This is a genomic window from Streptomyces sp. A18, from assembly GCF_059026065.1.
Map to the genome: position 1 here is coordinate 1 of NZ_JBWLKL010000031.1, position 57,671 is coordinate 57,671.

Sequence of the window (57,671 nt, forward strand, 5' to 3'; positions counted from 1 at the left end):
ATCATGAAGAGCGACCAGGCGTCGGTCTTCGGCTTCCCGAACCCGATGCTGGGCATCGCCGCGTACGCCGTCGTGATGTGCGTCGGCATGAGCCTGCTCGGCCGGGCACGCTTCCCCCGCTGGTACTGGCTGACGCTGAACGCGGGCATGCTCTTCGGCGTCGGCTTCTGCACCTGGCTGATGTACCAGTCGCTGTACGAGATCAACTCGCTGTGCCTGTGGTGCTGCCTGGCCTGGGCCGCCACGATCACCATGTTCTGGTACGTGACCTCGTACAACATCCGGGGCGGCCTGCTGCCCGCGCCCGCCGGACTGCGCACGTTCTTCGGCGAGTTCACCTGGGTCTTCCCGGTGCTGCACATCGGCATCATCGGCATGCTCATCCTCACGCGCTGGTGGGACTTCTGGACCAGCTGACGCGTCACGCGCAAGGAGACATCACCAGTGGTCAAGGCAGCGACGGCCGCAGGGAAGCGCGTGAAAGGGTTCACGCGCCGGGCCACGATGCGGAACCTCATCGGATTCGCCCTCGCCGCCGTGACGGCGCCGGCAGCTCTTCTCTGGTCGACCCGGCACACGAGCGAGGTCCCGCCCTCCGACGGTGTCGGTGAAGGCGCGTTCGACGAGATGTACGAAGGCCGCCACATCCGGGGAGTACGGAGCGCGGCGGGGCAGCAACACGCGGGCGTCTCCTGGGACATCACGGTCGACGGCCGCCCGCTCCACCTCATGCGGCGCGCCGACGGCGGCTATCTGAGCATGATCGACCATTACCAGTCGTATCCCACACCCCTCGTCGCCACCCGCAGGGCAGTGGACGAGCTCGGCCGCGGCCAGCAACTGCGCGGCGGCGACGCCTGATCGCCGCCGCGCGCAAGGGCCCATACACCGGGCCAGAGGAGTGAACGACGTGGTCTACACGCGCAAGAACCAGGCCCGGCTCACCAGCGCCGAGAAGCGGCGCTTCGTCAACGCGCTGCTTGAGCTCAAACGCAAGGGCGAGTACGACGAGTTCGTCCGGACGCACGTCGAGCACTACGTGTCCGACGGGGCCAGCGGACTGAGGGTGGCCCACATGACGCCCTCGTTCCTGCCCTGGCACCGCAGGTTCCTCCTGGAGTTCGAGCGGGCCCTGCAGCGGATCGACTCCACCGTGTCCGTCCCGTACTGGGACTGGACGGTGGACAGGTCGCCCGGTGCCTCGCTCTGGGGCAGTGGGCTCATGGGCGGCAACGGGCGGCGCTCCGACCGGCAGGTCATGACCGGTCCGTTCGCCCGTACGAACGGGGTCTGGGTCATCAAGGAGGGGGAGACCGGCGGGGACTTCCTCATGCGCGACTTCGGACGGCCGCAGAACCCGATCAAGCTGCCCACGCCGGACGACCTGGCGTGGGCCATGCGCGACCCGGTGTACGACACACCGCCCTGGGACTCCACGTCCCCCGACGGCTTCCGCAACAAGCTCGAGGGGTGGACGTCCGGCGTCGGCAACGACAAGTGGCGCAACCACAACCGCGTCCACCGCTGGGTGGGCGGACACATGCTCGGCGGCGCGTCGGTCAACGACCCCGTCTTCTGGCTGAACCACGCCTTCGTGGACCTGCTGTGGGACCGCTGGCAGGCGCGGCACCCCGACTCCGCGCCCTACCTGCCCAAGAAGCCGCCGGGCCCCGGCAACGGCCCGCCGCACGGGAGTATCGCCTCGCTCCACGAACCGATGCCGCCCTGGGACGTGAAGCCTGACGAGCTGATCGGCCATCGCGGCATCTACCGGTACGCATGACAAAGCCCCCGGCGGTCCAGGACCGCCGGGGGCTTTCGCACGGGGGGATCAGCCGCCGTAGCCGCCGGGGCCGCCGTGGTGGCCGCCGGGCTTGCCGTGGCCGCCGTCGGCGTTCACGCAGGTGTTGCCGAACGCCGGGTTCAGCAGACCGATGACGTCCACGGTGTTGCCGCACACGTTGACCGGCACGTGGACGGGGACCTGGACGAGGTTGCCCGACAGGACACCGGGCGAACCCACGGCCGCGCCCTGGGCGCCCGCGTCAGCCATGGCCAGACCGGCGCCGCTGAGCACCACGGCGCCCGTGCCGAGGGCAACGGTGGCTGCCTTCGCGATGCGAGACATCACGTTCTCCTTTGAATTGACGAGCACGGCCGCATGCACGCGGCCGTACTGTCCCTTCAACGTCGACATCGGCACCAGGTAACGGCACTGATCGGTACATCATTGGTGAAATCGGCCGGGACCCCGTGTCCACTGCTCTCCAGAGCCGTTGCGCATCACATGATCTCAACACGCCGCATGGCCGCCGTCCTCGCTCTCGCTGCCGGTGCCTCCGCCCTGGCCGCGCCCGCCGCGAACGCCGACATCTCCCCCACCGGCACGCTCGACTCGCTCGCCGCGAGCTCGATCCCCGCCGAGCACCGCGCCGAGGTGCCGTCCGTCACCAACCAGCTGGATGGGCTCAACGGCCTGTACGAACTGCAGCAGCTGCACCAGCTGACGGACCTGGCCGCACCGGTCACGGGTGTGCTGCCCGCCGTGCAGTAGTCACACGTGATCGTGCCCGGCCCCCAATAAATCCTGTGACTGTGGAGCGGTCCGCTCCCTAGACTGACGCCGGTCAGCCAGTGAGCAGTCAGCAGAGAGAGGGGGCCGGGCCATGCGTTACCGCACTTCCGTCCGCGTCCCCCGGTCCGTGTTCGACGTGATCCTGGTGTCTTCGCGTGTGCGGTGCCGGCTGCGCGGCCGTCACTGAATCCGGACCGTGGCATACATCTGACCCGCCCGTCCGTGAATCGCGCTGCCCCGCCCCGCATCACACCGAAAGGCCACGGGCCGTGCGCACCAACATCCGACACCAGTCCGTCCGTTCATCCGCCGACGTACGGAATCTGGGCATCCTCGCCCACGTCGACGCCGGCAAGACCACCGTCACCGAACGCATCCTCTTCCTGACCGGCGCCACCCACAAGCGAGGTGAGGTCCATGACGGCACGACCGTCACCGACTTCGACGCACAGGAACGCGACCGCGGGATCACCATCTTCGCCGCGGCGGTCAGCTGCGCGTGGGACGGTCACCGGATCAACCTGATCGACACCCCTGGCCACGTCGACTTCGCCGACGAGGTGGAGCGCTCGCTACGGGTGCTCGACGGGGCGGTCGCCGTTTTCGACGCCGTCGCGGGCGTCGAGCCGCAGAGCGAGTCGGTGTGGCGGCAGGCCGACCGGTACGGCGTGCCGCGGATCGCGTTCGTCAACAAGCTGGACCGGGCGGGCGCCGACCTCGACACGGCGGTCGCGTCGATACGGGAGCGCCTGCACACGGTTCCCCTGGTGGTGCAGCTGCCGATCGGGCAGGAGGAACAGTTCACCGGGGTCGTGGACCTGCTGCGCATGCGTGCGCTGGTCTGGCACGCGGGCCGTGACACGTACGAAGTGGTCCCCATACCGGAGGCTCTGCGCGAGCAGGCGCACCTGCGCAGGCGCGCGCTCGACGAGACCGTGGCGGAGCTGCACACGGCCGCGATGGAGGAGTACTGCACGACGTCGGCGCTCTCCACCACGGTCCTGTCCGCCGCGCTGCGCGAGCTGACCCTCAGCGGTGAGGGCGTGGTGGTGCTGTGCGGGTCCGCCTACCGCAACCGCGGGATCGAACCGCTCCTCGAAGCGGTCGTGGCCTATCTGCCGTCGCCGGTGGACGTTCCGGCGGTGCGCGGGACGCACGGCGACACCGTGCAGGAGCGGGCCGCCGACGCCGCGGAGCCGTTCGCGGGCCTGGCCTTCAAGGTGAACGCGACGGCGACGGGGCGGCTGACGTATCTGCGCGTGTACTCCGGAACGATCACGAAGGGAGAGACAGTGCTGGACGCGGGCACGGGCCGCACCGAACGGATCGGCCGGATCCTGCGCGTGCAGGCCGACCACCACGCGGAACTGGACCGGGCGACCGCCGGGGACATCGTGGCCGTGGTCGGACCGAAGACCGCCCGCGCGGGCACCACGCTGTGCTCGCCCGCGGCGCCGCTGCTCCTCGAACCGCCCTCTGTGGCCGCGTCGGTGGTCTCCGTGGCGGTCGAGGCGCGCAGGAGCGTCGACACCGGCCGGCTCGCGGCGGCGCTGGCACGGCTTGTCGAGGAGGATCCTTCGCTGGCCGTACGGGTCGACCGTGAGACCGGTCAGACGGTGCTTTCCGGCATGGGCGAGCTGCATCTGGAGGTGGCGGTGGAGAAGGTCCGCCGCGCGCACGGCATCGAGGTCGGTGTCGGGCGGCCGCAGGTGGCGTACCGCGAGACCGTCGTACGCGGTGTGTCGGGTCTGGTGTACCGGCACGTCAAACAGGACGGTGGCGCGGGCCAGTTCGCGCATGTGGTGGTCGACGTCGAGCGGCTCGATGCGCGCGCGGGCACGGCGCACGCCTTCGTCTTCGGCTCCTCCGTATCCGGGGGCCGGGTGCCGCAGGAGTACATCCGCGCGGTGGAGGCCGGTTGCCGGGACGCGCTCGCCGAGGGCCCGCTCGGCGGCCATCCGGTGACGGGGCTTCGGGTCACGCTGACCGATGGAGCGACGCATCCCAAGGACTCCTCGGAGATGGCGTTCCGGGCGGCCGGCAGGTTCGCGCTGCGCGCGGCGCTGCGGGCGGCCGAGCTCGAACTCCTGGAGCCGGTGGTCGAGTTGACGGCCACAGTGCCGGACGACGCGGTCGGCGGCGTGCTCGGCGACCTGGCGGCGCGGCGCGGCCGGGTCTCCGACTCGACCACGCGCTCCGGTACGGCCGCGGTCACGGCGACGGTGCCGCTGGCCGAACTGTTCGGCTACGCGTCGCGGTTGCGCAGCCGTACACAGGGGCGTGGCACGTTCACGACGCGGCCGATGGGTTATGCCTCGGTGCCTGCGGCGGTGTCCGCCGGGGTGCTTGCTCCCTAGGCGGGCGGCTGGTTCCGCTCCGTCGGGTGTTGCCCGGCGGAGCGGAACCGGGTTCACACCGGTGGTGGGTCGGCTCTCACTGTGGGTGTGGTGTGGCGTTGATGGCCGCTGCGGGGCACAGGTCGGCGGACTCGTGCGCCGCGGCGTGCCGGGCGGGGGGCGGCTCCGTGTCGAGGAGGATCACGCGGCCGTCCTCGTCGCCCTGGTCGAACACCTCGGGGGCGGTCAGTGCGCACATGCCGGCGCCGACGCATCGGTCACGGTCGACGGTGACGGTCAGGGTGACGGCCACGGGGCTACGCGTCCCATGTGACGGGCAGGCTCTGCACGCCGTAGACGTTCGTGCTGACGCGCAGCGGTACCTCCTCCTGCGGTACGGCGATGCGCAGGGACGGGAAGCGGGTGAGCAGGGCCGGGAAGGCGACGCTCATCTCGACGCGGGCCAGCTGCTGGGCCAGGCACTGGTGCGGGCCGTGGCCGAAGGCCAGATGTCCGGCGGCCTTGCGGTGCAGGTCGAGGCGGTCGGGGTCCGGGTACTTCGCCGGGTCGCGGTTGGCGGCCGGGAAGGAGACGACGACCGTCTCACCGGCCTTGATCAGCCGGCCGTCGATCTCTACGTCCTCCAGGGCGGCCCGCAGCCCCAGTTCGGCGATGGTGAGGTAGCGCAGCAGCTCCTCGACGGCCTGCCCGGCGAGACTCGGATCCTCGCGCAGGGCGGCCGACTGGTCGGGGTTGCTCAGGAGCGCGAAGGTGCCGAGCCCGAGCATGTTGGCGGTGGTGTCGATGCCGGCCGCCAGCAGCAGGAAGCCGACGCCGAGCAGTTCCTCGTCGGTGAGGTCGCTGTCGGTGAGGTCGCTGAGGATGTCGTCGGTAGGTTCGGCGCGCTTGTCGGCCACCAGCTGTGCGAGGTAGCCCTGAATCGCCGTGAACGCGGCCAGCTTGTCGTCCATGTCGCCGCTGAAGATCGCCGCGGCCTGCTCCTGGAAGGAGTCCCGGTCCTGGTAGGGCACCCCGAGCAGCTCGCAGATCATGATCGCGGGGATGGGCTGGGCGAACGCCGTCACCAGGTCCGCCGTGGGCCCGGCCTTCTCCATGGCGTCCAGGTGCTCGGCGGTGACCTGCTCGACCCGCTCGGCGAGCAACTGCATGCGCCGGACGGTGAACTTGCCCGCAAGGAGCTTCCGGTAGCGGCCGTGCTGCGGCTCGTCCATGTTGATGAACTCGCCGGGCGCCGCGGGAGGGATCTCCATGCCGCCCAGGTCCATGGCCGGGTTGTGCATGAGTTCCTTGCGGGAGCTCAGCCGTGGGTCGGCCATGATCGTGCGGCACACGGAGTACCCGGTGGCCAGCCAGCCGAGGTGTCCGTCGGGGAAGCGAAGGCGGCGCAGCGGCTGCTCCTCGCGGGAGAGGGTCAGCTCGGCGGGCGGGTCGAAGGGGCAGCCCGTGCGGCCGTCGGGCGGCCGGGTCACCAGCTCCAGGGGCTCTAAGTCCTGCTCCGCGTCGTGGGGGGAGTGCGTGGGGTGTTCGTTGTGCATGGTGTCCTCTGGTGTCGAGTGCCGGAGCACTGCGGGGGGGACCGAGTTCACGGTGGGGGTGCGGTGGAGCGGGGTGTGCCGCTAGGGCGGACGGTCGGCGGGCAAGGACGGCCTCCCTCTCTAGTGCACCGCTCGGGCGAAGTCCGCGGCGAGGAGGTCCGCGATCCGCCCGGTGTGCTCGGTCAGGTAGAAGTGGCCGCCCTCGTGCTCCTGGAAGCTGCACTCGCCCGTGGTGTGCCGCTCCCAGTCGCGCACCAGGTGCGGCGGGGTGCGGGGGTCCTGGCTGCCGGTGAGGACCCGCACCGGGCAGGACGGCTCGGGGCCCGGACGCCACCGGTAGGTCCGGACGGCGTGGTAGTCGGCCCTGAGGGCCGGAAGGATCAGCTCCAACATCGCCGGATCGGCGAGGAGTTCGGCGTCCGTGCCGTTCAGCCTGCGCAGGTCGGCGAGCAGGCCGGCGTCGTCCTTGATGTCCTTGGTGGCCTCGACGCCCAGGGAGGGCGCCGGGCACCCGGATACGTACAGCCGCGCGGGCGCGAGGCGGCGGGCCACCTCGTATGCCACCAGGCCGCCCATGCTGTGCCCGAACAGGGCCAGCGGACCGTCCTTCCTTGCGGGCCCGAGCGCCGCGACGACGTGCTCCGCGAGCTCGTGGAGGTCGTCGATCGCGGGCTCGAGCCAGCGGTCCTGGCGGCCGGGGTACTGGACGGCCAGGACCTCGGCGACGCCGCTGAGCCTGGCGGACAGGGGCAGGAAGTAGCCCGCCGAGCCGCCCGCGTGCGGAAGGCAGACCAACTGGACGGGGCGGCTCGCCGGGTCGGGCGCGGTGTGGAAGCCGCGCAGCCAGGACTTGGGACTCACTGCTCGGCCGACGCCGCCCAGCGCAGGCCGTCGGCCGATGGCACGAGACCGCCGGGGAACAGCGCGTCAGCCGGGTCGAGGTCGCCGCCGAGCGCGGCCTGGACCTGTATCTGGGTGCCCTGCTCCATGACGCTGCCCATGATCTCCGACTGGTACATCGGCGTTGAATCGTCCGCACCGGAACGGTCGACCTGGGACACCGAACGTTCGAGTTCACCGGCGGTGTGCTTGAAGCGGGCCCGTACCGACTCGGCGTCCACGAAGGCGCCGTCGAGGGAGGCCACGCCGCCCACCAGCTCGACGAAGGCCTCCAGCTCCGAGTCCGCGAAGCTGGTGACCTTCTTCGCCTGCCAGAAGTACGACTCGTGGTCGCTGTTCATGTCGTAGAACGACACCAGGAACTCGTAGAACAGGCTGTACTCGTGGCGGTAGCGCGCCTCGAACTCGGCGAAGCTCTCCTCCTCGCCGAGGTCGCCCGCCAGCACGCTGTTGATGGACCGCGCGGCGAGGAGGGAGCTGTACGTGGCGAGGTGCACCCCCGAGGAGAAGACCGGGTCGATGAAGCACGCGGCGTCCCCGACGAGCACCATGCCCGGACGCCAGTACCGGCTGTTGCTGTACGAGTAGTCCTTGCGGACCCGCACCTCGCCGTAGACGCCCTCCGTGACCCGCGTGGCGTCGGACAGCAGGTCGTCGATCCGGGGGCACTTCGCGATGAGCCGCGAGAGCGCCTCGGCGGGGTCGCCCTGAACCGAGTCGACGTACTCGCGGTTCACCACCGCGCCCACGCTGGTCAGGGTGTCGCTCAGCGGGATGTACCAGAACCAGCCCTCGTCGAAGGCGGCGCAGAAGATGTTGCCCTGCCTCGGCTCGGGCATCCGCTTGCCGCCCTCGAAGTAGCCGAAGATCGCGATGTTGCGGAAGAAGTCCGAGTAGTTGCGCTCGCCGCCCGCGCGGCGGTGGAAGCGGCTCTTGTTCCCGGACGCGTCCACGACGTAGCGGGCGTTGACCGTGTGCCGGGCGCCCGCGGCGTCGGTGTAGACGACCCCGCGGACCCGCTCGTCGTCCTCGATGACCTCGGCGACGGCGCACTCCTCGCGCACCTCGACGCCGAGCCTGCGGGAGTTCTTGAGCAGGATGTCGTCGAACTTCATGCGCTCGACCTGATACGCGTGCGAGGTCGGGCCCGCCATCCGCGGCGAGATGGCGAAGGCGAACGACCACGGCTCGGGGCTGCTGCCCCACCGGAAGGTGCCGCCGAGCTTGCGCGTGAATCCGGCCCGCTCGACCTCGTCGGCCACGCCCAGCATCCCGCAGATGCCGTGCACCGTCGCCGGGAGCAGTGACTCACCGATCTGGTACCGCGGGAAGGACTCCTTCTCCAGGAGGAGCACCCGGTGCCCCTGCTTGGCGACGAAGGACGACACCGTGGACCCGCTCGGACCGCCGCCGACCACGACGACATCGAACTCTTCTGCAGATGACAAGGACGATCTCCTTAACTTCCTCAACTTGTGGGACGCGGACGCGGTCGCAGCACCGGCCGCTCGCGCTTGCGCGCCACGGCCAGGCGGTCCGAGAGCTTCTCGACCGTGGTCGCGTTGAACAGGTCCGGGATGGCGAGCTCGACGCCCAGCGTCGACCGGATACGGGACACGAGGCGGGTCGCGAGCAGCGAGTGGCCGCCGAGCTCGAAGAAGTCGTCGTCGATGCCGACCTTCGGCACGCCGAGCAGCTCCGCGAACAGCCGGCACAGCACTTCTTCGCGTTCGGTCCGCGGCCCCCGGCCGGTCCCGGCGCCTGCCCGGCCCGGTACGGGCAGCGCGCGGCGGTCCACCTTGCCGTTCGGCGTCAGCGGCAGCTCATCCAGGACGACCAGGGCCGAGGGAATCATGTGGCCCGGCAGGGAGTCCTGGAGGTGCGCCTTCACCGCGGCGGTCAGGGACGCGGCTTCCGCGGACCGGGAGGGGTCGTTGGTCAGCGGCCGGGGCCCGGGGTGCGCCGCCCTGTACCCGGTCGTGGGCACTCCCGCCGCCGCCCGCTCCACGAACAGGACGTCAAGCGATCCGTCCTCGGCCGGTGGCAACGCCAGGGCGCGGTATCCGGCCCGGCCCGCCGCATCGGCGAAGTCCCCGGGGTCGGGCAGGTCGGTGTCCGGTTCCGTCAGCCTCTGCCGGGCGGCATCGGCCGTGCCGCCGTCGGCCAGGACGCGTACCGCCGCGAGCTCGTGCTCGACCCGGGAGTCGGGGACGCCGCGGAGTCGGACGGGCGCGGGGTGCGCCGCGGCCAGTCGGTCCGCCAGCGTGTCCAGGCCGGTGATGTCGGTGCCCCAGGTGAACTCGCGGGCGGCGTCGGTGTCGACGCGCTCGTGCGGGTTCTTGTGGAGGACCACGTCGTAGCGGTGCGCGGTCAGCTCGTTGCGGAAGTCGGAGCGCTTGAGACGCAGGTCGGCCGCCGCGTCGAGACCGGTGAAGAAGCCCGGGTCGATCAGGAGTTCCTTCTCCAGGGCAACGGACTGACCGACCGCCGCACGCACCGCCTTGCCGTCCGCCGCGCCGGCCGGGCGGCCCAGCTCGACGGCCGTGCGCAAGGCCGTCAGGAGGTGCAGGTTGCGTACGTCGCCGACGAACACCCGGCCGCCGGGGGCGAGGAGGCCGAGCAGACCCTGCAGCGCCTTCTCCAGATAGGCGGCGTTCGGGAAGTACTGCACGACGGAGTTCAGGACCACCGTGTCGAAGACGCCCTGCGGCAGCCCTTCGAGGTCGTGGGCGGGCTTGACCCGTACCTCGACCCGGTCCGCGAGCCGCGGGTCGCGGTCCACCTGGGCGCGGACGCCCTCGACGATCCGGGGCGAGATGTCGGTGCCCCAGTAGCTCTCGCACTCCGGCGCGATCTTCGAGAGGAGCAGCCCGGTGCCCATGCCGATCTCCAGCACGCGCTTCGGCCGCAGCCCGAGGATCCGGTCGACGGTCGCGTCGCGCCAGGCGCGCATCTGCTCGACGGGGATCGGCTTGCCGTCGTAACTGCTGTTCCAGCCGGAGAAGTCCTCGCCGAACGCGGCCGCTTCCTCTCCCGCGTAGAGCGAGTCGTAGGTCTGCTGCCACTCCCCCACCTGCCGCTCGTCCCGGTCCTTCGCCACGGCGGGGTCGTCCCCGCCCGCGACGAGGTAGCCGACGAGCCGCTTGCCGCCGGGCTGGTCGTCCCGGGGCACCACGACGGCCTGCGCCACGGCGGGGTGGGCGGTCAACGCCGCCTCCACCTCGCCGAGTTCGATCCGGAAGCCGCGGACCTTCACCTGGTCGTCGGAGCGTCCGGCGAATTCGAGCTGGCCGTCGCCGCGCCACCTGACCACGTCCCCGGTCCGGTACATCCGCTCCCCGGGAGCCCCGAACGGGCAGGCCACGAACCGGCCCGCGGTCAGCCCCGGGCGGTGCAGATAGCCGCGCGCCAGGGCTTCGCCCGCGATGTGGAGCTCACCGGCCACGCCCGGCGGGACGGGCCGCAGGCGGTCGTCGAGCACGTAAAGGCGGGTGTTGTCCAGCGGCCGTCCGATGGGCGGCAGGGTGCCGTCGGGGGCCAGGACGTCGCTGATGGTGGCGCAGACGGTGGCCTCGGTCGGGCCGTAGGCGTTGACCATCCGGCGGCCCGGGGCCCAGCGGCCGACGATGTCGGCCGAGCAGGCGTCGCCCGCGACGATCAGCATCATCGGCGTGGGCAGGCCGTCGTCCGGCAGGGCCGCGAGGACCGGCGGCGGAAGGGTCACGTGGGTGACGCCCTGATCGTGCATCAGCGCGCTGAGCGCCGGTCCCGGCAGGGTCTTCGAGCTGGGCGCGACGATCAGGGTCGCACCGGCCAGGAGCGCCATGCACATGTCGGAGAACGCGCCGTCGAAGCTGGGCGACGCGAACTGCAGCACCACGCTGTCGGGCTCGACCTCCAGGCGCTCGATCTCGCTGCCCATCCGGCTCGCGATGCCCGCGTGGGAGACCACGACGCCCTTCGGTACGCCGGTGGATCCTGAGGTGTAGATGACGTACGCGGCGTGGCCCGGCCGCAGCGGCGCGGTGCGGTCGCCGTCCGTCAGGTCCCCGTCGGACCGTCCGGAGACGGCCGAGCGGGTCGCGTCGTCCAGGACGATCCGTTCGAGACCGGCGGGCAGCGCGAGCGCGCTGTCCGCTGCGGTCAGGACGCAGCGCGGCGCGGCGTCGTCGAGCATGAACGCGACGCGCTCCGCGGGGTATTCGGGGTCCACCGGCAGATAGGCGGCGCCCGCCTTCAGGACCGCGAGCATGGCCGTGGTCAGCTCGATCGACCGGGGCAGCGCGAGCGCGACGTAGTCGTCGGGGCCCACTCCGCGCGCGGCGAGGAGCCGGGCGAGGCGGTTGGCACCTGCGTTCAGCTCGCGATACGTGAGCGAGGTGCCCTCGCAGCGGATCGCGACGGCGTCGGGGGTGGCGGCCGTCTGCGCCTCGAAGAGCTCGGGGAAGACGGTCGGGGTGATGTCCCGGTCGGTGTCGTTCCACTCGTGCAGGACCTGGTGCAGCTCGGCGGAGTCGAGTACGTCGACATCGCCGAGGCGCGTACCGGGGTCGGCCGTCATCACCTCGAAGACCCGGACGAGCCGGTCAAGCATCCGCTCGACGGTGGCCTGGTCGAACAGCTCGACCGCGAACTCGACCACGCCGTTCAGGCCGTTCGGCGCGCCCTGGCCGTCGAACTGCTCGAACACGCTGAACGCGAGGTCGAACTTCGCCGTCTCGGTGTAGAGCTGCTTGGCCTCCACATCGAGGCCCGGCAGCCGGAACTCGACGTCTGCCAGGTTCTGGAAGGCCAGCATCACCTGGAACAGGGGGTGGCGCGACGTCGACCGGCTCGGGTTGAGGATCTCCACCAGGCGCTCGAACGGAAGGTCCTGGTTGGCGTAGGCGCCGAGGTCCGTCTCCCGTACCCGCGCGATGAGTTCGCGCAGCGACGGGTCGCCGCCGAGATCGGTGCGCAGGACCAGGGTGTTGACGAAGAATCCGACGAGCCCGTCCAGGCTCTCGTCCGTCCGGCCGGCGATGGCCGTGCCGATGGGGATGTCCGTGCCGCCGCCAAGCCGGCTGAGCAGCGCGGACAGGCCCGCCTGGACGACCATGAACAGGCTCGCGTCGCTCTGCCGTGCCAGTTCGGTGAGCCGGGTGTGGAGGTCGGCGCCGATGGTGAACCGGGCGGTCGAGCCCTTGTAGCTGGCGACCGCGGGCCGCTGCCGGTCCACCGGCAACGGGAGCTCCTCCGGCAGGCTGTCCAGCGACTTCGACCAGTACCGGATCTGCTCGTTGATCAGGCTGTCCGGGTCGTCCTCGGTGCCCAGGAGCTGCTGCTGCCAGAGCGTGTAGTCCGCGTACTGGACGGGCAGTTCGGGCGCGCCGTCGTCGAGCCCGGCGCACCGGGCATCGTAGGCGGCGGCCAGGTCGTCGGAGAGCGGGGCCATCGACCAGCCGTCGCCCGCTATGTGGTGGATCACCAGGGCGAGTACGTGCTCGGTCGGGGAGAGCGCGAAGAGCTGCGCCCGCAGCGGCGGGTCGGCGGCCAGGTCGAACTCCCGGCCGCAGAACCGGGCGACCTCGGCGTCCAGACCCTGCTCGGTGACGTCGGCACACGGCAGCGCGGGCCGGACGTCGAGCACCCGCTGGAACGGCACCCCGTCGACCTCGCCGAACACCGTCCGCAGCGCTTCGTGCCGGTCGGTCAGGTCGCCGAGCGCGGCGGCAAGAGCCACGCGGTCGAGCTCGCCGGTCAGCCGCAGCACGGCAGGCATGTTGTACGTGGCGCTCCGGCCCTCCATCTGGCCGAGGAACCAGAGGCGACGCTGTGCGAAGGACAGCGGCAGCCGCTCGGGGCGCGGCGCGCGGGTCACCGCGGGCCGCAGCGAGCCGCCGACCTCGTCGAGGCGCCGGGCGAGCTCGGCCACCGTCGGTGCGCCGAAGATGTCGCGGACGGTGAGCTCCACGCCGAAGGCGGGCCTGATCCTGGCCACCAGCTTGGTCGCCAGGAGCGAGTGTCCGCCGAGGTCGAAGAAGTGGTCGTCGATGTGCACCTTGGCCGCGCCGGTGACGTCCGCGAACAGGCCGCACAGGATCTCCTCGCGCGGGCTGCGCGGGGCGCGGCTCGTCCCGGAGCCGGTGAACCTGGCGGCGGGCAGCGCCCTGCGGTCCAGCTTTCCGTTGGAGGTCAGCGGGAGCCGGTCCAGGACGACGACCGCCGCGGGCACCATGTGCCGGGGCAGGACCTCGCCGGCCGACCTCCGCACAGCCGCCGGGTCGACGGTCCGCCCCTCGTGCGGCACGACGTAGGCGACCAGGCGCCGCTCGCCGGGTACGTCCTCGCGGGCGATGACGGCTACCTCGCGTACGTCGGCCTCGCGGGCGATGACGGACTCGATCTCGCCCGGTTCGATGCGGAAGCCCCGGATCTTGACCTGGTCGTCGGCACGGCCGAGGAAGTCGAGCTGCCCGTCCGTGCGCCAGCGCGCGAGGTCGCCCGTCCGGTACATCCGCTCGCCCGGCGTGACCGCGGCCTCGGCCGGGCAGGCGACGAACCGCTGAGCGGTCAGCGCCCTGCGTCCCTGATAGCCGCGGGCCAGTGCGGGACCCGCCAGGTAGAGCTCGCCGGCGACGCCCGCGGGGACCGGGCGCAGCGCGCCGTCCAGGACGAGTACCCGCATGTCGTCGATCGGGCGGCCGATCGGCGGCGTCCCGGTGCCGGACAGGGGGTCCGACATCGTCGCGCAGACCGTGCCCTCGGTCGGTCCGTACGCATTGAGCATGCGGCGGCCCGGTGACCAGTCGGCGACGACCTCGGCCGGGCACGCCTCGCCCGCCACGTTGAGGGTCAGGTCCGCGGGCAGCTCGTCGGGCCGCATCGCGGCGAGGACGGCGGGCGGCAGGGTCACGTGGGTCAGCGCGTGCTTGGCGGCGAGCTCGGTCAGGGTGATGCCCGGGACGAGCTGCTCGGGGTGCGCGAGCACCAGTGCCGCACCGGACAGGAGCGCCATCGACGCCTCGGAGAACGCCGCGTCGAAGCTCGGGGACGCGAACTGCAGGACCCGGCTGTGCTCGTCCACCGCGAGCCGCTCGATCTGCCCGAAGGCCAACGAGGCCACACCGGCATGGGTGACGACGACGCCCTTCGGCAGACCGGTGGAGCCCGAGGTGTAGATGACGTACGCGGGGTGGCCCGGCAGCAGGGGGGCGAGCCGGTCGGCGTCGGTCAGGTCGGTGTCCGGCAGAGGGGTGTTCGTGTCGGCCGGGTGGGTGGCGAGCACGATCCGGGGCAGGTCCGCGGGCAGGCCCGCCGGGGTCTCCTCGCCGGTGATGACGCAGGCGGGCGCGGCGTCCGTGCACATGAACGCGAGGCGCTCGGCCGGGTGTTCCGGGTCGAGCGGCAGGTACGCGCCGCCCGCCTTGGACACCGCGAGCATCGCGGTGATCAGCTCGATCGAGCGCGGCAGCGCCAGGGCCACCACGCTCTCGGGGCCGATGCCGGAGGCGACGAGCGAGCGGGCGAGCCGGTTGGCGCGGGCGTTCAGGCGGTCGTAGTTCAGGTCGGTGTCGTCGAGGACGACCGCTGCCGCGTCGGGGGTCCTGGCGGCCTGCGCCTCGAAGAGCGCGGGCCAGGTCGCCGCCGGGTGCTCGCGGGCTGTGTCGTTCCATTCGTGCAGCACGAGGCGGCGTTCGGCGTCGTCGAGCAGGTCGATCCGGCCGACCTCCACGGACGGGTCGTCCGCCATCGCCTGCAGCACGCGCAGCAGGCCGCGTTGGTGGGTCAGCAGGTCGTCCTCGCGGTACAGTGCGCCGCTCGCGTCGAAGTCGAGGCGCAGCCCCTGGCCGTCGCCGCGGTCGTAGACCGTGATCGACAGGTCTTCGACGAGGCCGCCCGCGAGGTTGTGGGACGTCATCGGGTGACCGCCGAAGCCGCGGTCGTAGCTGAACGGCAGGACGTTGACGACCGGGCCGACCAGCGACTCGTCCTCAAGAGACAGCCGCTGGTCGCGGCGCATGTCCTCGTAGCGGTAGCGCTGGTGGCGCAGTGCCTCGCGGGCGCGGGACAGCACGTGCCGGGTGAGGTCGGCGCAGCTCTGCCCGCCGGTGACGGTCAGCCGCAGCGGCAGCAGGTTGGACACCATCCCGGCGGTTGTGGCGACGGGTCCCGTCCGTGCGGCCACGGGCAGGCCGAGCACGAGTTCCTGCGCTCCGGTCAGCCGGTGCAGATAGGCGGCCACTGCGGTGAGTACGACGGTGGGCAGGGCCCGGCCGGTGGACTCGGCGAGGCGCCGCTGGCTGTCCGGGCCGAGCTGTGCCGAGCAGCTCGCATGGCCGTCGGCGGCGCCGGGCGACCCGCCGGCCAGCGTCACCGGCTCCGGCCTGTCGGCCAGTTGGGTACGCCAGTACTCCTGGTCGGCGGCGAAGGCGTCGGACGCGCGGTAGTCGTTCTCCTCGTCGAGCAGGCCGCGCAGCGGGAGGGGCGCGGCCTGCTCGGCCCGCCCCTCGGTCCGCGCGTCGGCACGCCCCTCCGCCTGCTCGTCGGCGACGAGCGCCGAGTACACGTCGGCGACGCGGCGGACCACCATCGCTCCGCTGTAGCCGTCCAGAGCGGCGTGGTGGAACTGGAAGTACCACTGCCAGCGGTCCGTCGCCAGCTTGAACAGGAGCACGGTGTGCAGCGGGCCGCGGGTCAGCTCGACCGGCCGGTCCAGGTCGGCGCGCATCCGCTCGAGCGCGGCGCCCGCCGGGTCCGGCAGCGCGGAGACGTCCACCACGTCCAGGGCGGCGGCACCGTCCGCGACGACGAACTGCCTTGGTCCGTCCGCCTCTTCGGCGAACCGGACGCGCAACGCCTCGGTCTCCTCGACCACTTGGCGCCAGGCCACGGCGAACGCCTCGGGGTCGACGGGGCCGCGGATGTCGAAGTACTCCGCGATCCGGTAGCGGCGGCCGCTGGGATCGAGTTGATGTCTGTACCAGATGCCACGCTGCGCGGCGGAAAGCGGCAGCAGGTCGACGCCGACGTTGCTCATTCTCATTCCCGGGGTAGTAGCCGGTGGGCCAGAGCCCGGCGGACGTTCAGGAGGCTTCGCGCAGGCTCTTGGGCCGCATATCCGTCCAGTGCTCCTCGATGTACGCGAGGCAGGCCTCGCGGCTGCCGTCGGTCAACTGCGCGGTCCAGCCCTCCGGAATATCGGCGAATGCCGGCCAGAGCGAATACTGCGCTTCGCCGTTGACCAGGACGGAAAAGGACGCGTCGTTGTCGTCGAACGGATTCGTCATTGGGCTACCCCTATCGCATCGGCGAGCTCAATCGCAGGCTCGCCCGCGCCGCGGTGTCCCAGCAAGGGGACGGACGGTACGGGACGGAACGAGACACCGTCACTTGTGTTCCCGGCGCGGGGGCGGCTTGTAGCCTGCCGGACGGAGCTGAATTGCATTTCCCTTCTGAATCTCTGATCTGAATTGGGGCCTCCTTTTCATGACCGGACGACCGACGACGAAGCCCGGCCGGCGGGTTGTGATCACCGGGGTCGGCGTGGTTTCCAGCATCGGCACCTCGGTCGCCGAATTCCTCGCCGGGCTGCGCGCGGGCCGCAGCGAGGTGCGGCCCATATCCGCGTTCGACACCACCGGCTTCGAGCACGCCAACGGGTGCGAGATCACCGGGTTCGAACCGGAGCGCTGGATCCAGCGGCTCGACCCCCAAGAGCTCGGCCGGGCCGCCCGGTTCGCCGTGGCCGCCGCGCGGATGGCCGCCGACCACGCCGGTCTCACGCCTCGGACGCTGGCCGCGGGCCGCGTCCTGGTGGCCGTCGGCACGACCGACGGCGAGACGCGTGACCTCGACCGCCTGGTGGCGCAGGACCTCGCGGAGCCGGGCGCGATGGACCCCCGGGTCGTCCGCCGGGCCTCCGCGTCCCGCCTCTCGGCCTCCATCGCCCGGGAGTTCGGGCTCGCCGACGCCGAGGCGGTGACCATTCCGACGGCGTGCGCCGCGGGCAACTACGCGATCGGCGCCGGGCTCGACGCCATCCGGGCGGGCGACGCGGAACTGGCCTTCTGCGGCGGCGCGGACGCGATCTGCCTCAAGACCTTCGCCGGGTTCTACCGGCTCGGCACCATCGCCCCCGACCGCTGCCGGCCCTTCGACCTCGAACGCAAGGGCATCCTCACCGGCGAGGGCTCGGGGATGCTGGTCCTGGAGAGTCTCGATTCGGCGCTCGCCAGGGGCGCGGAGATCCACGCCGAGGTCCTCGGGTACGGCCTCAACTGCGACGCGTACCACCAGGTGGCGCCGCTCGAGGAGAGCGTCGCCGACTGCATGCGTCTCGCGGTCGCCGACGCGGGCATCAAGCCGGACGAGGTGGATCTCGTCTCGGCGCACGGCACCGGCACGAAGGCCAACGACAGCACAGAGGCGAGGGCGATCCACGCCGTCTTCGGCGACCGTCCGCCGCGCACGGTGTCGATGAAGTCGATGCTCGGGCACACCATGGGCGCGGCAAGCGCGCTGGCCGCGATCGGCTGCACGCTGGCCCTGGAGCACGGGTTCATCCCGCCGACCGTCAACCACACCACGACCGACCCGGACTGCGACCTCGACTGCGTGCCCAACGAGTCGGTGGCGGCGGACCTGCGGATCGTGCAGAACAACGGGCTCGCCTTCGGCGGCAACAACGCGGTGGTCATCCTCGGCCGCTACGACGGAGGAGCAGCGTGACAGGCATACGACCCGTCATCACGGCATGGTCGGCGATCTCGCCGTTCGGGTTCGGCGCGGACGCGTTCCGTGCCGGTCTTCGGGCCGGGGTCCCGGCGATTCGGGCCGGGGCCCCGGCAACGACCGCCGCGGCCCGGCTCGTCCCGGACTTCGACGCCCGTGCCGTACTCGGCAAGAAGGGCACCCGCTCGATGGACCGCGTCACCGCGCTTTCGGTGGCGGCGGTCGGTGAACTGGCGGGCGCTCCGGGCGAGTCCGGCACACCGGCCGATGGCCCGGCCCCCGGCCTGGTGCTCGGCACCAGCGGCAGCGTGCAGTCCACGATGGACTTCACGCGCAGCTCGCTCGACGGCGACCGGCCCTTCTACGTCGACCCGGCCCGCTTCCCCAACACGGTGATGAACTGCGCGGCGGGGCAGTGCGCGATCTGGCACGGGCTCAAGGGCCCGAACGCGACGATCGCCGGTGGCCGCGCGGCCGGTCTGCTTGCCCTGAACTACGCGCGCCGGCTCCAGGTCGGCGGTCGGGCGGGCACGCTGTTCTGCGGCGGCGCCGAGGAGTACTCGGAGGCGCGGGCGCAGCTGCACCGCCTGGGCGCGGGCGGCGCCGACGGCCCGGACTCCCCGGTACTCGGCGAGGGAGCGGCCGTACTGCGCCTGGATCCCGCCGGCTCCGAGGCCGCCGAACGGGACGGCCTCGCCGAGGTCGTCGCGCTCGAATTCGGCGTGTACGAGGACGCCGACGAGATCCGGGCGACGCTGCTCGGCTGTCTGCGCCGGGCCCTCGACCGGGCGGAAGCACGGCCCGCGGACATCGCGCTGGTCGCCCCCGGAGAGACCGGAGAGACCGGCGGCCCGGAACAGGCCGCGCTCGCCGACCTGTTCGGCGGCCAGCCGCCCGCACAGGTCGACTGCGCCGGGCTGATCGGTGACCCGGCCGCCGCGGCTGCCGCCTTCCAGGTGCTCGCCGTGCTCGTCCGCGCCGAGGACGACCCCGCGCTCGCCGGCCGCCTCGCCCTGGTGACCGCGGTCGATCACGACGGCACCCTGGGCTGCGCGCTGCTGCGGCCGTACCCCGCACGCTGACCACGAACACGGCGAGGACTCCTTGACCACACACAGCACCGCAGAGCAGTGGGACGCCATCGTCGTGGGGGGTGGTCTCGGCGGCCTGACCTGCGCGGCCTACCTCGCCGCCGCGGGACGCCGGGTGCTCGTGCTCGAACAGCACGACTGGGCGGGCGGCAACAGCCACGTCTTCCGCCGCCGCCGGGCCTACGAGTTCGACGTCGGCGTGCACTACCTCGGCGACTGCGGACCCGACGGCGTCATCCCGGCCATCCTGGGCGGCCTCGGCGCGGGCGACCGGATACGGTTCCGCGAACTGGACCCCGACTGCTTCGATCAGATCCGGATCCCCGGGCTCACCCTTGACGTGCCCGCCGACTGGGACGCGTACCTGACCCGGCTCGAAGAGGCGCTGCCCGGTGACGTGGAGGGCCTGCGTACGTTCACCCGGATCTGCCGGGCCGTCGGGGGTGAGCAGCGCTGGGCGCTGCTCACCGAAGCGGAGTTGCCTCAGATCGCCGCGGGCACCAAGAACATCCAGGCCTGGGGGCGCAGGCCGCTGACCGACCTGTTCGACCACTGCGCTCTGTCCACCCGGGCCCGTACGGTGCTCGCCGCCCAGTCCCCGAACTACGGCATGGGCCCGGACGTCGCGACGGTCGGCACGCACGCCATGGTGACCGACCACTATCTGCGGGGCGCCTATGTCCCGGTCGGCGGCGGGCAGTTGCTCTCCGCGACGCTCATCGAGGTCCTGGAGGCGCACGGCGGCGAACTGCGCACCCGCAGCCGGGTCACCTCGATCGACGTCACGGACCGGACGGCCACCGGGGTACGCCTGGCGGACGGGACCTCGCTGTCCGCGCCGCTGGTGATCTCCGGCGCCGACTACCGGCGCACGGTGCTCGACCTGGTCGGCGCCGAGCACTTCGGTCCGCGGATCGTCCGCGCGACCCGCGATGCGACGGTGGGGCTGCCCTTCGCGACCGTCTACGTCGCCCTGGACCGGGAGTTGGCGCGGCAGGCAGAGGCCAACGTCTGGTGGTACGACCACGAGGACATCGGCGACCTCTACCGCGGGCTGCAGGCGGGCGATCAGCCGGACGACGTGCGGTTCCTCTTCATCTCGTTCGCCTCGCTCAAGGAGCCGGGCGCGCGGCACCTCTGCCCGCCCGGACACGCGAACTTCCAGCTGATGACGATGTGTCCGCCCGGCTACCGGCACTGGGGCGTCGAGCAAGGGCCCGCCGACGGCGGCACGTACCGCCGTGAGCCCGCCTATCTGGCGGAGAAGCAGCGCTTCACCGAGGCCGTACTGCGGGCGGGCGAGCGGGTCCTTGGGCCGTTCCGGGACAGCATCACGCACCTGGAGCTCGCCACCCCGCTGACCCAGGAGCGGTACACGCTCTCCACCGGCGGATCGCCGTTCGGCCTCGCCACCTGGGGGGCCACGGGCGCCCGGCCGAACACCTCGACCGGCGTCAAGGGCCTGCACGTCGTCGGCCAGAGCACCCGCTACGGCAGTGGGATCACCGGGGTGATGGTCAGCGGGATCTCCTGCGCGGCCCAGATCCTCGGGCGGCCGCTGCTGACCGAGGCGCACGCGGGCGCGGTGTTCGGCGACCCGGACCTGCTGCCCGCGCGCGCCGCGGGGTGGGACCCCCTCGCGGTGTCCCGGGGGGCCGCGAGGCGTGACGCGCGCGGACTGGCCAAGGTGGACTGACGCCTACTGTCGCTTTGTCGGCACCTGTCGATTCGGCGCAGGTCAGCGCTTCACGGCGAGGGTCAGGCCATCGGCGAACGGCAGCATGCACAGGTCTACGCGCTCGTCGTCGCGCAGCTTGGTGTTGAAGGCGCGCAGCGCCCGGGTCTCGTCGTCCTGCACCGACTCGTCGATCACGTGGCCGGACCACAGCACGTTGTCCGCGGCCAGCAGCCCGCCGGGACGCAGCAGCGTCAGGCCGTGCTCGTAGTAGGTCTCGTAGCCTTCCTTGTCCGCGTCCAGGAACACGAAGTCGTAGCCGCCGGCCGCGCCCTCCTCCTGGACGAGGGCGGCCAGGCTCTCGCGGGCGTCGCCGACCCGGAGGTCCACCTTGTCCGCGACCCCTGCCCGCTCGCAGTGCCCGAGCGCGGTCTTCGCCCACTCCTCGCTGATGTCGCAGGCCGTGACGCGGCCGTCGGCGGGCAGGGCCAGTGCCGTACGGAGCAGGCTGTAGCCGGTGAAGACCCCGACCTCCAGGGTCCGCTTGGCGCCGATGGCGCGCAGCAGCACGGAGAGGAACTGGCCCTGCTCGGGCGATATCTGCATGTTGCGCTCGTCGAGCCGCGACGTCTCCTCGCGCAGTTCACTCAGCGGCGCGGGTTCGGACAGGGAGACGTCCGCGATGTAGTCCTGGAGCTGCTCGGTGATGTTGACCTGGATTCTCATGGCTTCGCTCTCAGTGTCGTGTCGGCCGGCCAAAGACCGGGGATGGGGTCACAGCCGGGTCAGGAACCGCTGCACCTCGTCGACCAGGTGGTCGACCGATTCGGCGGCGAAAAGCACCGGCATGCAGTCCGTGTCGTCGAAGTCCTGCGCGACGATGGCGGCGGTGTCGAACGGCCGCAGATCCACCTGCTCCAGGGATTCCATCTCCGCGACGGAGGAAAGGAGAGCGGCGCCGCACACGCGGGGCCTGCCGTCCTCGTACACGACGCCGGTCTCCATGGCGAACCAGAAGACCTGGATCAGGTCCCGCAGGGCGCGCGGTTCGGACACCCGCAGGGCGGCCTGGCCGAAGCGCCGGTAGAGGTCCGCGAACACGGGGTCGCCCAGCATCACGGCGTGGCCGACCAGCTCGTGGATGACGTCGGGTTCCGGGGAGTGGTAGAGCGATTCGGGGCGCCGCAGGTACTGCGTCGCGTAGAACCCGCTGTCCGCGAAGGTGCCGAGGAACAGCTTGGCCGGGACGGTGCCTTCGGCGGGCTGCAGCCGGAAGCCGGTGAGGCCGGTCAGGACCGGTGAGACGTCCGCCAGTTGCGGGACCCGCTGCCGGTCGAGGACGACCGCTTCGGCGGCCCGCCGGTAGTTCTCGCACGCCATTTCCCTGTGCAGGGAACTCAGCTTGGCGGTAACCGTCTCCCAGAGGGTGTCCTCCTCCTCGGTGTATTCGATGGTCGGCAATGGTTCACCGGGGCGCCAATCCCTGGCCATTTGCTGACGATTGGCCTTCTGCCTCTCGTATTCATCAGTCATCGCGTTTACTTTCGCCCATCCCCTCGAAGTGGCGGCACAACTCTCCCCAATAAGCCACTTCACGCTAACCCACCGTCCTGCGGCGGGACATGGGGGAAAACTGTCTCGTTCCGTCCCGTGCCGTCCATGACCTTGCGGGACACCGCCCGCACGCGTGAGATCTGAACCACTGAACCGATGCTCAACTCGCATACCGGAGAACGAGGTCACGACCGTGGCAATGATCACTGACGAGAATTTCGCCAAGATAAAAGAAATCGTCTGCGAAATCCTTGAGCTCGAGGAGGAAGAGGTCACGGCCGAGGGCCTGTTCAACGAGGAGTACGGCGCCGACTCGCTGCGCGCCATCGAGATCCTGGGCGCCCTTGAGCGCGAGTTCGGTGTGGTCATCGACCAGGCCGAGCTCGTCCGGATGACGAATCTGCAGGGCGTCTACGCCGTCGTGGCCGAGACCGCGGGCTGGGCCAAGTAGCAATCCCCGCGCAGGGAATGAGGAGCTGATGGCGTCACCTGACAGGCGGGTGGTCCTGACCGGTCTCGGCGTGCTGTCGAGCATCGGGACCGGGGTCGAGGAGTTCACCGCCGGCCTGCGGGCCGGGCGCAGCGGCGCGGGGCCGATCACCGCGTTCGACACCGCCGGCTTCGAGCACTCGACCGGCTGCGGACTCGGCGAGTTCGACGCGGAGGCCTGGATCCAGAACCTTCCCGTCGACTCGCTGGGACCGGCGAGCCGGTTCTCGGTGTCGGCGGCGCGGATGGCCGTCGCGGACGCCGGTCTCGACCTCGACGCGCTGCGCGAGCGGCCCGGCGTGATCTCCATCGGCACCACCGACGGCGAGTCCCGCGACCTCGACGAACTGGTGGAGACCGAGCTCGCGCACGGCCCCGCGGCGATGGACCCCCAGGTCGCGGGACGGCTCAGGGCGGCCCGTCTGTCCTCGGCCGTCGCCCTGGAGCTCGGTCTCTCGGACGTGGAGGCGGTGACCATCCCGACGGCGTGCGCCGCAGGGAACTACGCCATCGGGTACGGCTACGACGCGGTCCGCTCGGGCGATGCCGATTTCGCCCTCTGCGGCGGAGCGGACGCCATGTGCCGCAAGACGTTCGCCGGGTTCTACCGGCTCGGCACCATCGCCCCCGACCACTGCCGCCCCTTCGACGTCGACCGCAAGGGCATCCTCACCGGCGAGGGCGCGGGCGTACTGGTCCTCGAGGACCTCGATTCGGCGCTCGCCCGCGGGGCCCGGATCTACGCCGAGGTGCTCGGCTACGGCCTCAACTGCGACGCCTACCACCAGGTCGCGCCGGACCGCTCCAGCGTGGCCCGGGTGATGTCGCTCGCGCTGGAGAACGCGGGCGTCAAGCCGCACGAGGTGGACCTCATCTCGGCGCACGGCACCGGCACGAAGGCCAACGACATCACCGAGTCGCAGGCGATCCGCGAGATCTACGGCGACCGGCCGCCGCGCACGGTGTCGGTCAAGTCGATGCTCGGGCACACCATGGGCGCGGCGAGCGCCCTGGCCGCGATCGCCTGCGCGCTTGCGATCACCCACCGGTTCATCCCGCCGACCATCAACCACAACCGCACCGACCCGGAGTGCCGGATCGACTGCGTGCCCAACCACGCCGTCGAGGCCGACCTGCGGATCGTGCAGAACAACGGTCTGGGCTTCGGGGGCAACAACGCGGTCGCGGTCCTGGGCCGGTACGAGGAGTCCCGTTGAGCGAGCACGCAGGCTGGCCGATCGCCGGAACCGGCGCGGTGGCCGCCATCGGCCGGTCCCCGGCCGAGATCTTCACTTCCCTGTGCACGGGCACGTCCGGCCTGCACCCGATGCGGGGCTTCGACCGCTCGTACTACACGAGCGACCGGCTGTACGAGATCGACGACCGCGGCGACGCGGGCGACGTCCCGGGCCGTGCCACCGCCTTCCTCCTCGACGCGATCGCGCAGGCGCTCGCCGAAGCCGGTCTCGACGAGCAGTTGGGAGACATCCCCGTCCTGGTCGGCACGGGGCTGCGGGAGCTGCGCTCGGTCGAGCTGTGGGCCCGCGGTGGTGTCCCGTACTCGGCCGCGGAGCTGCACTTCGGCACCGCGCTGCGCGAGCGCTTCGGCGCGACCATGACGCACACCGTCTCGAATGCCTGCTCGGCGTCGCTCTACGCGCTGTCGATGGCCACCGATCTGCTGGCCGCGGGCGCCGAGACCGTGGTCGTGGCCGGTGTCGACGCCGTCACCGAGAGCATGGTGGGGATCGCCGACCGGCTGCAGTCGGTGGCACCGGACACCGTGCGCCCCTTCGACCGCAACCGGATGGGCACGATCCTCGGCGAAGGCGCGTCGGCCGTGGTGCTGCGCCGCACCGAGGACCAAGGCCGCCCGAGCCTCGGCCGGGTGCGCGGCGTCGCCGTCAACTGCGACGCCCACCACACCACCGCCCCCGAGGCCGGGAGTATCACCGCCGCGATCCGCGACGCGCACCGCAGGGCCGGTGCCACGCCCGACGACATCGACCTGGTGATGCTGCACGGCACCGGAACCCACGCCAACGACGCCGCCGAAGCCGGCGCCCTACGGGCGGTGTTCGGCCCCGCCCCGGAGAAGACGCTGATGACGGCGATGAAGTCGATGACCGGCCACACCTCCGGAGCCTCCGGACTGCACAGCCTGATCGTCGCCCTGCACGCCATGGCGGACGGTCTCGTACCGCCGACGCTCGGTCTGGAAGAACCCATCGAGGAGGCAGGGGAGTTCCGGATCGTACGGAACACTGCCGCCCCGGCGGACCTGGCGCTCGCGCAGGTCAACGCCTTCGGCTTCGGCGGGGTCAACGCGGTCGCACTCGTGGAGGGCCGCCGATGAGCACGCTCGCCACCGGCGTGGGCCTGGCCGTGGCCGGCGCGCCGGACGCCACGGATCTCACGACGCGCACCGCGGAGGGCGCGGCGCCCTTCGACCCGGCCGCCCTGATCGGCAAGAAGGGGCTGCGCTATCTGGATCAGGCGACCCGGCTCGCGCTCTGCGCGGCACGGGACGCCCTGAACGCCGCAGGCCTGATGACCGGCGACGCGCGGCTGACCCCGCCGTCGCCCGGCGGCGGCGCCCCGACCGCGGCCGTCGAACTGCTGGTGCCCGCAGAGTCGGTCGCGGTCGTCGTCAGCTCGAACTTCGGCAATCTGGACTCGGTGTGTGAGGTCGCCACCACCATCACGGCCGACGGCGGCACCAGGCTCCTCAGCCCGGTCTACGCGCCGCGCCTTTCGAGCAACGTCACCGCTTCCGAGATCGCGATCAGGTTCGGTCTGCGCGGCCCGAACCTGATGATGTGCAACGGCCCGACCTCCGGTCTCGACGCGATCCACTGGGCCACGGTGCTGCTTGCGGCCGGTCGCGCCCGGCACGTCCTGGTGGTCGGCGCGGAGCCGGCCAACGACGTCGTACGACGCCTCACCGGCCACGAGCACCCGCTCGACGGCGCCGCGGCGCTGGTCATCGAATCCCCGGCGACCGCGGCCGAGCGCGACGCCCCGGTGCTCGCCGCGCTCGACGGATACGTCCGCACCGGCTCCCTGGCCGACTGCGTGTCCGCGCTCGGCGGTGACCCCCGCGCCTGGTTCGCGCCGCGGCAGGCACCGGCGGACGTCCTCACCGGCGTGCCCCGGCACGCCGTCGAGGACCGCTGGGGCCCGGCATCGGGCGCGCTCGGGGTACTCCAATGCGCCGCCGCCGTGGGCCACTTCGCCGCAGGCGGGGACGGCCCGGTGTACGCGGTGGCGGGTACGGACGCCGACGACGCCGTCGCCGGGCTCGTCCTCACCGCGCCGGGCGGCGCGGTGGCCGGAGACGGAGTGGGCCGCGCGTGAATCCGGCATCCCTGCCCCCCGGTATACCGCCCGTGCTGCTCCGGCAGCGCACGATCAGTGAAGGCCCCGGACTCCGGGTGCTGCTGCTGCACGGCATGGCGGACGGCAGCAACGTGTGGGAGCGGCTGCTCGCGCTCGCGCCGCACCGTGCGGAGCTGCGCGGTGCCGAGATCCACACGGCCGAACTGCCCTGGCGCGGCACCGGTCCGACCGACTGGGCGCACCGCGTGGACTCCGCGTCGTGGCTGGCCGAGACGCTGGACGAGCTCGCGGACACCGTGGGCCCGGCCGACGTCGTGGTGGCGCACTCCTTCGCCGCCATGCTGCTGCTCGACCTGGCCTGTGGCGCGTCCGCGCACACCGCGCACCGGCTCAAGGGGATGGTCCTTGTGTCCCCCTTCTTCCGGCCTCGGCCCGAGGACTTCGGCTGGGACACGATGACGGGCCTGCCGGAGCAGTTCGTCCGGACCATGGAGGAGGGCATCCGGGTGGCGGCCGGGCCCCGGTCGAAGCCCGAGCTGCACCGCGCCCTGGCGGAGCGGCTGTGCGAGACGATCGGCCCTTACGGCTGGTCGCGGTTCTTCGAGTCGTACCTCCGCACGCCGTGGCTGCGTACGGCTGAGGTCCGTACGTCCGTGCTCGTCGTCTCCGGCACCGAGGACCGCATCGCGGTGACCGGGGAGGCACAGGACCTCGTCGCCCGGATGCCCGCGGCGGCCCTGCACACGATCGAGGAGACCGGTCACTTCCCGATGGCCGAGCAGCCGGCGCGGTTCGCCGACGCGCTCGGCGGTTTCCTGCGCCGTATCCCGGCCGCCCCCGAAGCGGCCGGGGAGCGGCCGCGTCCAACGCTAGTGGAGCGAATCTGATGGCTGACATCGACACCGCGGTCAAGAACGTGGTCACGGAGACCACCACCGTCTCCCTCACGCCCGGGTACGAGGGCGCCAACATCGGCACGTACATCGGCTTCAAGCACGTCAACTACCTGGTCGAGAAAGCGGTGATCGAGCACTTCCGGCGGCAGGGCCTGCCGGTCGGCGGGCTCTACGAGAGCTACGGCCTTGGCTTCGACCTGATCGACCTGGAGGCGCGGCTGCGCGGCGGGGTGTTCGTCGACGACGAGGCCACGCTCGAGGTGCTGCCGGTGACGGGCGACGACGACACGGCGTTCCGGTTCAAGGTCGCGATCAGCGTGCTCCGCGACGGCGCGCCGAAGAAGATCGTCACCGCGTCGGCGGCGGCCGTGCTGCGCCGGGACGAGGACGACCGGCGGCTGCCGGGCCGGGTGCCCGCCCCCGCCGTGCTCGACCGCTTCACCGTGGCCGCGATCGGCTCCCCGGAGCCCGGCGACGCCGTTCCCGCCACGGGCGGGGAGCTGCTGCCGTCGGGCGGCTCCACCGACCGGGACCCGGTGCTCGACCAGCTGCTCGCGGGCCGCAACGGCTACGGCTGGAAGTTCCGCATCCCGTATCCGTACGTGCACTTCTTCAGCCGGATGCACATGTCGTCCTACCTGCGGCAGATGGAGGAGGCCAAGCACCGCTTCGTCGACGCCCGCGGCATCTCCATCGGGTCACAGCTCGCGGAGCGCAACTGGATCCCGGCGGTCACGCATTCGCGGATCGAGATACTCGGCGAGGCCCTCCTCGAAGAGGAGCTCTACACCGTCTACACGGTCGAGAGCATCTTCAAGAGCCTGCTCTACACCGCGCGCATGGACTGCTACGTGGTGCGGGATGGCCGCCTCCTCCAGGTGGCCACGGGTGTGATCACTCACGGCTACGGCGTCGTGGAGGACGGCAACCAGGCACGGGTCGTGAGCTGGGACGACCGGATCGACCGCGCCCTCAAGGGCGAGCCGGGTGCGGGGACGTGACGGCTCCGGTCATCACCGCCTGGTCCGCGGTCTCGCCCTTCGGCCTCGGCCGTGAGGCGTTCGCGGCCGGGGTCGCCGCCGGCAGGTCCGCGGTGACCAGGGCCGAGGACTGGCCCGTCCCGCGGCAACGGGTCGCGCCGGTACCGGACTTCGTCGCCGCTCAGGTGCTCGGGCGCAAGGGCACCCGGTCGATGGACCGGGTGTCGGCCCTGGCCGCCGCCGCGGCGGGCGAACTCCTGGGCGCCGAGAGCCGGCACCAGGAGGCGGCGACGGGCGAGCAGGCGGCCCTCGTGCTGGGGACCACCGCGGGCAGCAGCACGAGCATGATGGACATCACCCGGGACACGCACACCCGCGCGATGCCGTTCCACATCGACACGCCGCGGATCCCCAACGCCATCATGAACAGCTCCGCCGCGCAGTGCGCCATCCGGCACAACCTCAAGGGCCCCAACACGACGGTCGCGGGCGGCAGGGCCGCCGGGCTCTTCGCGCTGCGTTACTCCCTGCGGCTGCTCTCCGGCGGCCACGCGCGCTCGGTGCTCTGCGGCGGCGCGGAGGAGCTCACCACGGACCGCGGCTGGCTGGAACACCACGCGGGCGATCCGGACCGTCCCGCCGCACTGGGCGAGGGCTGCTCGCTCCTGCTCGTCGAACCCGCGGCGCCCGCGGGCGCGCCGGTGCTCGCCGAGGTCATCGGCGTCACCCTCGGGGTGTTCCGCGACGGCGAGCAGAGCGCCGCGCTGGCCGACTGCCTCTCCCGCGCCCTGAAGCGGGCCGGGGTCACGGCGGCCGACCTGTGGGCCGTGTCGCCGGCGGTCGGGCAGGGCGAGGTGCACGTCGACGGGTACGCCCCGCGGGCGCTGCCCGGCGAGGAGGCCTGGGGAGACGCCGGGGCCGCCGCCGCCCCGTTCCAGATCGCCTCCGTGCTCGCCGCTGCCGAGCAGGATCCCGCCGCCCGCGGACGCGTCGCGGCGGTCCTCTCGGCCGACCGCGACAACGTCCTCGGCTGTGCCCTTTTCCGCATCCCGAAGGAACCAGGGAGTACCCATGCCTGACCCCACACCCGCCGAGCCGACACCGGTCGCGCTGGTGAGCGGCGGATCGCGCGGCATCGGCCGTGCGGTCGTGCGCCGCCTCGCCGAGGACGGCTACGACGTGGCTTTCTGCTACGTCAACGGCGAGGAGCCCGCCCGGCAGTTGGAGAAGGAGGTCACCGAACTCGGCAGGCGCGCGGTCGCCACCCGGGTCGACGTGGTGGACGCCGATGCCGTACGCGCGTGGGTGCGCGCCACGGAGGGCGAACTCGGCACGATCGGCGCCGTGGTGACCTCCGCGGGCGTGACCAGGGACGGCGCGCTGGCACTCATGCCGGACGAGGACTGGCACACCGTCCTCGACATCAACCTGGACGGCATGTTCAACGTCTGCCGGTCCGCGATCTTCGAAATGATGAAGAGCCGCTCCGGAGTGATCGTCAACCTGTCGTCGGTCGCCGGTGTGCAGGGCCACGCGCGGCAGACCAACTACTCGGCCGCCAAGGCCGGGATCATCGGGTTCACCCGGTCGCTGGCCAAGGAAGTGGGCCCGTACGGGATCCGCGCGAACGTGGTCGCCCCCGGGTTCATCGAGACCGACATGACCGCCCGCCTGCCCGAGGCGGTCGCCAAGGACGCCGTCGAGCGGACGGCGCTGCGGCGGATGGGCCGCGCCGAGGAGGTGGCGGACCTGGTGTCGTTCCTGGTCTCGCCCCGCGCGGCCTTCATCACCGGGACCGTCCTTGAGATCGACGGCGGCATCTCGATCTGAGCGCCCGCAGGAGAGCCCGGAGCGCCCTACCGGAGCGCCCCACAGGAAACCCGCCGGAAAGGAAGCCCCGGACATGGCCAGGAAGCCACCCCGCTGGTACTTCTCGCTGCGCAGCCCGTACTCGTGGTTCGCGTACCGCGACCTGATGGACCGCTACCCCGACGTGGCGGACACGATCGAGTGGATCCCGTTCTGGGAGCCGGACGGACAGACCCAGGCGCTCCTGGAGAAGGACGGCGTCCAACTGCCGATCGTGGAGATGTCCCGCGCGAAGAACTTCTACATCCTCCAGGACGCCCGGCGGCTGGCCGAGGCCCGCGGCCTCACGGTCACCTGGCCGGTGGACCGCGACCCGAACTGGGAGATCGCCCACCTCGGCTACTTGGTGGCCGAGGACGCGGGCCTGGGCCGGGAGTACGTGGCGGCCGCCTACCGCACCCGCTGGCAGCAGAGCCGGGACATCACCGACCGGGCCGTCATCGCCGAACTCGCCGCCGAGCTCGGCCTGGACCCCGCCCTGGTATCCGGCGCCCCGGACGACCAGGAGATGCGGCGCCGGGGCGCCGATGCGCTGACCCGCTCGTACAAGGACGGCCTGTTCGGCGTCCCCTTCTTCATCCACGGCCACGACAAGTTCTTCGGCGCCGACCGGTTGCGCGCCTACGTGGCGAAGGTCCGCGGCGAGGAGCCGGGTCCGGACACCTATCTCACCTGGCTGGACGAGCCGGGCCTGGTGCCCGAGCCGGTCACGGCCGGTGGCGACGCAGGCCACGCGGGCGGCTGCGGCTGACGCCGCGACCGCCGCGCAGACGAACAACGGAAGGAAGATCCCATGACCGCCGAAACCGCCCTGGACACCGAAGAGCTGCGCGAGATGATCGCCGATGTGCTGGAGGTCGACGGAGCGTCGATCACCCCGGAGATCGACTTCGTCCGCGACCTCGGCGTCGACTCGCTCCTGGCCATGGAGCTGGCCGTCACCCTGGAGCGCCACTACCGCGTCAAGATCGAATCGCACGAGATCGGGGACGTACGGACGCTGCAGGACATCTCCGCGCTGCTGCACCGGAAGCTGCGGAACCCGGCGTGACCCAGGACCCACCGGCCGAGCGGTACCTGCTCGTCGAGACCCAGTCCGGCGGCACGGCGGAGCGCTTCCTCGCCGACGCCGCCGCGCTCGCGGGCGCCGGCGAGCGGGTGTGCCTGTTCCTCGCCGCGGACGGCGTCGCGCTCGGGATCCACGGGGCGAGCGCCGGGCTTCCGCGGTTCATCGGTGCCGGCGGGCAGGCCTGGATCGACGAGTTCACCCTCGCCCACCGGGCGTTGCACGCCGCGCCCCTGACGCCCGGCGTGCGGACCACCGGCATGGGCGACGTGGCGGACTGGCTCCTGGAGCCCGGCACCAAGGTGGTGTGGCACTGACCATGGCCGCCACCGTCGAACGCCGTACCTGGGACGTCCTGGTCGTCCTCACCGCGCCGCCGCACACGGGCGACGCCCTGACCACCGTGCTCCGCCTCGCCCAGGCCGTGCTGGAGCGGGAGCACACCATCCGGGTCTGGGCCTGCGGTTACAACACCATGCTGACCCAGGCCTCGCTCGGCGAGACCAAGCCCGCCGACCTGCGCGACCCGGCGACGCCCGCGCCGACGGCCGGTGCGCTGATCCGGGGCCTGCTCACCGCGCACAAGGGCCGGTTCAGCTGGATCGTCTGCACGGCGTGCAGCGCGGAGCGCGGCGCGCGGGACCACATCGCCGAGGTCCGTCTCCGCTCCGACGCCCGCCTCGCGGCGACGATCGCCGCGGCCCGCAGGACCGTCTACATCGGGGGTGCCTAGTGGCCTACCTGGCCATCATCGACCGCGGCTACCGCGGCAGCGCCGAGGCGCAGTTCTTCGACGCGCTGTACGGCGTCGAGATGCTGGGCGACCAACTCGGAGGCATGGATGTGGTGTTGCGCGGCACGAGCGTGACCGCGGCGCTTGCCGGTGCCGCTCCGCCGCCCGAGGTGCGGGTCGGGCCGACGGTCCTGACCACCCTCGGGGATCCGCGCCGGTCCGTCCGCGCGCTGGTGGACAAGGGCTCCGCGGTCTACGTCGACGAGCCGGGCCTCGCCGCCTTCGGCCTTCAGAACGCTCCTCTGCTCCCCGGCGTCACCCGCCTCGACACCGCCCAACTGGCCGCCCGCTGGGGCGAGTACGCGGGGGTGTGGTTCCTGTGACGGTTCCTGTGACGCTTCCCGTGAACGGGCAGCGGAGTTACGCCCGGCCGCTCGACGGCACCGATCGGATCACGGCCCGCGTCGAGGCGGACGAGTTGCTGATCGAGGCGGAGAAGGTGGTCCGGTCCACCGACCCCTACCTGGCGGGGCATTTCCCGGGTGTCACCCTCTATCCGGCGATCTTCCTGCTCGACGGCATCCGTCAGGCGGTCGGCGCGGAGCTCCACCGCTCCCCCGCACTCGCCGCGCACATCGGCCCCGGAGGCCCCGGAGACCCCGGCGGCCCCGGGGACGACTGGCTCGAACTGGGGACGCTGCGCTCCGCGCGCGTGCTGCGCCCGATGCTCGAGGGAGATGAACTCCGGCTGCTGATAAGAGTGTCGGCCGGGCGCCCCGGTGCCCTATGGGCCGCGCTCGACTGCCGCCGCGGCGACGACGTCCAGGTGGCGAAGATGACCGTGGAACTGGTCCGAGGAGGGACCTCATGAACTCCGGGTACGCGCAGCTGCTCGCGCTCCTTCCGGTCCGGCACCCCATGGTCCTCGTGGACCGGGTGACCGGCTTCGAACCCGGCGACTCCATCGAGACCGCCAAGGCCGTGACCGGCAGCGAGCCGTGCTACCAGGGCATGGCCGAAGGCCTCCCGGCCGAGCGGTACGCCTACCCCCGGTCCATGATCCTGGAGTCCTTCGGGCAGTCCGCGGCGCTGCTCTGGCTCGGTGGCCGTGAAGGCTCTGCCGCCGCTGACAGCCTGCCGATGGTCGGCCGGCTGCGGGACTGCGCGTTCAGCGGCTCGGCGTTCCCCGGCGACGTGATCAGGCACCGCGTACGCGTCGAACGGCTGGTGGACGACAACGCGTTCATGAGCGGCGAGAGCCTGATCGGCGACCAGGTGATTCTCACCGTCGGATCCCTGATCGCCGTGGCCCGCCCGGCCGCCGTGGTCACCGGTGGGGCGGCGCCGTCCGCCGTCGACGCCCCGGCCGCTTCACGCCACCGTGAGGGTGCGGCACGGTGAGTCGCCGGACTTGCGCTCCTCGGCACGGGCGAACGCCTGCAGCACCCGGTGCATGGTGAACTCGTGACTGCCGACCTCCGCCACCAGGTGCTCCGACTCCAGCTGACCGGTCAGCCGGTCGGCCTCGGCGAGCGGTATCCCGGCGAGCGCCGCGCCGGTCTCGAGCGTGAACCCGTCGTCGTCGACGAGGCCGATCTTCCGGAAGTAGCGCCTCGCGTCGAGACCGAGCCTGCGGTACGAGAACTCCAGTTCGGCACGGAGGGAACTGTCGTGGTCGCCGTCGAGCGCCAGGGAGAGGAGCTGACTGTCGTCACGCATGGTGCGTACGAAGTTCTTGAAGCCCTGTCCGGGCCGGTCGGAGAACTTCACGGCGGCGAGGCGCAGCACGAGCGGCAGATACCCGCACAGCTCCGCCAGTTCCTCCAACTCGGCGTGGGCGCCGACCAGATACTCCTCGTCGATGACGGCACGCAGCACCGTGCACGCCGCCTCGGGGGCGAGCACGTCCAGGACGAGACGCTGCGCCGCTTCCCTGGCCACGAGCCCGGACATCCGGTTGCGGCTGGTGACGACGGTCCGGCAGTGCTCACCGGTCGCGAGCAGCGGGCGCACCTGTTCGGTGTCGCAGGCGTTGTCGAGGACGATGAGCATGCGGCGATTGGCGAGCAGCGAGCGGTAGCGCTCCACCCGGCGCCATGGATCGGCCGGACAGTCCCTCTCCGGCACACCCAGTCCGCCGAGCAGCTTGGCCAGGGCCTGTTCGCTGTCCAACGGCCCCTGGGCGCACCGCAGATCGACATACAGCTGGCCGTCGGGGAAGTCCTCGATCAGGTGGTGCGCCCACCGGATCGCGAACGCGGACTTCCCGACGCCTGCGGGGCCGGAGATGAGGAGGACGCTGCCTCCGGGCCGACGCATGACCAGTTCGTCGGCGACCTCGAGTTCGGTGCCGCGCCCGGCCAGGAACCGCACGTCGAGCGGGAGATGCCGGGGCACCACGGTCCCCGCCTTGGGCGCGTCGGCCACCGCGTCGGCCTGCGGGGCTTCGCCCTCAGCGCCGTCCCTCGCTCCTGCCGCGTAGAGCGTCCGCCAGCGGGCGAGCCAGCTCTCGGTGGCTTCGGCGACCCGCTCCGGCGACTGCCCGCCGTACTCCAGGCAGGCCGTCACGAATGCGGAGACGAATTCCGAGCGCGGAAGCTTGTCCCCGCGCAGGACGGTCGAGACCGTACTCCGCGGTAGGGCGTCGACCTCGTCGCCATTGGCGGCCTTCGTCAACCCGCCCAGTTTCTGCAGACGCCGCATAGAAGGCTGCCCGACGCTCAGCCTGAGTTCTCGCAGCTGCTGCACGAATTCTGATGCGTTGTTAGATATCACCTTAGACAATTGTTCCCCCGAAATTGCCGAAAATTTACCCAGTTTACGGAACCGGGCCGCCCGTTCAGTGAATGGCTGAGGTCTTCTTCGCGGCCCGGCCCGCCATGTCCTTGCCGAAGTCGCGCGACGCGAGACCGAACAGGGCGCCACCGAGAATGAACCAGGGGTTCCACACCGCGAGCGTCCAGAACTTCTGCGCGGCGCTCACCTCGCCGACGGTCGACACCCCGGCGATGAGCAGCGCCTCGACGACAACGCCGCGGACCAGCAGCAGCGCGCAAATCCCCTGGCCGAGCAGCCGGAGCGCCTGCCACCTGCGCCCCCGCACACCGCGCCGCCGCAGCCCCAGGGCCACGCCCGCGCCGACCAGGCACAGAAGGCCTACTCCCCAGAGGCCGCCGGCCACGAACCAGGCCGGCCGCTCGGTCGCGAGCTCCTGACCTGCCGAGACATCCAGACCCACTTCCCCACCGAGAGCCCAGAAGAAATGCAGGCCGGCGAAAATTACCGCCCAGCCCGCGGCGAGATACCCGGCACGCCGTGTCCAACCGAACCGCAATCCGCCACCCCCGTTTTGGAATCGAATCGAAACGCCTTCGACAGCCCGATACTTCCCCACGAGCGGCAGGTGGCGCAAACGCGACGGTGAGCAATTACCCGTGATGTGCGCCACGTTGGAAGTATGTCACGGTGGAATTCGTTGAGGCGTAAACGAAACCCTTCACGAATCGGCCCCCGAAAGCATTGCCCGCAGGGCCGGGGCGATCTGCGACAACGCGTCGGCCTCGGTCATCTGATTGTGCTCGCAGTCGACCTCGACCTCCGTGATCCGGCCCGTGACCAGGGGCTGCCAGCTGGACGCGAAGTCCGGCTCGTCCGGGTGGGAGCGCCTCGCGGTGAAGAACAGCACGTCGGTGTCGACCTTGCGGTCGAACGGCTCGCTCAGCATCGCGGTCTGCCGGCCGAGGATCTCCGGCAGCGCGGCAAGGCTGCGCTCGCCCAGACCGGCAAGGGGGTGGTCGATCTCGCGCAGGAACGCGTGCACGCGGCCGAAATCGAGCCCCTCGCCCGCCACTTGGGGCAGATCGAGGCCGACGTAACGCAGCGCCTGGAACATCACGTCCGCGTCCGGATCGGCGTAACCGGGTCCGGGGACCGTGCTGTCGAGCATGGCAAGGAGGCGCACCTCCTCGCCCCGGTCGCGCAGCAGCCCGGCGATGGCGTGGGCCACCGCGCCGCCGGACGACCAGCCGAGGAGCTGGTACGGGCCGTGCGGCTGCACCGAGCGGATCTGGGCGAGGTAGTCGACCGCCATTTCGTCGACCGAAGCGGCGTACCCGCCCTGCCCGTCAAGGCCACGGGCCTGGAGCGTGTAGAGCGGCTGGTCCTTCTCCAGGCGCTGCAGCAGGCCCGCGTACACCCAGCCGAGGCCGGTCGCCGGATGCACGCAGAACAGCGGGGGCCGGCTGCCTTCGGTGCGCAGCGGCATCAGGACCTGGAGCGAATCAGCGCCGGAGGCTTCCGGGCCCTTCGCGTCGAGGCGGTCGGCGAGCGCCGCCACGGTCGGCGCCTCGAACAGGGTCCGCACGGCGAGCTCGACACCGAGCCGCTCCCGCGCCTTCGCCACCAGCCGGGTGGCGAGCAGGGAGTGCCCGCCCAGCTCGAAGAAGCTGTCGTCGATCCCGACCTTCGGCACCCCGATCACCTCGGCGAACAGCTCGCACAGCGCCTGCTCCCCGGCATCGCGCGGCCCGCGTCCGTCGGCGGACTGCGCGGCCCCCGGCGCCGGCAGCATCCGCCGGTCCAGCTTTCCGCTGGCGGTCAGCGGCAGCCGCTCCAGCGGCACGACCGCCGACGGGACCAGATGGCCCGGCAGTTCACGGCGCGCGAACTCGATCAGCTCGGCGGGCTCCGCCTCGTGGCCGTCCACGGCCACGGCGTACGCGACGAGCGTGGTGTCACCCTGCTGGTCCCGCCGCGGGATCACCGCGACCTGCGCGACGGTCTCGTGCCGGGCGAGCACGGCCTCGGTCTCGCCGGGCTCCGCCCGCTGACCGCGGATCTTGACCTGGTCGTCGACCCGGCCGACGAACTCCAACTGGCCGTCGGAACGCCAGCGCACGAGGTCTCCGGTGCGGTACATCCGGTCGCCGGAGCCGCCGAACGGGCAGGCGACGAAGCGTTCGGCGGTCATCCCGGGCCGTCCGAAGTAGCCACGGGCGAGCCCGTCACCAGCGAGGTACAGCTCACCGGTGACGCCGGGCGGCACCGGGTTCATGCCGTCATCCAGCACATAGGTGCGGTAGTTGGTCATGGCGCGGCCGATCGGTGCCACGCCCGCGGCGTTGCCGTCGTCGTACCACTCGGTGGCGTAGACGGTGGCCTCCGTCGGGCCGTAGAGGTTCGCGATCCGTACGCCGGGGGCCGCAGCCCGCAGATCGTGCACCAGGCGTGGCGTGACCGCCTCGCCCACCAGGATGACGGTGCCGATCTTGAACCGGCCGCCGGTGGCGAGCGCCGCCGACATCGCGGACGGCGCCGTGCAGACCAGGCTCACCTCGGGGCGTTCCGCGTCGGCGAGGGCGAGCACGTCGCGCACCACCTCGATGCTGCCGCCGTGCAGCAGCGGCAGGATCATGTCCGACACCGAGACGTCGAAGGTCGCCGATGTGGAGGCGAGCGCGGTGGCGAACACGTCCGCGGAGAAGGCCTGGCCTGCCCACGCCGACAGATTCGCCACGGCGCGGTGCGCGACCACGACACCCTTGGGCCGCCCGGTCGATCCCGATGTGTAGATGACGTACGCCGCGTCGTCGGGGCGCAGCGGCGCCGACCGGTCCGCGTCGGTGAGGTCCGCGTCGCCGAGCCCGGAGAGCTCGGCCTCGGTCGCCGGGTCGTCGAGCACGATGCGGGGCAGGCCGTCGGGCAGCACGGCGTCCCCGGCGGTGTCCGTCACCGCGAGGACCGGCCGGGCGTCCTCGACGAGGTAACGCACGCGCTCGGTCGGGTGGTTGGGGTCGATCGGCACGTACGCGGCACCGGAGTCGAGCACCGCCCAGATCGCGACCGGCAGCCGCTCGTCCCTCGGCAGGGCGAGCGCGACCCGCTGCCCGGGGCCGCAGCCCTTCGCCACCAGGAGCCGCGCAAGGCGGTTGGCGGACGCCCGCAGCGTGTCGTAGCTCAGCCGCGTGCCCCCCGCGCGCACGGCGGTGGCGGCGCCGTCGCGCGCGGCGGACGCGGTGAACAGCTCGGGCAGGGTGGCCGACGGAACCGGTGCGGTGTCGCCGTTCCACTCCTCCAGGATCCGCTGCCGCTCGGCCCCGTCGAGCAGCTCGACCTGGCTGATCCGCTGCTCCGGATCGCTGGTGATCGCCTCCAGCATCAACAGCAGGCGATCGGCGATCGCCGCCACGGTCTCCCTGTCGAACAGGTCGCTGCCGTAGACCAGCGCGCCCCGGGCGCCGCCCTCGCGGCCGTCCTCGTGGTACCGGGCCGTCAGGTTGACCGACAGGTCGAACATGGTGGCGTCGGTGCCCGCTTCGAGCGCCTCGGCGGTCAGGCCTGGCAGCCGCAGCTCGGTGTCCCTGGTGTTCTGGAAGGCGAACATCACCTGGAACAGGGGGTGCCGGGCCGGGGAGCGGTCCGGGTTGAGCGCCTCGACCAGGAACTCGAACGGGAGGTCCTGGTGGGCGTACGCGTTGAGATTGGCCTCCCGCACCCGGTCGATGATGTCGCGGAAGGTCGGGTCGCCGCTCGTGTCGGTGCGCAGCACCAGCGTGTTGACGAAGAATCCGACGAGGTCGTCGAGGGCCCTGTCGGTGCGCCCCGCGATGGGCGAGCCGACCGGGATGTCGGTGCCCGCCCCCAGGCGGGTCAGGAGCGCGGCGAGCGCCGTCTGCACCACCATGAAGGCCGTGGCGTTGCAGTCGACGGCGAGCTTGTTGATCCGGGCGTGCAGCTCGGGCCCGTAGCCGAACTCGACGCTGCCGCCCGCGTAGCTCGGGGTCTTCGGTCGCGGCCGGTCCGCGGGCAGCGGCAGCTCGTCCGGGATCCCGGCGAGCGCCTTGCGCCAGTACGCGACCTGCGCGCTGACGACGCTGTCCGGGTCGTCCGTGCGGCCGAGCAGATCCCGCTGCCACAGCGCGTAGTCCACGTACTGCACGGGCAGTTCGGTCCACTCCGGCGCCCTGCCGTCGCAGCGGTCCGCGTACGCACCGCTCAGATCGCGGGCGAGCGGCACCAGCGACCAGCCGTCGCCCGCCACGTGGTGCAGGACCAGCACGAGCACGTGCTCGGTCGGGGACACGCTGAGCAGCCGGACCCGCAGCGGCAGGTCCGTGCGCAGGTCGAAGCCCTGCCCGGAGATCCCGGCGATCGCCGCTGCCTGCTCGTCCCGGCCGACCTCGCTCACCGCGAAGTCGGGCCTCGCCTGGTCCGGGGTGAGGATCAGCTGGTGGGGAACGCCGTCTGTCTCGGGGAAGACCGTGCGCAGCGTCTCGTGCCGGCCGGTCACATCGGCGACGGCGGCGGCCAGCGCCGAGACGTCGAGTTCACCGGTCAGCCGCGCCGCCATCGGCAGGTTGTACGAGGCGTTCGGGCCGTCGAGGCGGTTGAGGAACCAGAGCCGCTGCTGGGCGTGGGACAGGGGCACCTGCTCCGGGCGCGGCACCCGGACGATCGGCTGCCGCCGGCTGCCGTCGGCCTGGTCGAGGATCCGCACGAGACCGGCGACCGTCTGCGTCTCGAACAGGTCGCGGATCGCCAGGTCGACACCGAAGGTGAACCGCACCAGGGAGATCAGCCGGGTCGCCATCAGGGAGTGGCCGCCCAGGTCGAAGAAGCCTTCGTCGATGCCCACGCCGGGCAGACCGAGGATGTCCGCGAAGATCCGGCAGAGCGTCTCCTCGCGCTGGTTGCGCGGGCCGCGCCCGGCCTTCCTGCCCTCGTGGTCGGGCGCGGGGAGGGCCCGCCGGTCGAGCTTGCCGTTCGGGGTCACCGGCAGCTCGTCCAGGACGAGGAAGGCCGACGGGATCAGGTGCTCCGGCAGCAGACCGCCGAGGAACTCGCGCAGCGCCGCGGGCTGGGGCCGCTGCGCGCCGGCCGGGACGACGTACGCGAAGAGCCGGGTGCCGCCGGACGCGTCGGCGCGCGGTACGACGACGGCGTGCCCGACGTCCTCGTGCCGGGCCAGGGCCGCCTCGATCTCGGCGGGCTCGACCCTGAAGCCGCGCACCTTGACCTGGTCGTCGGCGCGGCCGAGGAACTCGAGCTGCCCGTCGGCCCGCCAGGCGGCCACGTCGCCGGTGCGGTACATCCGCTCCCCGGCCCGGCCGAAGGGGCAGGCCACGAACCGCTCGGCGGTCAGCGCGGGCCGGTGCAGATAGCCGCGGGCCAGCTGGGCACCGGCGATGTACAGCTCACCGGCGACGCCCTGCGGGGCGGGGCGCAGCGCGGAGTCGAGCACGTACAGGGCGGTGTTCCACACCGGGGCGCCGATCGGCACGGAGACGGCGCCCGGCTCGCTGCGGTACTCCCAGGCGGTGACGTCCACGGCCGCTTCGGTCGGCCCGTACAGGTTGTGCAGCCCGGTGCCGATCACCGTGCCCGCACGCTCGGCGAGCTCGGCGGGCAGTGCCTCACCGCTGCTGATCAGGCGGCGCAGGTCCGGCAGTTGTTCCGCCGCGGGCTCCGCGGCGAACACGGCCAGCATCGACGGCACGAAGTGCGCGGTGGTGATCCGCTGCTCGCGCATCAGGTCGGCCAGGTACGCGGGGTCCTGGTGCCCGCCGGGCTCCGCCACCACCAGCGTGGCGCCGGTCAGGAGCGGCAGGAAGAACTCCCACACGGACACGTCGAACCCGGCGGGCGTCTTCTGCAGCACCCGGTCGGTGGCGTCGATCCCGTACCGGTCCCGCATCCACAGCAGCCGGTTGACGATGCTCGCGTGGGACACCACCACGCCCTTGGGCGCTCCGGTGGACCCGGACGTGTAGATCACGTACGCGGGGTGTTCCGGCAGGCAGGTGCCCGGCGAGGCCGCGAGCGGGTCGCCCGTGGGCTCCTCGGCGAAGACGGGGTGGTCCTCGGTGAGGGTGAGCACCGGCCGGGCGTCGTCGAGCAGGTAGGTGATGCGCTCGGCGGGATAGCCGGGGTCGATGGGCAGATACGCGGCGCCGGTCCGCAGGACCGCGAGGAGCGTGACGACCAGGGCCTCGGAGCGCGGCAGCAGCACCGCGACGCAGCTCTCCGGTCCGGCGCCGCGCTCGGCGAGCAGCCGGGCAAGCCTGCCGGCCCGCAGGTCGAGCTCGGCGTAGGTCAGTCCGGTGTCCTCGAAGACCACCGCCGTGTCGTCGGGCGTACGGGCCGCTTGCGCGGCGAGCAGCTCCGGCAGGGTGGCGGGCGCGACCTCGTGCGCGGTGTCGTTCCAGCCGCGCACGACCTGCTCGTGCTCGGCCTCGTCGAGCAGCTCGGCCGCGCCGATGCGCTGCCCGGGGTCGGCGGCGAGCGCCGCGAACATCCGGGTCAGACGGTCCGTCAGGCGCTCGATGTCCGCCGCGTCGAAGAGGTCGGTCGAGTACTCGACCATGCCCTCAAGGCCGCCCGGGGTGCCGTCGGCGGCGGCGGTCTCGCGGAGGTGGACGGCGAGGTCGAACTTGTTCTGCACGATCCGCTCGACCGACTCGGCGCGTGCGGAAAGGCCGGGGAACTGCGGCTCCGGCGGGGCCCCGTGCAGCGAGAGCAGGACCTGGAAGAGCGGCATCCGGCCGGCCGACCGGTCCGGGTTGACGATCTCGACGAGCCGCTCGATCGGCAGGTCCTGGTGGGCGTAGGCGCTGAGGTTGGTCTCGCTGATCCGGCCGAGGAGCTCGTGCCAGGTGGGGTTGCCGCTCGTGTCGGTGCGCAGCACCAGCGTGTTGAGGAAGTCGCCGATGAGGTCGTCGAGCGCGGTGTCGGTACGTCCGGCGACCGGGGTGCCCAGAGGGATGTCGGTGCCGCAGCCGAGCCGGGTGAGCAGGGCCGCGAGCCCCGCCTGGCTGACCATGTGCAGGCTGGTGCCCGATGCCGTGGCCAGCGCGGTCATGCGGCGGTGGGTCGCCGGATCGACGCGGAACGACAGGGTGGCGCCGTGGTACTCGCCGCTCGCGCCGCGCGGCCGGCTGCCGGGCAGCCGCAGGTCCTCGGGCAGGTCGGACAGGGTCTTGCGCCAGAACGCGACCTGTTCGCTGATCAGGCTGTCCGGATCGTCCTCGCGGCCGAGCAGCTCCCGCTGCCACAGCGCGTAGTCCGCGTACTGCACGGGCAGCGGCGCCCAGCGCGGCCCCCGCCCCGCGACGCGGGCGGCGTAGGCGTCCGTGAGGTCCCGGGTCAGCGGGCCCATCGACCAGCCGTCTCCGGCGATGTGGTGCAGCACGAGGGCGAGTACGTGGTCGTCCGCGGACAGCGTGAACAGGTGGGCCCGCAGCGGGAGTTCCGCCGCCAGGTCGAAGCCACGCCCGCAGGCGTCGGCGAGCCGCGCGGCCAGGTCCGCGTCGGTGGTCCCGGTGACCCGCAGCTCCACGCGGGCCTGCTCGGCGGGCTCGATGTGCTGGTACGGGATGCCGTCGACGTCCGGGTAGCGCGTGCGCAGCGATTCGTGCCGGTCGGACACGTCCTGGACGGCCGCGGCGAGCGCCGCGCGGTCGAGGTCGCCGGTGAGCCGCACCGCGATCGGCATGTTGTAGGTGGCGCTGCCGCCTTCGAGGCGGTTGAGGAACCACAGCCGCTGCTGCGCGTGCGACAGGGGTGTGCGCTCCGGGCGCCGCTGGCGCACCACCGGGCGGCGCCGGGTGGACTCGGCCTTGTCCAGTACGGCACCGATCCCGGCGACCGTCGGCTCCACGAACAGGTCGCGGATGGCCAGGTCGACGCCCAGGTCGGCCCGTACGCGCGAGACCAGGCGGGTCGCGAGGAGCGAGTGGCCGCCCAGGTCGAAGAACCCGTCGTCGATGCCGACCCGGGGCAGGCCAAGGACCTCGGCGAAGATCCGGCACAGGGTGGTCTCGCGGTCGTTGCGCGGCCCCCGGCCCGACGTCTTGCCGATGACGGTCGGCGCCGGGAGCGCCCGCCGGTCCAGCTTGCCGTTCGGGGTCAGCGGCATCCGGTCGAGCACGACGAACGCGGTCGGCACCAGGTGGTCGGGCACCGCGCGCCGCAGGTGCTCGCGCACCGACTCGACCAGCGCGTCCGAGGCGAGCACGGCGGCCGGGGCGTTGGTGTACGCGTCGCTCCCGGAGGCCGTCGGCACCCCGGGGCGGTAGGCGCCGCACGGCGCCGTACCGGGGGCGCTGAACGCCACGTCCAGCGTGCCGCCTTCGGAGTCTGCTCCGGCCCAGGTCACGGCGGTCCGGTAGCCGGCCTCGTCGCCCAGGGCGGTGAACTCCGCGGGCTCCGGCAGCTCGGCGGCGTCCTCGGTCAGCGCGGCAAGGGCGGCCGGCAGGTCACCGGCTTCCAGCGCCCGCACGGCGGCCAGTTCACCGGCGATCCGGCGGTTGGGGATGCCGGTGACCCGCAGGCAGTCGGGCCGGGCCGCGAGCGCCGCGCGCAGCGCGTCCGTGTCGACGGCGTCCCGCCCCCAGACGAGCTCCCGGACGGCGGTCGGCTCGGGCTGCGGCGCGGTGCGCAGCAGCACGTCGTAGCGGTGGCCGGAGAGTTCGTTGCGGTCCGTGCCGGCCTTGACCGCCAGGTCCGCCGCCACGCCGAGCCCCGCGAAGTAGTCGGGGTCGACGAGCAGTTCCGTCTCCCGTGCCACGGCCAGGCCCACTGTCCTGCTCACCTCGGCGGCGTCGCGGACCGCGGCGTCGGTGGCGAGCAGTTCGACGGATGTGCGCAGGGCGCGGTGCAGCCGGAGGTTGCGGACGTCGCCGACGAAGACGTTGCCGCCGGGGGCGACGAGGTCGAGCACCCGGGTGAGCACGTCGTTCAGGTAGTCGGCGCTGGGGAAGTACTGGATGACGGAGTTCAGGACGACGGTGTCGAAGTACCCGGTGGGCAGGCCGTCGAAGACGTGCGCCGCCTGGGCCCGCAGTTCGACCCGCTCCTTCAGCTCGGGCCGGTCCTCCAGCTGGGCGCGGACACGGTCGATGACGACCTCGGAGATGTCGGTGCCCCAGTAGGACTCGCAGTCCGGCGCCAGCGGCGCGAGGAGCAGGCCGCTGCCCACCCCGATCTCCAGGACCCGGCGGGGGCGCAGCTCGCGCACCCGGGCCACGGTGGCGTCCCGCCACCGCCGCATTTCCTCGATCGGGATCGGCTGCCCGGTGTAGCTGCTGTTCCAGCCGGAGAAGTCGTCGCCGAGGCCGCCGGACAGGCCCTCGTGGTGGGCGTCGTAGGTGGCCTGCCAGTTGCCGAGCTGCTGCTGCTCCGCCGCCTCGTCCCGGTCGGCGTCGTCCCCTGCCGGGACGAGGTACGCGGCCAGCTGCCGGTCACCGGGGCGATCCTCCCGGGCCAGTACGGCGGCCTGCCGCACCCCGGGGTGCCGGGCGAGTACGGACTCCACCTCTCCCGGCTCGATCCGGAAGCCGCGGATCTTCACCTGCGCGTCGGCCCGGCCGACGTAGTCGACCTGCCCGTCGGCCCGCAGCCTGGCGAGGTCTCCGGTGCGGTACATCCGCTCGCCGTGGCCGCCGAACGGGCAGGCCACGAAGCGTTCCGCGGTCAGCGCCGGGCGGCGCAGATAGCCTGCGGCCAGGCTCGCGCCCGCGACGTACAGCTCTCCCACCACGCCGGTCGGCACCGGGCGCAGGTTCTCGTCGAGCACGTAGGCCCGGGTGTTGTCCACGGGCCGGCCGATCGGGGGGCCGTCCGGTCCCGACAGCTGCTCGGTCATGGTCGCGATGACGGTCGTCTCGGTCGGGCCGTAGGCGTTGAACATCCGGTTGCCCGGGGCCCACCGCTCCACGAGCGCGCCGGGGCAGGCCTCGCCCGCCACCGACACGGTCAGGCCGTCCGGGAGCACGCCCGACGGCATCGCCGCGAGCACGGACGGCGGCATGGTGAAGTGCGTGAGGCCCTTGTCGCGGACGAACTCCGCCAACTCCTGGCCCGGCATGAGCTGTTCGGCCGAGCGCAGGAACAGCGTGCCGCCGTTCAGGAGCGCCATGCAGATGTCCCAGAACGCGACGTCGAAGCTGGGCGACGAGAACTGCAGCACCCGGCTCTCGGGCCCCGCGCCCAGGCGCTCGCGCTGGCTGCGGGCCATGCTGGCGACGCCGCTGTCCGTCACCACCACGCCCTTCGGCCTGCCGGTGGATCCCGAGGTGTAGATCACGTAGAGCGGGCTGCTGAGCGTCCGGTTCGACGGCAGGTCGTCCGCGGTGAAGCGGGCCGCATCGGCGCCGGTCCGCTCGTCGTCGAGCACCAGGAGCGGGCCGCCGTCCGGCAGCCGCCCGGTCAGCGCGCCCGTCGTCAGCGTAAGGACCGGGCGGGAGTCCTCGATCATGTACGCGATGCGCTCGGCCGGGTAGCCGGTGTCGACCGGCAGGTAGGCGGCCCCGGACTTGGCCACGGCGAGCATCGCCGTCACCAGCTCCACCGACCGCGGCAGCGCGAGCGCCACCAGCTGCCCCGGGCCGGCGCCGCGCTCGGCGAGCAGTCGGGCAAGACGGTTGGCGGCGGCGTTGAGCTCGCCGTAGGTCATCGTGGCCGCGTCGGACACCAGCGCGGTGGCGTCCGGGGTCGCGGCGGCACGGGACGCGAAGAGCTCCGCGAACCCGGCCGCGGGGACGTCCCGCGCGGTCCGGTTCCAGGTGTCGAGCACCTGCTGCCGCTCGCCCGGCAGCAGCAACTGCAGGGAGTCCGCCCGCTGTTCGGGGTCGGCGACCATCGCCTCGAAGACGTGGATCAGGCGGGCGCCGAGCCGCTCGACGCTCTCCCGGTCGAACAGGTCGGTGGCGTACTCGATCGTGCCGCCGAGCCCCGTCGGCCGGCCCTCGGCGTCGAACTGCTCGCCCATGCTGAACGCCAGGTCGAACTTGGAGGTCTCGGTGTACAGCTGCTCGCCCTCCACGACGAGCCCCGGCAGACGCAGTTGCGGCAGGGTGTTGTTCTGGAAGGCCACCATCACCTGGAACAGCGGGTGCCTGCCCAGGGTCCGGTCGGGCCGGAGGATGTCGACGAGGCGGTCGAACGGCAGGTCCTGGTTGGCGTACGCGCCGAGAGCCGTCTCCCGGGACCTGGCGATGAGTTCGCGGAACGAGGGGTCGCCGCCGGTGTCGAGCCGCATCACCAGGGTGTTGACGAAGAAGCCGACCAGCTCGTCGAGGCCTTCCTCGGTACGGCCCGCGATCGGCGAGCCGAGCGGGATGTCCGTGCCCGCGCCAAGACGGCTCAGGAGCGCGGCAAGGCCCGCCTGCACCACCATGTACAGGCTCGCGTCCGACCGCACGGCAAGTTCGGACAGCTTCCGGTGCAGCTCGGGGCCCACCTGCAGCGGGACGTTGCCGCCCTGACTGCCGGGCGCGGCCGAGCGCTGCCGGTCCGCGGGCAGCCGCAGCTCGTCCGGCAGGCCGGACAGCGCCTTGCGCCAGTACTCGACCTGCTCGCTGATCAGGGATTCCGGGTCGTCCTCGCCGCCGAGCAGCTCCTGCTGCCAGAGGGTGTAGTCCGCGTACTGGATGGGCAGTTCGGGCCAGTCGGGTGCGCGCCCGGCACGGCGTGCCTCGTACGCCGCGGTGAGGTCGCGGGCGAGCGGCGCCATCGACCAGCCGTCCGCGGCGATGTGATGGATCACCAACGCCAGCACGTGCTCGCGCTCGGACAGCGCGTACAGCCGTGCCCGGATGGGTATTTCACCCTCCAGGTCGAAGGCGCGACCGGCCAGCTCGGCGAGTTCGCCGTCCAGCTCGTCCGGCCCGACCTCGGTGACGGCCGCCTCGATGCGGGCTTCGCCAGGGGCGAGGATCTGCTGCCCCGGCACGTCGTCGCGGCTGACGAAGACGGTGCGCAAGGGCTCGTGACGGTCGATCAGGTCCTGCAGCGCCGCGACGAGAGCGGTCCGGTCCAACTCACCCGTCAGCCGCAGTACGGCCGGCATGTTGTAGGTGGCATTGGGCCCTTCCAACCGGTTGAGGAACCACAGTCGCTGCTGTGCGTGCGAGAGCGGGATCATCGAATCTCCTCGGGCTGCGCAGGCTCTAATTCAACTGGAGACTCTGCTGTGCCGGGATGGCGTGCAAGGTCCGAGACGGCACTGGACGAAACGGGACACCTGATCGCACCGGGAGGAGCCCCGATCGGCGGATAGCCTCGAACCGTCGACAGGAGGGCCTATCCGATGGCAGGTATGTGGAGCCAAGCCGTGCTCCCTGCGCTGGCGTTGCTGCTGTTCATATCCTGCGGAACGGAACTGGTCCTGCGGCGCTTCTTCAAGGGGCGCACGATCCTCTTCCGGCGCGGCATGGAGCGCAACGCTCGGCGCCCTGTGACGGGCGCGGCGTTCGACGAGTTCAACCTGATCTTCAACGGCAACAAGCAGGTCGAGACCAAACAGCAGCAGTGGGAAGAGGTCCGCAAGGACGAGGAGGGCGACGGCGCCCCGCCGCTGACCCGCATCGACCTGGCCAAGGGCACGGCGCACGTGGTCCTGCCGGGCGAGACCCCGCCTTCCGACCCGCGGCGGCCCGCGGTCGACTCCCCGGAGACCGAGGACGTCGACTCCCCGGAGACTGAGGACAAGGAAGGCGGCCACTCCAAGTGACGCCGTCGCAGACGCTCTACCTCCTCCTCGACCTGGCCCTGATACTCGGCCTTGCGCGCGCCCTGGGCGCCGCCGCAAGGGCGTTGGGCCAGCCGGCGGTGATCGGCGAGATACTCACCGGCGTACTGCTGGGGCCCACCCTGTTCGGCGCGCACTTCTCCGAGACGCTCTTCCCCGCCGACGTACTGCCCTTGCTGAGCGCGCTCGCCGGCGTCGGCCTGGCCCTGTTCATGTTCGCCGTCGGGATGGAACTCGACCTCGGCGTGCTGCGCGGAGGGGGCCGGGTCACCCTGTGGGCGACCGCCTTCTCGACCCTGCTGCCGCTCGCTCTGGGCGCGGGGCTGGCGCTGCTGCTCGTGGATGCGCACCACGAGGGTTCGCTGCCGGGATTCGTGCTGTTCTTCGCGGTGGCGATGGCCGTGACGGCGTTCCCCGTCCTGGCCCGGATCATCGCCGACCGCGGCCTGACCCGCACCCGGCTCGGTACGACCGCCCTGACGTGCGCGGCGATCACCGATCTGCTGGCCTGGGTGCTGCTCGCGGTGGCGGTGGCGGTGGCCACCGGGGAGCGTCTGGACTGGCGGCTCGCGCTGGTGGTGCCGTACGTCGCCCTGATGGTCACAGCCGTCCGTCCGCTGCTGCGCAGGGCGAGCGAGCACGGCTCCGGCGAGAGCATGAACTTCCTGGCCCTGGTCCTCGGGGGATTGCTCCTGTCGGCGGCATGCACCGAGTGGATGGGCCTGCACTACATCTTCGGGGCGTTCCTGTTCGGCGCCGTCATGCCGCGGGGCAACGGCACCTTGCGCGAGGTGACGCTGAAGCGGATCGAGCCCCTGTCCGGCCTGCTCCTGCTCCCCGTCTACTTCGTCCTGGCAGGGCTCAAGGTCGACCTCTCCGGCCTGGACTCCTCGGACCTCGGCACCCTGGCCGCGATCGTCATGGTGGCGGTGGTCGGCAAACTCCTGGGCGGGTACGCAGGAGCCCGGCTAGGGGGCTTCGGCCCCCGCCCCGCAGCGGCACTCGGCGTCATGCTGAACACCCGCGGCCTGACCGAACTGGTGGTACTCGGCGTGGGCCTCGAACTGGGCCTGCTGGACGGCACGCTGTACTCACTGATGGTGGTGATGGCGGTAACGACGACCGCGCTCGCGGGCCCCCTGCTGAACCGAATCCTCTCCCCCGACGAGAAGAAGGAGGGGCCCGCCTCCACAGAGCCGGACCCCTTGCGGCTGCCCGCTACACGTTGAAGCGGAATCTGTAGTGCAGAGCTCCCACCTGCGGAAACGCCGGTTCTGCAGGGGGCATCCCAGCACCATCCCAGCACGGGCGTTCTATCCCAGCACCATGCAGACGAGCCGGCTCTCGCACGCCTACGCAGCTAGGTTGCTGGCGCTCCAGCTCGCCTCCTCGAGCGGGAAAGACGTAGCGCTCGGGGACGCGGGGCGCATGGCGTGCTGTAGAACGTCCCGCAGCGATTCCACGCGCTGGGCAACAGATGCCCGTAGATGTCGACCGTGGTCGCGACCGAGCGGTGGCCCAGCAAGCGCGACACCTCGTGGATCGTCACACCGTTAGCCAAGGCCGTGGAGGCGAAGAAGTGCAGCAGGCTAAGAGCCTGTACTTGGCATGGCCGTACAGGTCGACAAGGTCGGCCGACGCCCGTGCCGACCGCTATGGACCGACTTCGAGGGCAGACCAGCAGGGCATTGCGCCGAAACTTCAGCTCGCTCGCCCGTAGCGGAGAACACGATGACCGGCTGTACGACTGGCCAACGGCGGTCAACGCTCTCCGTTACTGCACTTCGCGAACCGCCAGCGTCGCACTTTTGATCAACAGGGGGCACCGTGCGCACACTTACCCGAGAATGACCACGTCGAACTGCTACATCATCGGGAGATTCTCGTGGCATCCGTCGCGCTGGTTCACTGCACCACCCTCATGCTGCAGCGCCTCCCGGAACCCCCACCACGCTGGCTTCAGCGAGACGAGCGGAGCTTCGCCTACCCGTACAAAGAGTGGCGAAAGCCTCGAGGTTGGTGTCTGACCTTCTTCACCGACCGGGACCCCGACCTCGACAAGCGCACCGTCATCGGTGTCGGTGGCGCTTTCCCGGGGAGACGGTCAGGGACCTACGAACGCTCCCTGCTCACCAGAGATTTCACCCCACTATCTCGGCCGCTCCCACTCGCGGATCTTGAGATGCCGATGGGATCAAGCCGCCGCTTCCTTCAAGACGACGGCCGCATGTCGGAAGTAGCGGGCCAACGGCTGCTCGAATGCGTACGTCAGCTACGGCCCGAGCTGGATTCGACGCTTTCCGGTCTGGAGCAGTCACTGGGGATGCACCCACCGGCAGGGGCTGTCGGCGAGAAGCTGAACCTGGAGAAAGACGCCGTGGGCATTCTGCTCGAGGCCGCGGGCATGGAGCGTGACGTTGTCGAGTCCTGGCAATCTCCTGTTGCGTCCGAAGTCCTGGAGACCCGCTCTGTTCCTTTTCTCGCTGGGCTACCCGATCTCCGACAGATCGAGGACCAACAGATCGTGCACGACTACCACCGGTTTCCGGGAATGACGGGCTTGGACGCGGTCGAGGTGGGGTGGCGCATCTACCGCCGCAGCGGCGGGCCGACTGGCCATCGCCTCTTCGTGTACAACGCCAACCGCCACAACGTCGAGACTGTCACCGGAGTCGACATGATCTACGTGAACGAGTTCACGGGAAGTGTCACCACGGTCCAGTACAAGCGGATGCGCAAGGAGGCGGCCATCTGGACATATCGGTACGACGCGACCGCGGAGCGCGAGCTGGAGCGTATGACAATGGTGGACAAGGAGTGCGAACAGCTCGACGACGGCTTGGATCCTCGGCTCGTCACCGCTCCGAGCATGGTCAAGCTGTGCCGGAACGTTCCCTTCGTCATGAGCTCCACTGCGCTCATCCCTGGCATGTACCTCACCCGCCCTCACTTCAAGGCGCTGATCGACAGCCCACTCGCTCGTGGCGCTCGTGGCGGCAGGCGCCTTCGGGAAGGAGATGTGCCCAGGTATCTGAACAACACCACGTTCGCCACGCTCCTCAAGGATGGATGGCTAGGTACGCGAGGTGCCAGCAGCGGCTACGTCATCGACTTGATCCTCCGCGCTCTTTCACCCGACGGCCCGGGGGCCGTAGCAGTCGGTCTCCACGGAAGCTCCATAGCCCCTGGAAACCGACGCATCCCGTGGTGAATCAACTTTGAGTCGTGGAAGGGCATCATCTTGTGCCCGATCTTGCATGCGGCCATGGAATGAACCCTCGACGGTACGCCCTCCCCACCGCTAAGTAGAGACTCCGTCGACGGCATCGCCGGGCTTGATGTCGGCAGTCGATAGGAAGCCGTCTGCGCTAGGGAAACCCGCCTCGGAACAGCAAGGAGGTACCAGCAGTTCAGGCCGTTTCGTTCGGTGGTTGAAGAGTTGCAGCCAGAGGCACGGGACGCATGGCGTGCTGCAGAACCTGCCTGCAGCGGTCCCACGCACTCGACAGCAGGTGCCCGTAGATGTCGACCGTCGTCTTGACCGAGCGGTGCCCCAGCCAGCGCGAGACCTCATGGATCGGCACACCGTTGGCCAGGGCAGTGGAGGCGAAGAAGTGCCGCAGGCTACGAGGCGTGTACTTGGGCCTACCGTCCGGACCGACCAGACCGGCGGAGAGGCATGCCTTCTTGAACTGGTAGCCATAGGACGCGATGGACGGCGTCACGCCAGCGCCAAGTTGACGTGGGGCAAAGAAGGTCTCGAGCCGAATCCGATTCCCCTTCTGCCCAGCGAAGACGACGGGCACCGGCTTCCACTTCAAGAGATGCGCGTCGATCTCCTGCTCAATGAACAGGGCGGTTGGGACGTCTCACGCATGGGCAAGGCGCTCGCCGCGAATCCGCACTTTTCAGCGAACATGCCTCATCATCGGCAGGTCGACGGCACCAGTAAGCAGTCAGCCACATGAATCGGCGGGTCGCATGGCCGACGGTCAAACCCGAAGGTTGAAGGCGCCCTAAGACGAGTTCACAGGGCTCAACATCGATCATTCAGTCGATGTCCAGTTGGTCTCCACCTGGCGCTTCCGAAGTCCCGGCCGGAGCCGGGGCCGAAGTCGGATGCCCTGAGGGCTTGGACGCGTCCCCCTCCAGCGCATATGCGAGCGCGAGCGCAATCCGCTCGATCCAGTTCAGCGCGTCCGTGACATCAGCCTCGCCGATCGGGCGGCGCTGCTTGAGGTCACCGTCGATCAGATCCGCGTCGTGTGCAATCTGGTTTCGGCGGCGGAGCAGCAGGACGTACTGGCCGCGCAGCCGTTTTTCGTCGTATGAAGTGCGGTACTGGCTCCACCGGTTGACCCACTTCGCCGCCTCCCGCCACACCTTGACATCGGTGACGAGCGCCATCACCTTCGCGATGGCATCCGGGTTCTGCAGAGTCTGGCGAGCGATGTCCTGGCGCACCCGTTCCGCGACTACCTCCGCCGTGGTCGCATCGCCCCGCTGCACCTGCTCCACACAGTGCAGCGGCAACGGGTAGTCACGGAGCTTACGCGGCATCTCCGGATCGTCCTTGGCGGCTTCCTCAGCGACCCGGCGCAACACCTCTTCCTGTACCCAGTGTTCGAGGGCAGCGATGGACTGCACCCAGGCGGCTCGGTAGAAATCGGCGGTGTCGATGCCCTTGGGGCTGAGCACCTCCAGCGCCTGCCCGGCTCGCACCATCTTGCGTGCGTACGACAAGTTCGTGACGAACGATTCGAACTGACGGGTCTGGGGGTGCGCGATGGCCATGCATACCTCTGTACGGCGCGTAGGGAGAACGGAGAACTCCGGAACGTGGACTCCTGATGCTCCCTGTACTGCACAGAGGTCGGTCAAGCGGCTTTTCAAATCACGGTCGGTTTGTGGCTCGATCTGATCGGTACAGCTCCGGATCCGGCCCTTCACTCCCTTACAGCAGGCTTCTGGAGCGCTCCGCGATACGTACGGGGGCGGCCGGCTCGCGTAGAGGTATCGGCTCAGCGTTCTGGGCGATCAGCCCGGAGACCAGTCCACTACCGGAGACGGCGTAGGAGAGTTCGCCGTCGACACTGTCCCAAAAGAGCTGGCTGGGTTGGCCCAGGGATGTCCGCCGCAGTGGCTGTGGCGACTGCTCCAACATCGGGCCAGTGCATCGTAGGGACTTCGGCATTGCACCTCCGATGGAATAGCCGACAGTAACCGCGCGGGAAAGCCGAGGGCCGCAGGGCACTCGGCATTGTGGCCCTCCAGCACGGTGACGCCGACCTTCCGGCCACCATCAGACCTCTCATGCCTCCGGTACATCAACATCCGCGCCCAAGGACTTCGCGATGGCCGTGAACTCGGCCAGGGCGGACTGAAGATCGCGCACGATCTCCTCGGCGATGACCTCCGGCTCCAGGTCGCTGTCCGCGTCCTCGAGGGCCGGGTCCTTCATCCACGTGATGTCGAGGTTGACCTTGTCGCGCCCGATCAAGTCCTCGTACGCGTATGGCTTCCAGCAGCCGTTCTCGTCCTCGTCCGCGACGCGGGCGGTCAGGGGCTCGCCTGCCTTGTACCGGGCGACGAAGTCGTCCAGGTGGGCACGGGTCAGCGGGCGCTGCTTCATGGTGAAGTGCTGGCCGGTACGGAAGTCGTAGACCCAAGTGACGGTGGTGTGCGGCTTGCCGTCGGCTCGCGGGGGCTTCTTGTCGAAGAACAGTACGTTGGCCTTGACACCGCCCGCGTAGAAGATGCCGGTGGGCAGGCGCAGGATCGTGTGCAGGTCGAACTCGTCAAGGAGCTTGCGGCGGACCTTCTCGCCCGCGCCGCCCTCGAAGAGGACGTTGTCCGGGAGGACGACGGCGGCCCGGCCGTTGACTGCCGTCAACGACATGATGTGCTGAAGGAAGTTGAGCTGCTTGTTAGTCGTGGTGGCCGTGAAGTCGTCACGGTCGTACTGGACGTCCTCCTTCTCCAGCTCGCCGTCCTGGCCGATCACACTGATCGCGGACTTCCGGCCGAAGGGCGGGTTGGCGAGAACCAGACTCGCGTGCCGGCCGCTCGGCTTCTCGGCAAGCGCGTCGCCGACGTCGATCAGACTCGGGCCGTCGCTCTTGCCGATGCCGTGCAGGAGCATGTTCATGGCGGCAAGGCGGGCGGTACCGGTGACCAGTTCGTTGCCCCAGATCTTGGACCCGCTGTCGTACGCCTTGCGGGCGTCGATGTCCATGTCCCGGACGTGGTGCCGGGTGACGTACGCGTGGGCAGCGATCAGGAAGCCCCCGGTGCCGCAGGCGGGGTCGGTGATGGTGTCGTCCGGGCCCGGCCGGGTCACGTCCACCATCGCGTCGATGAGCGCGCGTGGCGTGAAGTACTGGCCGGCGCCGGTCTTCGTGTCCGAGGCGCCCTTAGCGAGCAGGCCCTCGTAGGCGTCACCCTTGAGGTCGGTGCCGGTGACGGTCCACGCCTCGCGGCCAATCAGCTCGACGACCAGCTTTTCGAGCAGGGCGGGCTTGGTGATCCGGTTCTGCGCGTCGGCGAAGATCGTGCCGATGGTGGTGTGGGGCTTACGGCCGAGGTGCTCCAGGATGGCGCGGTAGTGCGCTTCGAGCTCGGTACCGCGCTTGCTGACCAGCGACTTCCAGTTGTAGTCGGCGGGCACGAGGGCGCTGAGGTCACGGCCGCCCCATTCGTCGCTCTCGATCTCGTCGACCATCTTCAGGAAGAGGAGATACGAGAGCTGCTCGACGTACTCGATGGTGGACATGCCGTTGTCACGGAGGACGTTGCAATAATTCCAGAGTTTCGCGACCAGCGTGTTGGTCTGCGCCGCGGCCTTCTTGGACTTGGGCGTCTCCGTGAGAGAGACGTTGTCGGCGGAGGGCGTGGCGGCGTCGTCCGCGGTGGTCTCGGGGGCGGTATCGGATGCGAGCGCGGTCACTGGACGAACAACTCCTGCTGAACGGAGGCGGAGGGGGCGGGGGTTGGAGCGGGCGCGGCTTTCGTCGCCGCTGCAGCGGTCGCCTTACGCGGGCGAGCGGCCCGCTTGGCCGCCTTGCGGGCGGGCTTGGCGGCCTCGCGCTCGGCGGCGATGCGGCCGAGAAGGGTGGCGGCGGGCTCGTCGGCGGGGTCCTGCGGAACCAGGTCTCCGTTGAACGCCCTCCGCAGGATCGCTGACTTCAGCCCTGCGACGCGCTTCACCGATGCTCCAGCCGCCAATTGCGGGCGGGTCAGTGCCGACTCCCAGTCACGCAAGACCTTCAGCGCCTCCCGCTGCTCAGCTGGCGGCGGGACCGGAATTGGCATCAACGCCATTTTAGCGCTGTTAACATTCGCCTGACCCACCTGCTGCGTCACCACCGAAGCAATGTATCGGCGACCAAAATTACTGTTCACCACTGTGTTAACCCAGTCCGGGTCAACGCCTTCAGCGAAACGGCATCGAATCAAGTATGAGGCATATACTGCAGGCCCCATCTCCTTTCGGAATACAGCAGACTTCCCTACCAGCTCAGCACTGTTGGTCCGATTGAAGAGCAGATCCCCATCCTGAAGGATGGTTTTTTCGATATCCGAGTGACTCGCAGGAAGGAACTTGAGATCCCCTAGATCCAGTTCCCCACTCTGAATATTCCCCATCCTAATCACCGGAACATCGTCAAAATCCGCTTTCGGGGACGTCTTCGCCGAGGTCCCGTACTGAATATCCAGGCAAAGCGATCCTAGGGTGCGCCAGCACCAACCAGCAGGGATCTCATAAAGTCCGGTTACTTCAGGATTCCGGACCTGCGCCCAACGCTTCTTTCCCGCCCCACGCGCAACTTGCTCATCCACTTGCGAGAGGAAATTGTCGGCGTCATCTTCAACGCCTGCAGCTCGCCTTCGACCACTGATGACAGCGCTGACCATCTGTTTCTGCAGGGCAGATCCTTGCGACCTCACCTTGCTCAGCGTCACACTTGCCGCGTCGAGCCGGGAGAGCTGCTCTTCGAGGGCATCGACGATGCGGTGCTGTTCAGCCAGAGGAGGGAGCGGAAGAGGAATTTCCTGAATTGTGCGGGATGAAAGATGCTTCACGGTAACAGCTGACGTGAGGTCTTGAATCGCCTTCAAGTACCCCTGCAGAACATACATCAAGAAGCGCCCATCGAAGAGCTTCTCATCTCGAACCACTAGCTTGCAGACACGCTGATTCAGAAGGGCCTCTTCGCCTTTCCATCGCGCCACCCTGAAGTCGCCGTCCATTCCCACCAATAGATCCCCACGCGAGACCATAAAGGCAGGATCGAAATCCCCATCGAAGAACGTACTAGTTGCACCCGAAAGGAGATCCCGAATCCGAACGACAGGAGTGCCTCGACGGTCTACATTGAATCCGCTTGAGCGAAACGGAAAGCCATTGACGATCTCCGCAATATCGCCACATTTCACGCGCCCCCATGATGGGTGTTTTGCAAGTAGCCCCGGTTTGCCCCCCTTCTCTGCCGTTAGCACAATCTCGGCGGGGCTAACGGTAAGCGCCACGTTCCCTCACAGTCCCTAAAATGGCACCTAGGCCAATTCCTGATTCAGCTCGTCCAACAGTTCCAGTGCCTGGTTCCTGCCACCGAAGGCATTCACGAAGCCCGAACCTCCGCCCTTTTCAGAGAAGGGCATATGGCCGAAGTCCTCGCGTTCCATACCCAGGTCGACCACGATCGCGTCCTTGATTCTGTGCAGCCACCACAGCTGTTCATCTGTGAATTCCGCACCCGCCTGGCTCTGCCGCAGCAGCCAGCCCTCAAAGCGCTCCTCGACCACCGTACGGTACGGGCGCAGCTGGTCGTCCGCGCCGAGCGTGTAGCGGACGAGGTTCATGAGGTCGCCCAGACCGGCCGACTTCGTCAGCGACTCGGCCGCCTCGCCCACCAGCTCGTAGTGGTCCCAGATGACCTTCGGTGTCCAGGTCCGCTTGGTCGCCTTGATGGAGGCCATCAGCTCCTTCAGGTGGGCCCGCGCCTCTTGCGGCCGGAGCCGCGATCCGCTGCCGAGGATCACCTGGAGGGCGATCGCCTCCGCGGCCGCCTCGTCACGCTTGCGGTTCTCCAGGAGCTGGCGCCACTCCGCCAGCTCCTTCGCCGCCCGCTCCTCCCTCGGGACCTCGCTCACCTTCAGCGTGACCTCGGTCGTCGCGTCGTACGTGAGGTCGTGCTGCTGTTTGATGCCGACGATCAGCTTCCGCAGTTCCGGGTGGGTGGTCAGAGTCTCGACCGAGTCGTGGACCAGTCGCCGCGCGTGGTCCCCGCCGCCCTCCCGGTATGCCCGATCCTGGGTGTCGACGTCCACCGCGTTGGCGATCTTCCGGACCATCTTCGCCAGTGGCACTCCGCCCGACGCCTGCTCGATGCGCTCCCGCTCCTCCTTCGTGAGCTTGCGGTCGAGCCGCGCCAGCCGGCGCCCGAGCGTCTCGGCCTGCTCGGCCGTCAGCGAGCGACTGCCCGCCTTGTCCATCAGCTTGGTCAGGCTGAGATTGCCGCCGTCCGGCGGCAGCATCGGACGGGTGTCGACCAGCGGCGAGGCGGTGACGCCCACCGCATCGACCAGGACGAAACGGTCCTTGGCGAGGTCGGCGGCCGGGTCCGGGGTGATCGCCTTCAGCTCGTTGGCGTCGATCGTGCGGGCGCCGCGTCCCTTCATCTGCTCGAAGAGGACGGGGCTGCGGACCGCTCGCAGGAAGATCACGCACTCCAGGGCCTTGACGTCCGTACCCGTAGCGATCATGTCGACTGTGACGGCGACCCGCAGCAACGGCGAGTTCCGCAGGTCGTTGACAAGCTGCTCGGGGTCGTCCCCCTTGTCCCGGGAGCGATAGGTGATCTTCTTGGCAAAGGCGTCTCCGCGCCCGAAGACCTCCTTGACCTGCTTCAACACCTCGTCCGCATGGTCGTCGCTCGCCGCGAAGACCAGCGTCTTGGGTAGTTCGGTCCGACCCGGGAACCAGCGCCGCCAGTTGTTCTTGTAGGCGGTGAGGACGGCCCGGATCTCGTCCTCGGCGATCACCGTGCGGCCGATCTGGCCGACCGTGTACGTGAAGTCCTCGTCCAGCTCCTCGTAACGCTGGGCCCGGGTCTTGCGGTCGCGGATACGGACCGTCGTCCCCTTGTCGATCTTCGCGCCGCCGTCCTCCCGTATCGAGGAGTCCATGGTGACCACGTCGAAGTCGACGTTGACGCCATCGGCGACGGCCTGTTCGTAGGTGTACTCGGAGACCATGTTGCCGTCGAAGAAGCCCTTGGTCTGCCGGGTCGGGGTGGCGGTGAGGCCGACCAGGTGGGCGTCAAAGTAGTCCAGGACGCCGCGCCACAGTCCGTAGATGGAGCGGTGGCACT

Annotated in this window: 44 protein-coding genes (1 of these 44 running past the window's edge); 27 read left to right on the plus strand and 17 right to left on the minus strand. The window is 70.7% G+C overall.

Annotation, left to right across the window (positions count from 1 at the left end):
* The 3 genes from AC5P1C_RS32840 to AC5P1C_RS32850 all read left to right on the plus strand — a co-directional run.
* Positions 1–417: vitamin K epoxide reductase family protein (locus tag AC5P1C_RS32840; protein ID WP_493869603.1), on the plus strand; the 417-nt coding region annotated here is incomplete at its 5' end.
* 27 nt (positions 418–444) lie between these two features.
* Positions 445–861, plus strand: coding sequence for a tyrosinase family oxidase copper chaperone (locus AC5P1C_RS32845; protein ID WP_493869604.1), 417 nt, complete (start codon positions 445–447; stop codon positions 859–861).
* A gap of 49 nt (positions 862–910) precedes the next feature.
* Entirely contained in the window at positions 911–1,783 is an 873-nt protein-coding gene (locus tag AC5P1C_RS32850) for a tyrosinase family protein (protein WP_493869605.1), read from the plus strand.
* A gap of 48 nt (positions 1,784–1,831) precedes the next feature.
* Here the strand turns inward: AC5P1C_RS32850 and AC5P1C_RS32855 are convergent, their stop codons facing one another.
* Positions 1,832–2,128 (minus strand): chaplin, encoded by a 297-nt coding sequence (locus AC5P1C_RS32855; protein ID WP_493869606.1) that lies wholly within the window; start codon positions 2,126–2,128, stop codon positions 1,832–1,834.
* 159 nt (positions 2,129–2,287) lie between these two features.
* On the opposite strand from AC5P1C_RS32855, the gene AC5P1C_RS32860 reads away from it, so the two are divergent.
* Positions 2,288–2,554 (plus strand): hypothetical protein, encoded by a 267-nt coding sequence (locus tag AC5P1C_RS32860; protein WP_493869607.1) that lies wholly within the window; start codon positions 2,288–2,290, stop codon positions 2,552–2,554.
* Positions 2,555–2,844: 290 nt separating this feature from the next.
* On the plus strand, positions 2,845–4,932 hold the full coding sequence (gene fusA / locus AC5P1C_RS32865) for an elongation factor G (protein ID WP_493869608.1): 2,088 nt from the start codon (positions 2,845–2,847) through the stop codon (positions 4,930–4,932).
* Between the two features lie 76 nt (positions 4,933–5,008).
* Here the strand turns inward: fusA and AC5P1C_RS32870 are convergent, their stop codons facing one another.
* The 6 genes from AC5P1C_RS32870 to AC5P1C_RS32895 form a co-directional block, all read right to left on the minus strand.
* Positions 5,009–5,224: a ferredoxin gene (locus AC5P1C_RS32870; RefSeq protein ID WP_493869609.1), complete on the minus strand. Its 216-nt coding sequence runs from the start codon at positions 5,222–5,224 to the stop codon at positions 5,009–5,011.
* 4 nt (positions 5,225–5,228) lie between these two features.
* Positions 5,229–6,467, minus strand: coding sequence for a cytochrome P450 (locus AC5P1C_RS32875; protein WP_493869610.1), 1,239 nt, complete (start codon positions 6,465–6,467; stop codon positions 5,229–5,231).
* Positions 6,468–6,587: 120 nt separating this feature from the next.
* Complete coding sequence (locus AC5P1C_RS32880) at positions 6,588–7,328, minus strand: thioesterase II family protein (protein WP_493869611.1); 741 nt, start codon at positions 7,326–7,328, stop codon at positions 6,588–6,590.
* Entirely contained in the window at positions 7,325–8,815 is a 1,491-nt protein-coding gene (locus tag AC5P1C_RS32885; protein ID WP_493869612.1) for a tryptophan 7-halogenase, read from the minus strand. The genes AC5P1C_RS32880 and AC5P1C_RS32885 overlap by 4 nt, the downstream gene beginning before the upstream one ends.
* Positions 8,816–8,835: 20 nt before the next feature.
* Complete coding sequence (locus AC5P1C_RS32890) at positions 8,836–16,386, minus strand: amino acid adenylation domain-containing protein (protein WP_493869613.1); 7,551 nt, start codon at positions 16,384–16,386, stop codon at positions 8,836–8,838.
* Between the two features lie 46 nt (positions 16,387–16,432).
* Positions 16,433–16,636: an MbtH family protein gene (locus AC5P1C_RS32895; RefSeq protein WP_493869614.1), complete on the minus strand. Its 204-nt coding sequence runs from the start codon at positions 16,634–16,636 to the stop codon at positions 16,433–16,435.
* A 199-nt stretch (positions 16,637–16,835) separates the two neighbouring features.
* Between AC5P1C_RS32895 and AC5P1C_RS32900 the strand changes: the two genes are divergently transcribed.
* Genes AC5P1C_RS32900 through AC5P1C_RS32910 form a run of 3 tightly spaced genes read left to right on the plus strand, consistent with a single transcriptional unit; the run spans position 16,836 to position 20,867 of the window.
* On the plus strand, positions 16,836–18,077 hold the full coding sequence (locus AC5P1C_RS32900; RefSeq protein WP_493869615.1) for a beta-ketoacyl-[acyl-carrier-protein] synthase family protein: 1,242 nt from the start codon (positions 16,836–16,838) through the stop codon (positions 18,075–18,077).
* Entirely contained in the window at positions 18,074–19,162 is a 1,089-nt protein-coding gene (locus AC5P1C_RS32905) for a beta-ketoacyl synthase N-terminal-like domain-containing protein (protein ID WP_493869616.1), read from the plus strand. Before AC5P1C_RS32900 ends, AC5P1C_RS32905 begins: the two co-directional genes overlap by 4 nt.
* Positions 19,163–19,184: 22 nt before the next feature.
* Complete coding sequence (locus AC5P1C_RS32910; protein WP_493869617.1) at positions 19,185–20,867, plus strand: phytoene desaturase family protein; 1,683 nt, start codon at positions 19,185–19,187, stop codon at positions 20,865–20,867.
* Between the two features lie 42 nt (positions 20,868–20,909).
* On the opposite strand, the gene AC5P1C_RS32915 is transcribed toward AC5P1C_RS32910, so the two are convergent.
* Both AC5P1C_RS32915 and AC5P1C_RS32920 read right to left on the minus strand, forming a co-directional pair.
* On the minus strand, positions 20,910–21,572 hold the full coding sequence (locus AC5P1C_RS32915; RefSeq protein ID WP_493869618.1) for an O-methyltransferase: 663 nt from the start codon (positions 21,570–21,572) through the stop codon (positions 20,910–20,912).
* A 48-nt stretch (positions 21,573–21,620) separates the two neighbouring features.
* A complete protein-coding gene (locus AC5P1C_RS32920) occupies positions 21,621–22,571 on the minus strand; it encodes a phenylalanine 4-monooxygenase (RefSeq protein WP_493869681.1) in 951 nt (316 codons plus the stop codon).
* Positions 22,572–22,599: 28 nt separating this feature from the next.
* Here AC5P1C_RS32920 and AC5P1C_RS32925 point away from each other — a divergent pair, with 28 nt between their 5' ends.
* The 15 genes from AC5P1C_RS32925 to AC5P1C_RS32995 all read left to right on the plus strand — a co-directional run bounded on the left by AC5P1C_RS32925 (position 22,600) and on the right by AC5P1C_RS32995 (position 33,173).
* Complete coding sequence (locus tag AC5P1C_RS32925) at positions 22,600–22,851, plus strand: acyl carrier protein (protein ID WP_493869619.1); 252 nt, start codon at positions 22,600–22,602, stop codon at positions 22,849–22,851.
* A gap of 28 nt (positions 22,852–22,879) precedes the next feature.
* Complete coding sequence (locus tag AC5P1C_RS32930; protein ID WP_493869620.1) at positions 22,880–24,106, plus strand: beta-ketoacyl-[acyl-carrier-protein] synthase family protein; 1,227 nt, start codon at positions 22,880–22,882, stop codon at positions 24,104–24,106.
* Complete coding sequence (locus AC5P1C_RS32935; protein WP_493869621.1) at positions 24,103–25,245, plus strand: beta-ketoacyl-[acyl-carrier-protein] synthase family protein; 1,143 nt, start codon at positions 24,103–24,105, stop codon at positions 25,243–25,245. Before AC5P1C_RS32930 ends, AC5P1C_RS32935 begins: the two co-directional genes overlap by 4 nt.
* The gene (locus AC5P1C_RS32940; protein ID WP_493869622.1) at positions 25,242–26,246 is read left to right on the plus strand and encodes a beta-ketoacyl synthase N-terminal-like domain-containing protein; all 1,005 of its coding nucleotides are present in this window, start codon (positions 25,242–25,244) and stop codon (positions 26,244–26,246) included. Before AC5P1C_RS32935 ends, AC5P1C_RS32940 begins: the two co-directional genes overlap by 4 nt.
* Positions 26,243–27,115: an alpha/beta fold hydrolase gene (locus AC5P1C_RS32945; protein ID WP_493869623.1), complete on the plus strand. Its 873-nt coding sequence runs from the start codon at positions 26,243–26,245 to the stop codon at positions 27,113–27,115. Before AC5P1C_RS32940 ends, AC5P1C_RS32945 begins: the two co-directional genes overlap by 4 nt.
* Complete coding sequence (locus AC5P1C_RS32950; RefSeq protein ID WP_493869624.1) at positions 27,115–28,125, plus strand: hypothetical protein; 1,011 nt, start codon at positions 27,115–27,117, stop codon at positions 28,123–28,125. Before AC5P1C_RS32945 ends, AC5P1C_RS32950 begins: the two co-directional genes overlap by 1 nt.
* On the plus strand, positions 28,122–29,183 hold the full coding sequence (locus AC5P1C_RS32955) for a beta-ketoacyl synthase N-terminal-like domain-containing protein (protein ID WP_493869625.1): 1,062 nt from the start codon (positions 28,122–28,124) through the stop codon (positions 29,181–29,183). The genes AC5P1C_RS32950 and AC5P1C_RS32955 overlap by 4 nt, the downstream gene beginning before the upstream one ends.
* Positions 29,176–29,934, plus strand: a complete 759-nt coding sequence (gene fabG / locus AC5P1C_RS32960) for a 3-oxoacyl-ACP reductase FabG (RefSeq protein WP_493869626.1) — start codon at positions 29,176–29,178, stop codon at positions 29,932–29,934. The genes AC5P1C_RS32955 and fabG overlap by 8 nt, the downstream gene beginning before the upstream one ends.
* 73 nt (positions 29,935–30,007) lie before the next feature.
* Positions 30,008–30,724, plus strand: a complete 717-nt coding sequence (locus AC5P1C_RS32965; protein ID WP_493869627.1) for a 2-hydroxychromene-2-carboxylate isomerase — start codon at positions 30,008–30,010, stop codon at positions 30,722–30,724.
* Positions 30,725–30,766: 42 nt separating this feature from the next.
* Entirely contained in the window at positions 30,767–31,024 is a 258-nt protein-coding gene (locus tag AC5P1C_RS32970; protein WP_493869628.1) for an acyl carrier protein, read from the plus strand.
* Positions 31,021–31,356: a hypothetical protein gene (locus AC5P1C_RS32975; protein ID WP_493869629.1), complete on the plus strand. Its 336-nt coding sequence runs from the start codon at positions 31,021–31,023 to the stop codon at positions 31,354–31,356. Before AC5P1C_RS32970 ends, AC5P1C_RS32975 begins: the two co-directional genes overlap by 4 nt.
* On the plus strand, positions 31,347–31,772 hold the full coding sequence (locus tag AC5P1C_RS32980; RefSeq protein WP_493869630.1) for a hypothetical protein: 426 nt from the start codon (positions 31,347–31,349) through the stop codon (positions 31,770–31,772). Before AC5P1C_RS32975 ends, AC5P1C_RS32980 begins: the two co-directional genes overlap by 10 nt.
* Entirely contained in the window at positions 31,772–32,155 is a 384-nt protein-coding gene (locus AC5P1C_RS32985) for a hypothetical protein (RefSeq protein WP_493869631.1), read from the plus strand. The genes AC5P1C_RS32980 and AC5P1C_RS32985 overlap by 1 nt, the downstream gene beginning before the upstream one ends.
* A complete protein-coding gene (locus AC5P1C_RS32990) occupies positions 32,152–32,643 on the plus strand; it encodes a hypothetical protein (protein ID WP_493869632.1) in 492 nt (163 codons plus the stop codon). The genes AC5P1C_RS32985 and AC5P1C_RS32990 overlap by 4 nt, the downstream gene beginning before the upstream one ends.
* Positions 32,640–33,173, plus strand: coding sequence for a 3-hydroxyacyl-ACP dehydratase FabZ family protein (locus AC5P1C_RS32995; protein WP_493869633.1), 534 nt, complete (start codon positions 32,640–32,642; stop codon positions 33,171–33,173). The genes AC5P1C_RS32990 and AC5P1C_RS32995 overlap by 4 nt, the downstream gene beginning before the upstream one ends.
* On the opposite strand, the gene AC5P1C_RS33000 is transcribed toward AC5P1C_RS32995, so the two are convergent.
* The 3 genes from AC5P1C_RS33000 to AC5P1C_RS33010 form a co-directional block, all read right to left on the minus strand.
* Positions 33,144–34,448 carry an NB-ARC domain-containing protein gene (locus tag AC5P1C_RS33000; RefSeq protein WP_493869634.1) on the minus strand — a complete coding sequence of 435 codons (1,305 nt, stop codon included), beginning with the start codon at positions 34,446–34,448 and terminating at the stop codon, positions 33,144–33,146. The genes AC5P1C_RS32995 and AC5P1C_RS33000 overlap by 30 nt on opposite strands.
* Positions 34,449–34,611: 163 nt before the next feature.
* Entirely contained in the window at positions 34,612–35,220 is a 609-nt protein-coding gene (locus AC5P1C_RS33005; RefSeq protein WP_493869635.1) for a DUF3995 domain-containing protein, read from the minus strand.
* Between the two features lie 48 nt (positions 35,221–35,268).
* Positions 35,269–46,692 (minus strand): amino acid adenylation domain-containing protein, encoded by an 11,424-nt coding sequence (locus AC5P1C_RS33010; RefSeq protein WP_493869636.1) that lies wholly within the window; start codon positions 46,690–46,692, stop codon positions 35,269–35,271.
* A 189-nt stretch (positions 46,693–46,881) separates the two neighbouring features.
* Between AC5P1C_RS33010 and AC5P1C_RS33015 the strand changes: the two genes are divergently transcribed.
* The 3 genes from AC5P1C_RS33015 to AC5P1C_RS33025 all read left to right on the plus strand — a co-directional run bounded on the left by AC5P1C_RS33015 (position 46,882) and on the right by AC5P1C_RS33025 (position 50,509).
* A complete protein-coding gene (locus tag AC5P1C_RS33015; RefSeq protein WP_493869637.1) occupies positions 46,882–47,280 on the plus strand; it encodes a DUF6191 domain-containing protein in 399 nt (132 codons plus the stop codon).
* Positions 47,277–48,527: a cation:proton antiporter gene (locus AC5P1C_RS33020; protein WP_493869638.1), complete on the plus strand. Its 1,251-nt coding sequence runs from the start codon at positions 47,277–47,279 to the stop codon at positions 48,525–48,527. The genes AC5P1C_RS33015 and AC5P1C_RS33020 overlap by 4 nt, the downstream gene beginning before the upstream one ends.
* 656 nt (positions 48,528–49,183) lie before the next feature.
* Entirely contained in the window at positions 49,184–50,509 is a 1,326-nt protein-coding gene (locus AC5P1C_RS33025) for a hypothetical protein (RefSeq protein WP_493869639.1), read from the plus strand.
* Positions 50,510–50,708: 199 nt separating this feature from the next.
* Here AC5P1C_RS33025 and AC5P1C_RS33030 read toward each other — a convergent pair whose 3' ends face one another.
* Positions 50,709–51,104 (minus strand): tyrosine-type recombinase/integrase, encoded by a 396-nt coding sequence (locus tag AC5P1C_RS33030; RefSeq protein ID WP_493869640.1) that lies wholly within the window; start codon positions 51,102–51,104, stop codon positions 50,709–50,711.
* Positions 51,105–51,122: 18 nt separating this feature from the next.
* On the opposite strand from AC5P1C_RS33030, the gene AC5P1C_RS33035 reads away from it, so the two are divergent.
* Positions 51,123–51,266 carry a hypothetical protein gene (locus tag AC5P1C_RS33035; protein WP_493869641.1) on the plus strand — a complete coding sequence of 48 codons (144 nt, stop codon included), beginning with the start codon at positions 51,123–51,125 and terminating at the stop codon, positions 51,264–51,266.
* An 82-nt stretch (positions 51,267–51,348) separates the two neighbouring features.
* Here AC5P1C_RS33035 and AC5P1C_RS33040 read toward each other — a convergent pair whose 3' ends face one another.
* From AC5P1C_RS33040 to AC5P1C_RS33055, 4 genes are all read right to left on the minus strand, one after another.
* Entirely contained in the window at positions 51,349–52,092 is a 744-nt protein-coding gene (locus tag AC5P1C_RS33040; protein WP_493869642.1) for a hypothetical protein, read from the minus strand.
* A gap of 517 nt (positions 52,093–52,609) precedes the next feature.
* On the minus strand, positions 52,610–54,244 hold the full coding sequence (locus AC5P1C_RS33045) for a type I restriction-modification system subunit M (RefSeq protein WP_493869643.1): 1,635 nt from the start codon (positions 54,242–54,244) through the stop codon (positions 52,610–52,612).
* Positions 54,241–55,827, minus strand: coding sequence for a restriction endonuclease subunit S (locus tag AC5P1C_RS33050; RefSeq protein ID WP_493869644.1), 1,587 nt, complete (start codon positions 55,825–55,827; stop codon positions 54,241–54,243). Before AC5P1C_RS33050 ends, AC5P1C_RS33045 begins: the two co-directional genes overlap by 4 nt.
* 27 nt (positions 55,828–55,854) lie before the next feature.
* A protein-coding gene (locus AC5P1C_RS33055; protein WP_493869645.1) for a type I restriction endonuclease subunit R crosses the window boundary here: on the minus strand, positions 55,855–57,671 show its 3' portion. The gene runs 1,786 nt beyond the window's last position; the window shows 1,817 of its 3,603 coding nt (coding positions 1,787–3,603); the start codon falls outside the window, past its right edge — the gene reads right to left on this strand; its stop codon occupies positions 55,855–55,857.

Bases quoted from the DNA above. Each gene is read 5' to 3' on its own strand.
- AC5P1C_RS32995 (WP_493869633.1), top strand. From the start codon at position 32,640: ATGAACTCCGGGTACGCGCAGCTGCTCGCGCTCCTTCCGGTCCGGCAC.
- AC5P1C_RS33010 (WP_493869636.1), bottom strand. From the start codon at position 46,692: ATGATCCCGCTCTCGCACGCACAGCAGCGACTGTGGTTCCTCAACCGG.
- AC5P1C_RS33035 (WP_493869641.1), top strand. From the start codon at position 51,123: ATGCGCGTCGATCTCCTGCTCAATGAACAGGGCGGTTGGGACGTCTCA.
- AC5P1C_RS32890 (WP_493869613.1), bottom strand. From the start codon at position 16,386: ATGAGCAACGTCGGCGTCGACCTGCTGCCGCTTTCCGCCGCGCAGCGT.
- AC5P1C_RS33040 (WP_493869642.1), bottom strand. From the start codon at position 52,092: ATGGCCATCGCGCACCCCCAGACCCGTCAGTTCGAATCGTTCGTCACG.
- AC5P1C_RS32965 (WP_493869627.1), top strand. From the start codon at position 30,008: ATGGCCAGGAAGCCACCCCGCTGGTACTTCTCGCTGCGCAGCCCGTAC.
- AC5P1C_RS32915 (WP_493869618.1), bottom strand. From the start codon at position 21,572: ATGAGAATCCAGGTCAACATCACCGAGCAGCTCCAGGACTACATCGCG.
- AC5P1C_RS32895 (WP_493869614.1), bottom strand. From the start codon at position 16,636: ATGACGAATCCGTTCGACGACAACGACGCGTCCTTTTCCGTCCTGGTC.
- AC5P1C_RS32920 (WP_493869681.1), bottom strand. From the start codon at position 22,571: ATGCGAGTTGAGCATCGGTTCAGTGGTTCAGATCTCACGCGTGCGGGC.
- AC5P1C_RS32860 (WP_493869607.1), top strand. From the start codon at position 2,288: ATGATCTCAACACGCCGCATGGCCGCCGTCCTCGCTCTCGCTGCCGGT.
- AC5P1C_RS32925 (WP_493869619.1), top strand. From the start codon at position 22,600: ATGATCACTGACGAGAATTTCGCCAAGATAAAAGAAATCGTCTGCGAA.
- AC5P1C_RS32940 (WP_493869622.1), top strand. From the start codon at position 25,242: ATGAGCACGCTCGCCACCGGCGTGGGCCTGGCCGTGGCCGGCGCGCCG.
- AC5P1C_RS32930 (WP_493869620.1), top strand. From the start codon at position 22,880: ATGGCGTCACCTGACAGGCGGGTGGTCCTGACCGGTCTCGGCGTGCTG.
- AC5P1C_RS32970 (WP_493869628.1), top strand. From the start codon at position 30,767: ATGACCGCCGAAACCGCCCTGGACACCGAAGAGCTGCGCGAGATGATC.
- AC5P1C_RS32875 (WP_493869610.1), bottom strand. From the start codon at position 6,467: ATGCACAACGAACACCCCACGCACTCCCCCCACGACGCGGAGCAGGAC.
- AC5P1C_RS32950 (WP_493869624.1), top strand. From the start codon at position 27,115: ATGGCTGACATCGACACCGCGGTCAAGAACGTGGTCACGGAGACCACC.
- AC5P1C_RS32855 (WP_493869606.1), bottom strand. From the start codon at position 2,128: ATGTCTCGCATCGCGAAGGCAGCCACCGTTGCCCTCGGCACGGGCGCC.
- AC5P1C_RS32900 (WP_493869615.1), top strand. From the start codon at position 16,836: ATGACCGGACGACCGACGACGAAGCCCGGCCGGCGGGTTGTGATCACC.
- fabG (WP_493869626.1), top strand. From the start codon at position 29,176: ATGCCTGACCCCACACCCGCCGAGCCGACACCGGTCGCGCTGGTGAGC.